Consider the following 56,326-nt stretch of genomic DNA (forward strand, 5'->3'; position numbering starts at 1 on the left):
AAAAACCGAAAGCGCTCCAACTTGAGATCAAAACTGACCTTCACAGAGGCGCTGGAGCGGGAGAAGGGACTCGAACCCTCGACATCCAGCTTGGAAGGCTAGCGCTCTACCAACTGAGCTACTCCCGCTCGGCAACCCTCCAGGAGTATACGGACGGCACAGGCGTGGCTCCCGAGCAGCGATCGGGCCGCGTCTTAAGACCAAGGTCGCGTTGTCGGCACCCGCGGTCCGGCCGAGACTGCGCAATGCCAACAACGGCACTCGTAGCGGAGGAGCGGACATGCGGAGATCTGTGCTTGGCGTCGGGCTGCTGCTTGCCTCACTGGCAGCGCTCTCCCTGCCCTCACCGACCGTGACAGCGGCGGGTGGCGATGGCCACGGCCGCTTCAACGCGAAGGGGAACCTGCTGATCTCGGACCAGTTCAACAACCGTGCGATCGAGGTCGACCCCGCGTCGCGGACGATCGTGTGGAGCTTCGGCTCAGGAAACCCGTCACTGTGCAACCCAGGTCCGGGCGCCATTATCGGACCGAATGATGCCGAGCGTCTCGGCGACGGCCTCACCCTGCTTGCCGGAACCGGCATTCCCGGCTGCGCCGACAACCGGGTCATCGTCGTCACCCACAACGGCGACATCGTCTGGCAGTACGGCCAGGCGGGCATTGCCGGCTCCGGGCCGAACCAGCTCAACGTGCCCGTCTTCGCAATCCAGCTTCCCAATCGCAACATCATGGTCGTCGACCAGAGCAACAACCGAGTCATCGAGATCAACAGGTTCAGCAGGTCGATCGTCTGGTCGTATGGCCCCGCGTCCGGCCCCGGCGCCCTGATGAACCCGAACAGCGCGGAGCTCCTGCGCAACGGCCACATTCTCATTGCCGACGAGAACAACAACAGGGTCATCGAGATCACACGCTCCGGTCACATCGTCTGGCAGTACGGTAGTGGCGACACCGGGATCACAATGCCGCTTGACTTCGCGGCGTTCGCAAGCCGGCTGACCAACGGCAACACGCTGATCACCGACTCCGGCCACAGCCGCATCATCGAGGTGACCGAGGACAAGCGCATCGTCTGGCAGTACGTCACCAACAACGGACCTCACAGCAACACCGCGCCGCTGCCAACCAACGCCGTCCGGCTCGAGAACGGCGACACGTCCATCGCCGACCAGTTCAACCATCGTGTTCTGATCGTCAACGAGGACAAACAGCGGGAGGTCCAGTATGGGCGCACCAGCGTCGCAGGCAACACCCACGGCCTGCTGAACGGCCCGTACACTTCGTTCGTCATCGGCGACTACACCGGCCAAACACCACCGCCGGACGATTTCTAAGCGCCGATGCAGACACGCCGATCTGAACGGTCGTGGAGATCGCGTTGCTGCGGTGCGTTCAGCCGCTGAGGCCTCCTCCACTGCCCACAGAGCGCAGCGCCAGCAGCATCAGGACGAACCAGCCCACCGCCAGGATCGCGGACACGGCACGGTCGGACCGTCCCGCGGCGACGCGTCGCGCCAGCGGGAGCGCGACGAGAGTCAGCGGCCCCACGATGAAGTGGGTGGCGCCATCAGAAGGACGGTTTCCCATGATCGCCAGCGCGACGCCGAACAGCGCCTGCAACCCGATGAGGCCGGACATCGCCCCCGTGAAGGTGATCAGCCGCGGATGGACCGCACCGCGACGAAGCCAGTCGTGGACGGCCCAGATGCTGCCCCCGAGCGAAAGGAGCACGACAAGCAGCGCAACCGTCCGGTGAGCGGCGAGGATGGCGCGTCTCCCCGCTCGACGATCAGCGGATCAGTGCGAGCAGGCCTTCGCCTCGCCGGCGCTGTCGGCGGTCTGGAAGCTGTGGCCGCAGCCGCAGGTCTTCACCGCGTTGGGATTGTTGATGGTGAAGCCGCCGCCCATGATGGCGTCGACGTAGTCGATCTCAGCCCCGTCGAGGTACTGCGCCGAGTAGGCGTCAACGTAGACGCGGAGCCCGTTGACGTCGACCACCTGGTCGTCCGACTTCGGCGGGTTCTCGTCGATGCCCATCCCGTAGGAGAAGCCGGAGCACCCACCCGACTGGATGTACACGCGCAGACCGACCTGCTGCTCTGCCGCCTGCTCGGAGAAAAGTGTCTGGAGCTGGCCAAGGGCCGTGTCGCTGACGCTGATCATTTGGGGCTCCCTGCCTCAGGTGAACGGAATCCGGACCACCGCGCTGGTGCCTCCTCGATCATACCGTAGGTTCGTTCCGGATCCACCCCCCGTGTCCCCGCCTCAGACCTTGCGGAACTCGGGCACCCAGGAGCCGTCGTCTCTGCGGGTGAAGTCCTGGAAGAGCCCGGGCGCCTCCTCCACCATGATCTCGCCGAGCCGCCCGAAGATGAGGCGGAGCTCCTCCTCGGCGCCTGTGTCCGTCCTCATCTCGATCACATGGCGGAGTGTGCGCAGGTTCATGGTCAGGATCAGATCGGTGCTCAACCCGATGGGCGCCAGGCGGCGGAGCGCCGATGTAACCTCCTTCTTGACGTGGAAGGGAATGCCGTCGTCATCGATCTTCAGTTTCTCTGCAGCCGAGACCTGGAACTCCTCGAGGCGCTCGACCAGTTCCAGGCACTCCTGACGGAGTGGCTCGAGGGCGGGTGGGACCCGGAAGCCGATGTCGACGAGGCGCACGTACCTGAGGCTCTCCTGGCTGTAGGCGGCGCCGGCGCGGTGGCGGACGATCTCGTGGGTGGCTACGCGGCTCACGTTGCGCAATGCGAACGAGTAGTTGGCGTGCTCGAGCACGCTGCCGTGGGCGCTCTTGAGGATGTTCTTGAGGTAGTCGCGCTGGTCGGTTCTGACCTTGGTCACGTTGACGTTGAGCCCGGGCTCCCAGCTCCGGTAGCAGGCGCGCCCACCGAACTCGACCAGCAGCTCGCCGGCGTTGGGCGCGGTGTCCGCCGCGGTCCGGCGCTCGAGCCAGGAGCCGCCGCCGACGTCCTCGAGGTAGGCGCGCATCCCCTCGAGGTCCACGGCGGGACGCGCGATGAGGTGGATGGACGGGGTGGTTTCATGCGCCATGGCAACCTCGATGCTGGGACGGATGGGGGAGCCTGAAGGCCGGCGCAAGCATGGCGGCTGCCCTTTTGCAGCGTCAACGCGAGTGGCGGAGCGCGCGCCATCCCGCCCCGTACAATTCCGCCGGTGACCGACCTGGCCGTCCCGCCGCGCTTTCTCGAGGACGTCTACCAGGCTGCCAGCGAGTGCAACAAGTGCTCGCTGTGCCAGGCCGTGTGCCCGACGTACGTCACCAACCCCGTTGAGTGGGAGACGGCGCGCGGCCGGGTCTCGCTGGTGCGCGACGCCATCGAAGGAAGGATCGAGCTGCGCGACATCGCCGACGGCCCTCTCTCTACCTGCCTCACCTGCGACAACTGCGTGGCGGCCTGCGCACCGCGGGTGCCCACCGCCCAGATCGTCAGCCGCGCCCGCATGGAGCTGCACGAACAGGAGGGCCATCCCTGGGGTCAGTCGGTGGCCTTCCGCTCGGTGCTGCCGCGTCCTGGCGTGCTCAGCTTCCTGCATGGGCTGTCTCGCGCCGCCCAGGTGACCGGGTTGCACGCGTTCGCGCGGCGCACCGGCCTGACCCGCTGGCTGGGCACCGGTGGTGCGCTCATGGAGCACGTCGGCCCGCTGCCGCGCCAGACCGCGTACCGGCGGAGCCGCTCGCTGCCGGCCGCAGCTGCGCCGGTGCGCGGCCGGCTGGGATTCCTGGTCTGCTGCTACCAGAACCTCGCCGTGCCGCAGGCGACCGAGGCGACCATGCGCGTGCTCCTTGCCAACGGCTTCGAGGTGGTGGTGCCGCAGCTGGCCTGCAGCGGCCTGCCCGCCAAGTCGCTCGGGGATCGCCAGGCGATGATCGACATGGCTGCAGCCAACGTCGACGTGCTTCGCGAACTCAAGGTCGACATCCTCGTCGGCGACGTCGCCTCGTGCACTGCCCACTACAAGCAGTACGACACCATCCTCGCCGAGGACTCACTGCACGCGATCGATGCTCAGCGAGTCGCCCAGCGCACCATTCTGGCCACCGAGCTGCTCGACGACGCCGGTCAGCGCGCCACTCTGGGACCGCTGCGCTGGCGGGTGGCCATCGACGAGCCCTGCTCGCTGCCCATCGAGGGGCCGGCTCGGTCCGCGGCGTGCCGCCTGCTCGCCCAGGTGCCCCGCCTCGAGATCGTCCCCCTCGAGGAGGCGGCGATGTGCTGCGGTGGCCCGGGGATGTACTTCCGTGACCAGCCGGAGCGTAGTGAGGCGATCCTGCAGCGCAAGTTCGAGCACGTCGTGGCCAGCGGCGCCGAGGTTCTGGTCACCGAGAACGTCTCGTGCTTGCTGCAGCTGCGCAACGGCGCCGCCCGCTACGCCCCGGACGTGCGGGTCATGCATGTGTTCGAGCTGCTCAACGAATCGATCGAGACGGCGCAGCGGCGCAGCGCCATCATCCCGGAGTAGCTCGCACCCGCCGTCAGCCGATCGCGGCCAGCGCCTCCTCCGGCGTCATCAGCATGCAGGTGAAGGACGGCACGTCGCGCACCGTGTGTGTCGACGCCTCACTCTCGCGCATCTCCTGCACCAGGTCGAGGAAGTCGGCGATGGAATCGCTCTCGAAGGCCACCACGAACTCCTGGTCGTCGAGGCCGAACGAGTAGGTCGTGTTGATCTTCACGCCCGGGTAGCGATGGCCCATGGCGATGTGCTCGCTCATCTGGCGCTGGCGCTCCTCACGGCTCAACCGGTACCACGCCCGTGTCTTCACGAAGGGGTAGACGAAGAGGTAGCGACGGTTGGTGGGAGCGATCACCAGCCGGTTGCTCCTCCCCTCCTGGTTGCGGTGCTCGTGCTTCTCCACGTACATGCTCTGCTTGGTCATCGAGAAGTAGCTGTACGGGGAGGTCAGGTGCGCGCCCATAACGGTGCGGTTGAGCCGCGCCGAGAACTCGTGCAAATCCTCAAGCCGGTCGCTGACCAGCCAGACCATGAAGTCGGCGTCGCCGCGCGTGCCCACCAGGCTGTAGGTGCGCACCAGAGCGTTGTCACGGCTGTCGATGTCGCGGATCAGCGCCGCCACCTCGGCGCGGTCGGCGTCGCGCTGCTGCTCGCTGCGCTGCCGCCATTCTGGCCGCACCGCGAAGAAAGCGAAGCGGATGTGCTGGCGGGCTGTGGGCGGCGGCGCGGTGGCGTCGCGAACGGTCAGCGGCAGCGCGGCGATGTCGGTCACAGCGAACACTGTACCGCGGCGGCGGCGCAGAGCCGCCCCCCGGGATCGCTCACCGCAATACCTCGAGCGCAGCGCGGACCAGCGTGCCCACGCCGATGGGCAGGCTGCGCTCGTCGATATCGAAGTCCGCACTGTGGTGCGGCGCCACCGGGTGCGTGGCGATATCGCCGGCGCCGACCAGGAAGTAGCAGCCCCGACCCGCCTCGTTGATGAGGCAGGCGACGTCGTCACCGACGGTGATCGGCTGGGGTGTGACCACGTTGTCTGCGCCCACCGTCGCGATCGCGGCGCGGCGCACCAGCTCGACCGAGTCGGCGTCGCTGACGACGGGGGGACAGCCGTTGGCGCGCTCGAAGTCTGCCGACGCGCCGGACGCCGACGCGATCGCGGCCGCCACCTCGGCCACCCTGCGCAGCAGCCGATCGCGTTCGCTGGCGTCCAGCGCGCGGACCGTGCCCCGCAGGCGCACCTCGTCGGCGATGACGTTGAACGCTGACCCACCCTCGACGCGCCCGACCGTGACCACCGCGGGCGAGAACGGCGAGGTCTCGCGGCTGACGATGGTCTGCAGCGCCAGCACCACGTGGGCGGCGGCGACGACGGGGTCGATGCTGGTGTGGGGCATGCCACCATGGCCGCCGCGGCCGCGAACGGTGATCCGGAACTCGTCAGCGCTCCCGAAGATCGGGCCATCCTTGACACCAACCTGGCCGACCTGCAACGGCGCCCAAAGATGGATGCCGATCACCTGGTCGACGCCGTCGAGCGCGCCGTCCTTGATCATCGGGACCGCTCCAGCGGCGATCTCCTCAGCGGGTTGAAAGCAGAGGCGTACGCGGCCTCGCCACGCGTCACGCAGCGATGCCAGCACGGTGGCGGCGCCCAGCGTCATCGCAACATGGCCGTCGTGGCCGCAGGCGTGCATGACCCCGTCCACCTCGGAGGTGGCCACCCGATCCTGGCCACGCTCGAGGATGGGCAACGCGTCCATGTCGGCGCGCAGCATCAGCGTGACCGGGTCACCATCGCCGTCGCCGCCGGAGCCGTGGAGGTCGGCGATCACCCCGGTGCCGCCGACGCCGGTGCGGACCGTGAAGCCCAGTTCCTCGCTGCGCGTCGCGGCGACCTCGGCGGTGCGACGCTCTTCGAGCGAGAGCTCGGGATGGCGGTGCAGGTCGCGGCGCGTTGCGACCACCTCTTCGCGGACGCGGTCGACCTCCGAAGCCACGCGGGCGGCGAGGTCAGTCACGCTCTCGCCCAATGAGCCGGAGCGCCGCCTCCTGAAGAGCTCCGTTGGTGACCACCTGGTCGGCCCCGTGCTCCATGGCGCGCACACGAACCTCGCGGTCGTCGTGCTGGCAAAAGCCGATGATCCGTGTGTCGCCGCGCGCGCGCAGCGCGCTGATCAGATCGATCCGCGCCTCCACCTCATCATTGAGGTCGACGAAGACCATGCCCTCGGCGGGGAGCTCACCCGCCGCGGCCATGGCAACGCGCGTCGTAGGGGCAAGGACGGCGCGAAGGCGGCTGGCGAAGAGGAGATCGCCGCTCACCAGGGCGACGTCAGGGGTGGGCATCGCCCGCCATCATAGGAGGGCCGCCGGGACGGCCAGTTCGTGGCGACCACCCCGCGTCCCGGCAGTCACTGGAGGAAGCCATGGAGATCAGAACCGTCGGCATCGTCGGTGCGGGGCTGATGGGCTCGGGTATCGCCGAGGTGTGCGCCCGAAGCGGATTGCGCACCCGGGTCGCCGAGGCCGGCGAGGAGCTGCTCGCGACCGGCCGGCAGCGGGTCGAGAAGTCGCTGGAGCGAGGCCGGCTTGGCGGCAAGCTCAGCGATGATGACGTCGAGCGCATCAGCGGGCAGCTCAGCTTCAGCACGGACCTCGACGAGCTGGGTGACTGCGACCTCGTGGTCGAGGCCATCGTCGAGCGGCTTCCCGACAAGGTGGAACTGTTCGGGCGGCTCGACCACATCGTCCCCGAGCACGGCATCCTGTCGACGAACACGTCGTCGCTGCCGATCATGGAGATCGCGCGGGCCACCCACCGCCCGGACCGCGTCATCGGCACCCACTTCTTCAACCCGGCCCCCGTCATGAAGCTGCTCGAGGTCGTCCGGACGATCGCCACGAGCGATCAGACACTCGCCGAGACCAGGGCGCTCGGCGAGAAGCTGGGCAAGCGGGTCATCGTCGCTCAGGACCGCGGTGGCTTCATCGTTAACCTGCTGCTCATCCCCTTCCTCAACAACGCCGTGCGCCTCTACGAGTCGGGTTTTGCCACCAAGGACGACATCGACGAGGGGATGCGGCTCGGCTGCGGCCATCCCATGGGACCGCTGCAGCTACTCGACTACATCGGTCTCGACACCGCGCTCTTCGTGTGCGACGCGCTCTACGAGGAGTACGCGATTCGCGACTACGCCGCCCCGCCGCTGCTCAAGCGGATGGTCGCGGCTGGGTACCTGGGTCGCAAGACCGGACGCGGCTTCTACACCTACGACGCCGAACAGCAGCGCTAGCCTTACGCCGGCGGCGGGCTGCCCGGCTGAGACAGGGGCATCTGCTGTTCGAGCACGTGCAGCCGGACCGTGCTCAGCAGGGTTCCCTCGCGCCAGAACTCCGCAGCGTACTCACCGGGCTCGCCGAGGGTGGGTTGCAGGATGGTCACGGTCGACACGCTGACCTCCCCCGCCCCTGACGGCGGCGGCCCCGCGGACTCGAACCGCATCGTGGTCGGCGGCACCACCAGCTTGCCGAGGTTGTCCACGAAGCGCAGCTCGATGATCTGGACCTGGCCGGCGTCGGCGCTGGTGAAGCGGAAGCCGGCGACCACGGCGAAGCTCGCCATCCCAGGCAGCTCCGGCAGGGCGAGCGCGCTGAAGCCGCCGCCGAGCACGTATACCTTGCCGTCAGCAGGGACGGTGGCGGCGTCCGCGAAGAAGGCGAAGCTCATCTCCATGCGGTCGACTCTGACGCACCGCGGACGACGCCCGCTGCGACGCTGTGCACGCCCGCTGCGTCACCATCGAGAGGTGGATCCCACCCCCGCCCAGCGCAACCTGCACGTCTTCGTGTGCACCACCGTCGGCCGCCACCACTGCGGGGGCATGGGTAGCGAGAGGATCCTCCTGCGTCTGCGCGACGAGCTGGAGCGGCGCGGCCTCACCCACGTCCGCACCACCCGGATGGGCTGCAACCAGCAGCACCACCAGGGTCCGATCCTGATCGTCTACCCCGACGGCGTGTGGTACGGGAACCTCCGTGTCGAGGACGTCGACGAGCTCATCGACGAGCACCTCATCGGCGGCCGTCCGGTCGAGCACCTCCGGATCACCCCGGACGGCGAGTGGGCTTCGACGGCACTCACGTAGTAGGGTGGTCCCGTCGATCAGCACCCTCGAGGAGAGCAGAGATGGGCTACGTCCGCGGCTTCGTTCACGGCAGCGTCATCGGGGCCGTCGTCGGCATCTGCGTCGCCCCCCAGCCCGGCACCAAGACCCGCCAGCAGCTCGCCGCCTTCGGCGCGGCCGCGCGTGACGGCTACCAGGTCGCGGAACGGACCGTCCGCAGGGTTGCTCCGTTCGCCAGCGCGGCCGCCGACATCGCCCGCCACCAGGTGGACAAGGTGGTCCACGACGACGACGCCGTCTCGGTCGAGGGCTCGGTCCGCATTCACAACGAGACCAACGGGCGACACTGACCGAGGGGCGGGGCGGATCCTGCTCAGCCGCGCAGCACCGAGCGGGGTGCCGGCTCCGGGTCCTCGACAGTGCCGAGCGCGGCCAGGATGGCGACCACACCGACCACGAGGTCGAGGATGTTGAGCGCCGTCGTGAAGTGCAGGCCCAGCACGTCCTTGGTGGCGGCGGCGTCATCACCGACGAGGAAGCCGGCGACGGCCAGCGCGAACAGGACGACTCCGACGACGCCGACGATCATCCTGCCCACACGGCGTGGTGCAACGAAGCCGACATAGGCGAAGAGCACGAGCAGGACGATGTCGAGGGCGTCACGCGCCCAGGTGAGATGCAGGACGAGGCTGCCCACGTTGCCGCCGCCGTTGGGGGCGGGCGGTCCGGCATTTCCCGCGGCGAGGCCGCCGACGCCAACCACCAGGAACACGAGCGCGCAGAGCTGAGCGTAGAGACGTGCCATGGGCGCGAGTCTGCCCGATCGTCAGGCGGCCGCGCCCGCCCGGGAGGGGCGCCGGTTCACGGAGCCAGGAAGGCTGAGGCGTCTCCCCCGGCAACCAATGGCGCCACCCGGCGGCGGGCGGCCCGGGCCTCGGCCAAGCAGGTGGGCGAGCAGTAGCGGCCGCGCAGCTCCATGGCCTTGAAGCCGTCGTAGCCGGCGCCGCAGTGGGCGCAGATCTTGACGGCGCGGGGATGGTGGCGACGGGGCATCGAGGCCTCCTGTTGGTCTGGCCGTGTGGGCTGGGTGCAGTGACAACGACGTCGAGCCCGAATTGGTAACGGCCCCTGCAATCGTGCCACGGGATTGCAGTTAGCGCGCGTGTTTGGGCGGCCCCCGTCAGCGCTCCTGTCGGAGGGCGATGAGGGTGACGTTGTCGGTCGCGCCGGCGTCCAGCGCTGTCTGCACTGCCCGCTCGACGACGGCAGTCAGCGGTCCCGGCGTCTCGAGCAGCACGGCGATGTCGGCATCGGCCAGGGGCTCCCAGAAGCCGTCGCTGCAGAGCATGAGCACGTCCCCCGCGACGAGCTCGATCGAGAGCGCCTCGGCCTCGAGCGGGTCACCCATCACCGCCCTGGTGATGAGGTTGCGCCGCGAGTTGCTGCGCTCGGATCCCGGGGGCAGCGCGCCCGCGCGCACCTGCTCGCCGACCCAGGAGTGGTCGCTGGTGAGCAGGCGAGCCTCGCCGCCACGGACCAGGTAGGCGCGGCTGTCCCCGGCGTGGCCGATCACCGCGCCCGCACCGTTGACGGCGGCGAGGGTGAGAGTGGTGCCCGGCCGGCCGCCGATCTCGGTACGCAGCTCTCCCACCGCTCGGTTGGCCGCGTCGACGGCGGCGAGGACTGCCTGTTGGTCGGCGCCGCCGGCGACGAGCACCGCGATGGCCGCCGCGGAGGCCGCCTGCGCCGCCTCCCTGCCGCCCGGGAGGCCTCCCATCCCGTCAGCCACCAGCAGCCCAACGCCCTCTCCACCGCGCAGCTGGGTCACCGCGAAGGCATCCTGGTTCTCCTGGCGGACCGGTCCGATGTGGGTGGCCGCGGCGATCTGGTGCGAGTCGGTCGACGTCGCGGACAGGTCGGCGACGGTGATCGCCTCCGGCACGCTCACTGGCCCGCGCCGGCGGATTCCGGCTCAGCGGCCGCGGCCCGCCCCAGGAGCATCTCCACCACCTCGTCGGCGATGGTCACGGGGTCGTGGCACTGGATGGTGGTCATGCCCAGCTCGGTGGCGGCATCGACGTTGCAGCGCATGTCGTCCACGAAGAGGCAATCGTGGGGCGCCAGACCGAGGCGCTCGCAGGTGAGCAGGAAGATGGCCGGGTCCGGCTTGCGCAGCCCCACCTGCGAGGAATCGACGACGACGTCGAACAGCTCCTCGACCGGCAGTAGCGACCGCCACACCGATTCGCCGCTGCGCGAGATATTGGTGAGCAGCGCGGTCCGGTAGCCCGCTCCCTTGACCTGGCGAACCGTGTCGATCATCGCGCCGCACGCGGGCAGCCCGCCTCCGAACACGACGTGCTGGGCGATGCGCGCATCCACCGCCTCGTGGCCACCCGCGGCAATGTAGCGCGCGGCCATGCGGGCAAAAAACTCCTCGTCGGAGATCGCCCCGGTCTCCAGCAGGTGGAGGTCGTGCGCGCCGGTGGGCAGGTGGTACACGTCGCGGAACTCGTTGAGAAAGAAGCGCAGCAGGTCGAGCTGGACGGGGTCCACGATGGTCTCGCGATGACGGCCCAGCGGCTCGGTCATGACCCCGCCAAGGTCGAAGATCGCTCCCTTCAGGGTGCGTTCGAAGGGTCGATCGATCACCGATTCATTGTGTCCCATCGCCCGCGACCGCCAGCCCTACGCGGGCTCGGGATCCCCACGACCGCGCAGCAGCTCGACGCGGCCGTCCCCAGTTCCGCTCAACGCGCGCGCCGGCAGAGCGCTCACCACCGCCGCCGCGACGAGCGCCACCGCGACGCCGGCAAGGGTGTCCGTCAGGTAGTGCTCCGCCATCACCAGCACCGCGACCGCGACGGCCGCTGGATACAGCAGCCACATCCAGCGCCACCGCGAGCGCTGCGCGCTGATCACCACGGCGGCCACGAGCACCGGGATGGTCACGTGCAGCGAGGGCATGGCGCCGAACGGTTCGGGATCGGCACCCGCGTACAGGGAACCGAGGTGGAGCGACTGGAGCACCTCGACGACGCTGCGGTGCAGATGGGGCAGCAGGCCCTGCTGCGCAGCCAGCCACGGCGGCGACTGCGGGAACGTGAGGTACACCGCGAAGCCGATGACCATCGCCAGCAGGTAGGTCGCCACGAAGGCGTCGAAGCGCTCCCGGTGCCGCCACCACAGCCACCCCGCGGCGAGCAGTGGCGCCACGTAGTGCGCCAGGTACACCGCCGTGAGCGCCCAGGCGGGAGCTCCGAGCAACAGAGGAAGGTGATGCTGAAGCCAGACGGGAACCACGGTCCCGGTCAGGGCGCGGTCAGCCGCAATCAGGAACGCGGACGAGGCGTGGATCCCCTGCCGCTGGGAGAGACCGCCGAGCGCCAGGAAGACAATGGCGATGAGCAGCATCGGAGCCCAGCGGCTGAGCCACTGCGGCACCGGCAGCAGCAGGGCCGCGACGGCCACCGCGCCGAGCGCCACAAGCCACCAGTCGAAGGTGCCGCCCGCCGCGAGGCTGAAGAGGGCGACCGCCGCGGCGTCCGCCACGATGAGCGCGTACACGAAGGGTGCTCGCCGGATCGCCGGCATCCGCGCCGCTTCCGGGGTGACCACATCCATCCGGAGGCAAGCGTAGCCGGGCGGCGCACGCCCCGTCCGACCGCGTTCAGCCGGTGGTGCTGCGAATTCTCTGGAGCCGCGCGAGGGTGTCGGCAAGAGCCCGCACCAGCTCCTCACGTGGGGCCTGGTCGCTGACCCGTGCCGGCCCCTCCGGCGGAGGGAGGTTGGGGATGGGGTGGTGATCAGCGGGGCCCGGGCTGCGCAGGAATGCCTCGTCGGCCGGATGGAGGCGCGCGCGCCGGAATCGAGAGGTCGACTCCGGCTGGACGCGACGGAGCCGCTTCTCCAGACGAGCGGGGGCGTCCTGGCGAAACATCGCCGACCCGGAGAACTCTTCGACCGCGGCCAGCGCGATGTCGAGCATCCCGTCGCCCTCGGCGACGGTGACATTGCGCAGCCCACGGTAGCGCTCGGCAGCTCCGGGCTGGGAGACGCCGACGACGAACCGGCCGTCGAGCCCGGGTAGCCATTCGGCGATTCCCTCCTCGTCGACGACCAAGTACACGGGCACGCTGTCCTGCGGGATGGCATGTGCCCACCACCGGTCCAGCTTGGCCTGGCGCTCGTCGTCGGCGAAGAACGCCACACCGCGCACGGGGGGCACCGCGATGACGGCCAGCGGGCTGTCGGGCCGGCGCACCTCGTCGAGGGCGGCCGCGAGGCGCTGGGCCTCCTCCACCTCGGGCACCAGCACAGTCATCGCGTACTGCTGCGCGGAATCGGTTGGAATGCTGCTCATGCCTCGAGTTGTGTGACGTTGGACAGGACGTGGAGTTGGATCGTTGCTGGAACGCTGCGCCGATGATAGCAACCGGCGGCGGTGCGCCTGTTGCGCCGTCGCCAACCTCACCCAGTCCTCAGCGGCGTGGCCCGTTTGGCACTCCCGTTCGAGGCCGCCGCGCTCGCGGCCGCCTGAACCGACCGCGGATGTTCACTCAGTGGCGATGGCGTCGAGGACGTTGAGCCGCGCCGCGCGCCGGGCAGGAAGCACCGCGGCGAGGACACCGATGAGGAAGGCGGCGACCACGTAGGCGACGAGCTGCACGGCGGGGACGGAGAGCTTGCTCAACCCCTGGCTGGCGAGCGCGCGCACCACCGCCGTACCCATCCCGGCGCCGATGACGAGGCCGAGCACGGCGCCGAGCAGCGCGATGATCACCGCCTCCCAGCGCACCATAGAGCGGGTCTGGCGGCGGGTGAGGCCCAGCGCCCGGAGCAGCCCGAGCTCGCGGGCCCGCTCGAGGACGCTCAGCGCCAGGGTGTTGACCACCCCTAGCGCAGCGATGATCACCGAGAGCACGAGCAGCACGTCGATCAGCGACTGGGCCTGGTCGATGGCCTTCGAGTTGGCGTCGATGAACTCCTGCTTGGTCTGCACGGTGAGGGCCGGGAAGGCGACGAGGTCGGACTTCAGCGCAGCGTCAGCGGCGCCGACGGTCTGTCCGGGTGCCGCGTTGACCAGGATGGCGATGTCCTGCTGCGGCTTGGGGAAGTTCGCCGTGTACGTGGCAAGGGAGACGGCGAAGCCGGAGATCAGCGCATTGCCGTGGTACACCCCGCCGATGCGCTTGGTGGCGGCCGTCGACGCGTAGGGGAACTGCGCCTGGACGGTTGTGCCGGTCGTCCAGCCCCGCGCGCTCGCGGTCGAGTCGTCGACCAGCATGTCGTTCGCATCGCTGATCGACAGGGGGTCGCCGCTGACCATGTCGAAGATCACTGTGTGGTTGATGGCGGCGACGTCGATCGCCAGCAGCGACTGGTTGGCCGAGCCGACCACCACCGAGTTGGCGCGCACCTCGGTGAGGTCGGCGAGGCGCGGGTCCCTGCGCAGCGAGTCGACCACGCTGGTGGTGAAGCCCCCCTGGCCGCCGCTGTTGTCGACGACAAGCAGTTGCGAGTTGACGGAGCCGACGATAGACGCCTCGCCGGACGCCTTGAATGAGGCCGCGATGACGGCCACCGCAGCGATCAGCGCGACCCCGATCATCAACGCGGCGGCGGTGGAGGCGGTGCGGCGCGGGCTGCGAATCGCGTTCTCGCGGGCCAGCCGTCCGGGCACGCCACGCAACCGCGCCAGCGGCCGGCCGATGGCCCCGCCAACCGGACGCACCAGCAGAGGCGAGAGGTAGGCGATGCCGATGAACAACGCGAGTGCGCCGAGGCCGAGCAGGAGCAACGTCTGCCCCGTGCCGGCGAACAATCCCGCGCCGAGCAATGCAGCGCCCACCACCGTGACGATCGCACCGCCGATGCTCCGCCGCCGCGTCACTGGCGCGACCTCGGGGACGGCGTCGCGCAGCGCGGCCATCGGTGCGACGCGAGTCGCGCGTCGTGCCGGGAGCGTGGCCGCGATGAGCGTCACTGCGGTGCCGACCACGATCGCGACGATGAAGCTACGCGGGGTGACAGTCAGGCCGCCGTTGCTCAGCGAGAAGCCGAGCAGCCGGGCGAGCCCGATCGCCAGCAGGATGCCGAGCGCGGCGCCGACGGCTGACGCGACCACGCCGGTCAGCAGCGCCTCGGTCAACACCGACACCATCACCTGGCGCCGGGTCGCGCCCAGCGCGCGCAGCAGCGCCAGCTCGCGTGAGCGCTGCGCGATGAGGATGGTGAAAGTGTTGACGATGAGGAAGGAACCGACGAACAGCGCGATGAGCCCGAACACCAGCAGCGCGGTGCTGAGGATCCCGATCACCGACCTGGTTGCCTGCACCTGCTGAGACGCCTGGGCGGCGCCGGTCTGGGCCACCATGTCGGCGGGGAGGACCTGGGCGATCCGGTCGCGGAGTGCGGCGTCCTTGACCCCGCTCGCCGCGAAGACGCTGACCTGGTCGAAGTTCCCCTGGGTGTCCAGGACGCGCATCGCCGTCGGGGTGGTGAAGAGCGCGATGGTTGCGCCGGCCACGTTGTCCGCCTGTCCATAGCCGACGATGCCACTGACATGGAAGGTCTGGCGGGCGCCGCCATTGAACACGAGGTCGATCCTCTGACCGACGTGGATGCCGTTGGCTGCAGCGGTGGCGGCATCAATGGCGACGTCGTCCGCGGCCTGAGGTGGATTGCCCGACCGGAAGTGGTACGGGGAGCTGGGTGTGTTGACCCAGTTGGCGCCGAACGTGGGTGGCCCGTGCCCACCGATGGGCGTGCCATTCGGCGCCAGCAGCGTCGCACCGGTGCGGAATATACTGCCGTCGGCCTCGGCGACGCCATCGACCTTGCGCACCGTAGGCACGACCGCGGCCGGCACCGGGCGCCGTTGCCCGCCACCGATGTCCTGGCCGGTCCCGGCCAGCGTCTGCCCTTCGACCACCACCGCGATGCCTTGGTTGGCGTCCGTGAAGATGGCGCCGAAGACGTTGTTGATGGTGTCGCTCACCACGAACGTCGAGGAGACGAACGCGATGCCGAGCACGATGGCGACGGCGGTGAGGCTCAGCCTCAGCTTGTGCGCGAGCAGGCCGCGGAGGGTGACCTTGAGCACGCCGTCAGGCGCCGAGGTGCTTCATCACATCGAGGATCCCGTCGGCCGTCGGTGAGCTCATCTCATCCACCGTCTTGCCGTCCGCGATGAACACCACCCGGTCGGCATGCGCCGCGGCGAGCGGGTCGTGGGTCACCATCACGATGGTCTGAGCGAAGTTCTCCACCGCGGCGCGCAGGAACCCGAGCAACTCCGCTCCCGACCGTGAGTCGAGGTTACCGGTGGGCTCGTCGGCGAAGATGATGTCGGGTCGGGACACCAGCGCGCGGGCTGCCGCGACGCGCTGCTGCTGACCGCCGGAGAGCTCGCTGGGGCGGTGCTTGAGGCGGTCGGTCAGGCCGATCGAGCTGACCACGTCGTTGAGCAGCGCGCCGTCGGGCTGCGCACCCGCGATGGCCAGGGGCAGCGTGATGTTGTCGAGCGCGTTGAGCGTCGGCACCAGGTTGAAGCTCTGGAAGATGAAGCCGATCCGGCGGCGGCGGAGCAGGGTCAGCTCGGTGTCCTTGAGCGAACCGATCTCGGTGTCACCGATGAACACCTCGCCGGAGGTCAGGTTGTCCAGGCCGGCGAGGCAGTGGAGCAGCGTCGACTTGCCTGATCCGGACGGCCCCATGATCGCGGTGAACTGGCCGCTGGCAAAGTCGGCAGAGAGGTCGTCGAGCGCGCACACTGAGGCGTCCTCGCGTCCGTACACCTTTGTTGCGTGCAGGGCGCGAGCCGCGGGCCTGGATGCCGCGACCGCTGTGGTCGGGGGGGCGGCGCGGTGCTCGGTCACGCCCGCATGGTAGGGAACGGCCGGCGGTGACCGGCTTAAGAAGTTGCGGTCGGTACGCCACCATACCGACGGATCGCGTGCGACTGCGGATACTGGTCGGCGGATCGCGACAGTCGCGTTCGCCGCGCCCACGCCATCAGGCTGCAGGTGGGCCGCGTGCGTGTCGTCTCTGCAAACGCCTCGGAGTCGACCCGCACCGTGAGCCAACTTTTCGCCGCCTCGACGCCACCGGCGGTGACGCCCACCATCGTGCCCGCACCACCCGAGACGGTGATGAAGCCGGCGGACCCGTACGTAGAGCTCAAACGCGTCATCGCCGGGCGCGGCCTTCTTGAGCGCTCGCCGCGCCGGCAGATCGTGCCGAGCGCGGGCCACGCGCTGCTGCTTGCGGCGATCATCGTCGGAATCACGTTCACCCGCGGGACCTGGTGGGTGCTGCTCTGGACGGCCCCCGCCGCGCTGCTGTTCGGCCAGATCGGGTTTCTCGCGCACGACGCCACGCACAACCAGATCCTGCACACGTCGCGCGCCAACTACATCCTCAGTGTGCTGCTCTTCAACCTTGGTCTCGGCGGCAGCCGCGGCTGGTGGGCTGAGCGACACAACACCCACCACGCGCAGCCCAACCGGCTCGGCGTCGACCCCGACATCGAAGGCGGAGTCGTTGCGGTCACCGACAGCCAGGCCCGCGAGTCGCGTGGTTTCGTCCGGTTCATGATCCGCAACCAAGGCAGGACCATCGCGCCACTGCTTTCCTTGAGTGCCCTGCAGATCCGCGCCTACAGCGCCCTCTTCATCAAGGCACGGTCGCTGCGCAACCCGCGCGCCGAACTGGCGCTGTTCGCTGTGCACTACGCGGTGTACGTCACCGCGCTCGTGTTCGTGCTCGGCGTTGGGGGTGGCCTTCTCTTCGCCGCGGTGCACCAGCTCCTGCTCGGGCTCTACCTCGGTGCGGCGTTCCTCCCCAACCACTTCGGCATGACGGTCCTCATGCCCGGCGACCAGCTGGACTTCCTTCCCCGCCAGGTGGTCACCGCGCGAAACCTCCGCGCGGGGCGAGTGACCGACTACTTCTTCGGGCCACTCGGCTGCCAGATCGAGCATCACCTCTTCCCAGCGATGCCGCGCCACAACCTCAGAGCCGCCGGGCCGATCGTGCGACAGGTCTGCCAGGAGCAGGGGATCCTCTACAGGGAGACGTCGCCGCGGGAGGCGTTTGCGCAGGTCTACCGCCACCTCCGCAGCGTCGGCCGCGCCGCCATCCGGCCGGCTCAGGTGGCCGAGGTCGACCGCTCCGCCTGACCCCGCCGACGATGACTGCTGCGGCCAGGCGCCGATGCGATCGAGAGTTGCAGCGTGGAGCGGACCGGGTCCATCTGGAGACGTCAGGGGCCAAGCACTCCAATGAGCGGCGGGCTGACGATCACCGTGGGCGGGGGCGACTGGCCGTCGTCGCCATGACTGTTTGTGCGCTTGTCGGCATCGCCGCGTGCGGCTCCAGCGGCGCCGCGAGCAGCCCCACGACCCAGATGATCACAGTCACCTCTGTGGCCTGCGACGGTTCAATAACGACAACGACGACGGCAGCCGCGCAATCCAGCGGCGGCTCTGGCGGCGTCATCGGGCACCCGACCACCCCACAGATCGGCGGCGGGCTGGCAACGCCGACGCCCGTGTCGACTCCCCGCGTGATCCGTGCCGCCGCCCTCCAGCTGACCTCAGCCGACGGTGACTCAACGATCGTCGTGCCGGTGGGGGCATCGATCGGCATCCGCCTCGGGCCGACGAGCGCGCCGTTCTGCTGGTCGGCACCGACCAGCTCCGATCAGCGAATCATCGAGCAGCTCACCAGCAGCTCGGGGAACGATCGCGTCGGGCGCGGGTCCTTCCGGGCGCGCGCCGTCGGGAGCGCCACGCTCGAGGCAAGCATGGACCCGCGGTGCTCTCCAGCGTGCGGCGCCGCTTCGATGGTGTGGCGCGTTCAGGTCCAGGTCACCAGCTACTGACATCTCGAGCGTGTCGTCATCACCCGCGCGGCCGGCGGCGTTCAGAGTGAAGGGGTCCGCGGGGAGCCCGGGAGCTGGGAACAGGTTGCACCAACAGGTGGTCGCCTGAGTCCGTCGGCGGCGAGTCAGGCGTGGGCTCGCGACTGTCCGCGTCCCATGCCGTGCCATGCCATGCCATGAGCCGAGCCTGATGACCTCTCACGATCTCGACTGCTCGCCGCTCGCGGCCAAGCGATCGCCGTCGGCGATTGTCGAACGCCACGCGATTGAGCCCGATCCGCTTCGGAGGGGGCGCCTCGCCAGCCCAGCTGGCCTCGACAGACGTCGCCGGTCACGGAGGCTCGCGGGCGATCAGCTGCCCCTGACGATGGACTGACGAGCGCGACTTGGGCACTCACCGTAGACCTCAGCCGGCTGGCCCACAACCGCTTCGACGTGGCACATGGCCGCCGCGCTCACGGCGCGGCGTCTCGCCGGCCTCCGCTCTCCGCCATGCTGATGGTCGGGGCGACTGGATTCGAACCAGCGACCCCCTGCTCCCAAAGCAGGTGCGCTACCGGGCTGCGCCACGCCCCGACGCTCCTAAAGCATAGGCGGCGAGCGCAGGAGGCGGAGCCGCCGCCACACTTGCGCCCGTGGATCTCCTCGACGTGGTCATCCTGCTCCTGCTGACGTCCGGGCTGTTCTCCGGCTACCGCCGCGGCATCAGCTGGGTCGGGCCCTCCCTGATCGGTTTGGTGGTCGGCATCGTCGTCGGCGCCGCCGCCGCGCCGCCTCTGGCTGCGGTGTTCAGCAAACAGCCCAATGTCCAGCCGCTGATCACGTCTGGCCTGTTCCTGGGGATCGTGCTGATCATCCAGGGCATCGGCACCACCGTCGGCTTTCGAGCGCGGGTGCGCAGCCTGCGCACCCGCTTCGCGCAGTGGGATTCCGCGATGGGCGCGGTGCTCGCCGCCCTCGGTGTCCTGGCCGGCTCTTGGTACCTCGGGCTCACGTTCTCGCAGAGTCCCTGGACCGCGCTCGACACGCAGATCAGCGGCTCGGCGATCGAGAAGGCACTCGACGGCTTCGCCCCGCGACCGCCGGGGTTCCTGGCCACCCTCGAGAACTCTCTGCGCAACAACAGCTTCCCCAACCCGTTCTCGGCCATCGCGCCGATTGCCCCGCCACCCGCGTCGATTCCGCCACTGGTCGACACACCCGGGATCCGCGCCGCCAGGGCAGTGACGTCCAAGGTCGTCGCCTTCGGCTGCGGCGGTGCCGAGGCCGGATCGGCATGGCCCATCGGCAAGGACGACGTGGTCACCAACGCGCACGTGGTCGCCGGATCGCAGCACGTGGAGCTCGACACCACGGATGGCGCGACTCACCCTGCGACAGTCGTGTTCTTCGACCCTGACACCGACGTCGCCGTGCTCCATGTGCCGCACCTCGCCGAGGCAGCGCTGCCGATGGCTTCGACGGACCCGGCGCGAGGCGTCACCGGAGCTGCGATCGGCTATCCGGGAGGACAGAACGAGAAGGTGGTGTCCGCCGAGGTGCGCGGCACCGAGACCGCGCGCGGGTACAACATCTACAACTCGAGCCTCGTGAGCAGGGACATCGAGGTACTCGCCGCGCAGATCATCCCGGGCAACTCCGGGGGACCGCTGGTGGACAAGGCCGGTGTAGTCCAGGGGTTGGTGTTCGCCGCCAGCACCACGGACCCGAGCGAGGGCTACGCGTTGACGATTACCCAGATCGCCGGCGACCTCCAGAAGGGTCTCGGACACACCGAGGAGGTGTCGACGCAGCAGTGCACCAACGCGTGAGCCCGCGGCGTGCTCCGCCACGGAACGGGACCGCCTTCGTGCTCGGCGGGGGCGGCCTGCTCGGCGCCGCCGAGGTGGGCATGGTGCGCGCGCTTCTCGAGCGCGGGATCCGGCCGGACGTCATCGTGGGCACGTCGATCGGGGCCATCAATGGAGCCGCGCTCGCCAGCAACCCTCAGCCGGAGGGTGTCGCTGGCCTCGCACAGCTCTGGCGGGAGGTGACCGCCAGCGGCGTCTTCGCTGGCTCGGTGATCCGGCGGGTGAGCACTCTGGCGCGAACGCGCACCAGCCTGCACAGCAACGCGCCACTGCGCCGGCTTCTGGAGAAGCATCTTCGCATCCAGCGCATCGAGGACCTGCCGGTGCGCTTCGAATGTGTCGCGGCGAGCATCGAGCGTGCCGAGGAGCACTGGTTCGTGCGCGGCCCTCTGGTCGACGCCGTGCTGGCGTCGGCTTCCGCGCCGGGCATCCTGCCGCCGGTGCGCATCGGTGACGAGCACTTCATCGACGGCGGCATCGTCAACTCCATCCCGGTGAGCCGCGCCGTCGAGCTCAAGGCGAAGACGATCTACGTGTGCCACGTGGGCCGCATCGACCGCAGGCTCACCGTACCGCGCCACCCGTTCGAGGTGGGTTTGGTGGCGTTCGAGATCGCGCGACGGCACCGTTTCCATGCAGACATGGCGGCGCTCCCCGAGGACGTCGAGGTGCACGTCCTGCCCACCGGCGACCGCACACCTCCGCGTTACGAGACCCTCGCCAACCTGCGCTACCGCGACTTCTCGCGCGTGGTCGAACGTATCGATGCCGCCCACGCTGCCACCACGCGATACCTCGAGCGCCACGAGCGCGGCGGGTGAGGATTCCACCCCGCCTGGTGCGGCGGCTCCTTCGTGACCCGGCCTTCGTGGCCCTCACCCTCGTCGTCACCCTGCTGTCGCCGCTGCTCCTGGTCATCGCAGCACTGGCGTCGCCTTTCGTGGCCGGACGATGGCGACCTCTGCGCGTGGCGGCCTTCACGATCATCTGGATGCAGCACGAGGTGGCCGGCGTCATCGCCTGCACCGTCCTCTGGATCGGCGCACTGGGTCAGGTGGGGACACCCGCGATGCAGCGTCAGCACTACCGGCTGATGCGCTGGTTCCTGCGCAGCGCTCGGCGCTGGGGCGAGCGACTGCTGCACGTGACCGTGCACATCGACGACGACGGCACTGCCGGCCGCGTGCTCGCCGCGAACGACGGACCGCTGCTGGTCTTGAGCCGCCACTCCGGGCCGGGCGACACCTTCTACCTTGTCGACATGTTGCTCGACCGCTACGGCCGCGAGCCACGCATCGTGATGAAGGAGATCCTCAAGCTCGACCCGGTCATCGACCTCGTCGAGAGCCGGGTACCCAACTATTTCGTGCCACCGCGTCAGCGCCGTCGTGACGGCGCCTGGCAGGAGTCGATCGGCGAGCTCGCGCACGGCATGGGACCGCGCGGCGCCCTGCTGCTCTTCCCCGAGGGCGGCAACTTCACCGAGGAGCGGCGCCGGCGGAGGCTGCTGCGACTCCTTCGACGCGGCCGCCGCCGCGAGGCCGCACGCGCGGCGACGCTGCACCACGTCATCGCGCCGGAGCCGGGGGGCGCCCTCACCGCCCTGGCTGCCGCGGAGGACGCCGACGTGATCCTCGTCGCCCATGGCGGCCTCTCCGGTCTCGGGGACGGCGGCGGTCTCTTCCGGCGGGCGCCGATCGACCAGGTCTTCCGCGTGCACCTCTGGTACATCGGCCGAGCCGAGATCCCCAACGGCGACCAGGCGCAGCAGCGGTGGCTGCTCGACTGCTGGCAGCGCCTCGACGAATGGGTCGCCGCGGACCAGGCGAGCGGAGCGTCAGAGGAACAGGGTGGCGACCAGCGCGAGGGCAGCCGCGCCCATGAGTAACGTGGCCAGCCAGACCAGTCCGTTGCTCCACGGTCCACTGCGCCGGTCGCCCATCACGGAGCGGTCGCGCGCGAGAAGGGCGATCAACACCAGGATGGGGGGCGCGACAACACCATTGATGATCGCGGTCACCACCAGCGCCTTGATGGGGTCGATGTTGAGGAAGTTCATCAGTAGGCCGCCGATAATCGCGATCACGATCAGCAGGTAGAAGGTCGGCCGGTGCGACGGCTTCTCGTGCATGCTGCCCCGGAAGCCGAAGAACTCCTTCACCGCATACGCGGCGCTGCCCGTCAGAACCGGGATGGCGAGCAGCCCGGTCCCGATCATGCCCGCGGAGAAGAGCACGAACGCAAACGGGCCGGCGAGTGGACGCAGGGCGTCGGCGGCCTGCTGCGCGGTCTGAATGTTGGTGTTGCCGGAGGCATGGATCACAGATCCGGAGGTGAGAATGATGCAGTACATGACCAGTTGCGAGAAGAGCATCCCGATGAAGACGTCGATGCGGGCGGCATGCAGTTCCTTGTGGGTGACACCGCGGCGTTCCTTCTCGGTGTGGGCGCCGGCGGCCTTCATCTCCTCCACCTCGCTCGAGGCCTGCCAGAAGAACAGATAGGGGCTGATCGTGGTGCCGAGGACGGCGACCACGATCCCGATGAAATTCTTGTTGAACTCGACATGCGGGACGAACGTTGCTTTCAGGGTTTCGAGCAGCGGCGGATGCACCACGAAGACGGTGATGACGTACGCGAACAGCGCCAGCGTGAGCAGCTTGAAGACGCGAAAGATCGTCGCGTACGCGAGGCGCAGCTGCATGAACCCGATGAGGAGGGCCACCGGGACCACCAGCCATGCGGGCTGAATGTGTCCGCGTGACAGCAGGCCGCCCGCGGCGCCAACCGCCCCGAGGTCGGCGCCGACGTTCACGGTGTTGGCGGTGAAGACGGCCACGATGCAGACGCCCACCACCCAGGTGGGAAACTTGCGACGCAGCGAGGTGCCGAGCCCGACGCCAGTGTGGAGAGCGATGCGCGCGCACGCCTCCTGCACCGCGACCATCAACGGGAAGGTGAACAGGGCCAGCCAGAGCGTGCCGAAACCGAACTGGCTGCCGGCCTGTGAGTAGGTGCCGATCCCCGACGGGTCGTCGTCGGAAGCGCCAGTGATCAGCCCCGGGCCGAGGAGCTGAAGGGCGCCCTTCGGCCCCTGCGCCAGCGCGTCGTCCAGGGTCGTCCTGCCGGCCGGAGGGCCGCCGGTGGCCGACTCGCCGGCGGTGTCCTTGATGACCTCCGGGGCGCCGCCGGGGTGCGTCGCGGCACCGACGACCGCGCGAATCGGATCCGGACCCTCGTCAGCGCGGGCGGCCTCCTGGTCACCCCGAACTGCCGTACGTGTCCTCGTGCGGGCCATTCCCTCGCGATGATACACACGATGTCATGATTTATGAGCGTGGAGACTCCGACTTCGATCAGTGGACGAGCCTGACCAGCGCGGTGGTCGCCACCGCCGCAGCCACGACCACCAGGAAGGGTGCCCGAACCAGGACTGCCGCCAGCGCCGCAACCACCCCGGCAAGGCGGGCGTCGACGCTGATCCGCGTGCCGCTGGTCAGGGTCTGAACGGCCACCAGCGTCGCCAGCAACGCGATCGGCAGCAGTTCGGCGATGCGCCGCACGCGCCGGTTGGCGAGAAGCTCGCGCGGCACCGACAGGCCGGCCAGCTTGAGCGCGTAGCAGCCGGCCGAGCCGAGCAGCACCGCGAACCACATCTCAGGCATCCTCCCCGTCAGTGCCGAGCTCGGCCAGCGGCGTCTCACTGCTACGCGCCGCGACCGCGCCGGTCACGATCGCTACCAGCGCCGCCACCAGCACGGGGCCGCCCACCAGGAGGAGGGGGACGCTGGCCATGGCGATCGCGGCCGCCAGCACCGCCACGCCCAGCGCCGATCGATTCCGGACACGCGGCGCGAGGAGCGCGAGGAACGCCGCCGGGGCGGCGGCGTCCAGCCCGACCGCCCGCGGGTCGGGCAGCGCGTGGGCGCCCAGGGCGCCGACGAGCGTGCCGAGGTTCCAGAGTAGGTAGACAGCCGCGCCGGTGGCCCAGAAACCGAGGCGGTTGGCGCGGTCGCTGTCGTGCCCGAGGCTCATCGCGGTGCTCTCGTCGATGACCAACTGCGCCGCCAGGAGCTTGTGCGGTCCGCGCACCCCGAGCACAGAGGCCAGCCGCAATCCGTAGAAGGTGTTGCGCGTGCCCAGGAGAACGGCTGTGGCGACGGCGGCGAGCGAGCCGCCGCCCGAGCCGAGCACACCGACAAGCGCGTACTGCGAGGCGCCGGTGAACATGGCCAGCGAGAGCACGCACGTTTGCAACACCGAGAGCCCTGCAGCCGTGGCCACCGCGCCGAAGGAGAGCGCGTACGCCCCGGTGGCGATGCCGATCCCGGCCGCGTTGCGGAGCACCCCGCTGCGGACCGTTCGCCATGAAGCCGGTGCCGTCTCCTCCATCGCGGCAACGCTAGCGGTTGCCGCCCGCCTCGCAGGTGGCGCCATCGGCTGCAACTGTGGTTGCATCAGCGCGCATGAGAGAGACAGCCGCCGCACGGACCGAAGAGCGGCCGGTCAGCACCGCCTCTCGACGCCACTTCATCACCCTGCACGGTCAGCGCCTCGCCTATCTCGAGGCCGGCCAGGGGCCACCGCTTCTGCTCATCCACGGGATTGACGAGGCAGCCTGGGCCTGGGAGGTGATCATCCCCGCCCTGGCACGTCGCCACCGGGTGATCGCGCCCGACCTCCTCGGCCACGGCCGTTCGGCCAAGCCGCGCGGTGACTACTCGCTGGGTAACCAAGCGACGCTGATGCGCGACCTGATGATCTCGCTCGACATCGAGCACGCCACCCTGGTCGGCCACTCGCTCGGCGGTGGCATCACCATGCAGTTCGCCTACCAGTACCCAGAGCGATGCGAGCGCATGGTCCTGGTCGCCAGCGGCGGCCTCGGTCAGGACGTCACCTTCCTGCTGCGCAGCCTGGGTTTGCCCGGTGCCGACGTCGTCGCGCCGCTCTTCCTGTCGAACATCACGCGTGACATGATGCTCGGCACCGCGCGCTGGCTCGGGCGTCGCGGGCTGAAGGCAAGCCCCGGGCAGAAGGCGATGTGGCGCAGCTACGCGGGCCTGACCGAACCGGCGACGCGTGACGCCTTCATCGCCACTGTGCGCGCCGTCATCGATCAGCGCGGACAGCGGGTCTCGGTGCTCGAGCGCCTGTACCTGGCCCGCAGCATGCCCACCCTGCTGGTCTGGGGCGAGAACGACCGCGTCATCCCGGTGAGCCACGCACACAGCGCCCACGAGGAGATGCCCGGCAGCCGCCTCGAGATCATCGCCGATGCCGGGCACTTCGTGCAGCTGGAGAAGCCGCAGCGCGTCGCCGCGCTCATCCTCGACTTCCTGGCCACCACCAAGCCGGCACGCATCACAGCCCAGGACATGCGCGAGGTGATGCGCACGCACCGGCCCAAGCACCACTGACCTCAGCGGGATTCAGCCCCGCTGGATCGGTCCAGTGGCGACGGCCTCGAAGGCGCTGCCCGGGACGCCCTTGAGCTGGTTGAGGTCGTTGTCGAGCCACCGTGAGTCGGTGGCGCCGCTGACAAACCAGCTGCTGCCGTTGTCGGCGACGATCATCCCGTACCGTTTCAGCGCGGTCAGGATCACCAGCGCCTCACCCTGGAACGGCGTCAGGTCGAACGAGGCTTTGAGCCGGAAGCGCGCACCCATCGGCGGGTCCGTCGCATTGGCAACCCCGGCCTGGTGCGTGGCGGGATGGATGAAGCCGTTCTGGGTCTCGTTGACGGTGAACCGCAACGCGTGGCTGATGACGCCGGCGGCCACCTCGTCATACCGGACGAGGCCAGGCAGGATGGGGAGGCCGGCGGCGTCGGCGGACGTCCACCCGTCCGGCCGCAGCGCGTTGCTGCCGAGGTTGAACACCGCTCCCGACGCTGCGTCCCACCCGTTGCCGCGCTGGTGCGCGCTGTACATCTCGTAGAGGTGGCAGTTGCCGGAGTCGACGACGAGCACGTGTGCGTCGCTGCCGACTTCCACGGGTGCGTTGAGTGGTACCGGGTACGGGCCGGGATCGCTCTCGCTGCCGTACGCGGTGAATGTGATCGGCACCATCGGTTGGTTGCCCGGCACCACGATGTACGGGATCCCGTACGACGGGTCGGAGCCGAAGTCAGGATGCAGGAACTGACGGGATGAGTCGATGCGGGCCACGTACGCGGTCGAGTTGGGGTCGACCGGCGCCGTGGAGATGTCCTGGTTCCACGCGTTGCTGGACGGGAACACCGCGCACCCTCCGATGGTCGGACCCCACCCGGTGCGCAGCGTGATCGGCCCTGGCGCGGACCGAGGACGCTGTGTCGGCGATCGCGTCACCGTCACCCTTGCTGTTGGCGGTGCTGCGGTCGGCGTTGCGGTCGGCGCTGGCGTTGCCGTGTGCTTGACCGGGTCGGCGGTCCAGCGCAGCGCGGCCGGCGATGCTGAGCTGCGCGGCACGATGACGGCGTTGCTGCCGCAGCCCGCGATGATCAGTGCGCACGGCACGGTCAGCAGGCGATGACCCATACAGGCATCATCACCCGATCGGGATGTTCGGTTGTGACGGTCCGGTAACGGGCGGGTGCGCGTGTCGATTGGGGATCGGTGTCATCACCGCCATGCCAAACGCCGTGCCGGGAAAGGGAATCGAACCCTTACGCCCTTACGAGCACAGCGCCCTGAACGCTGCGTGTCTACCAGTTCCACCACCCCGGCGAGCGACGGCGGCCACCGATCCTAGCAGGCGGCTGGTTTCAGCCCCGATGCCAGCTGGCGATGTTGTTGAACCTGGCTCCGCCCGCCCCCACCGGTGGAACGCTCACGGTGATCCCCGGTCGCACCACCAGCGACAGCTCCGGTGTCTCGAGGAACACCGCAGGCAGGTCGTCCGCCAGCTGCGACGACACCGCCGCCGCAGCCGTCACCCGTGTGGCCGTGTCCGAGAGCGTGGTCAGGCGATCCAGTGCCTGGTCGAGGAAGGGGTCGACCTGGCCTCCCGAGACGTTGAAGCCCGTCGGTGGCACCGCGGTCGATCGCCAGAAGGAGCTGACGTCGGGGTCGGGGCCGTTGTCCCAGTCCGCGACCGCCATGTCGTACCCACCCGCGCTGACCAGGAGCTGCCGCAGCGCCATGGTGGGCATGGTGACGACCTCGGTGGCGATGCCCAGGCGCGCCAGCTGCAGGGTGATGCCGGCGGCCACGTCGGGAAGCGGGATGACGTCGGCGACGGCGAGCCGGAGGTGCAGCCGGGTGGCGCCGTGGACGCGGACCCCGTCAAGACCGGGGGTCCACCCTGCCGCATCCAGCGCGCTGACCGCGACGGCCAGGTTGGCCGCGGAGGCGGCCTGCTTGGACGCCGCCCAGGCGATCCCTTGGGAGACCGCGCCGGTCTGGGCGACCCCCATACCCCGGAGCGGACCCGCCACCAGCGCGCTTCGGTCGATCGACGCGGCGATCGCTCCGCGCACCGCCGCGTCCGCAAGGATCCCCCGCTCGTTGAAGAGCAGGTCCACGAATCGGAACGTCTCGATGTTGTGCACTGTGCCGCCGGCCGCCGCGAGCTCAGCGCGCTGCAGGGGGTCGCCGGCCAGCACGCCGTCGACGCTGCCGGCGCGGAAGGCGGCGGCAGCATCGGCGAAGCTGGCATACAGGTCGATCTCGACCTGGTTGAGGTGCGGGGCGGCGGCCGCGTGTGGATTGGGGAAGAGTGTCACGGTGGCGGACGTCGTGCTCACCACCTGGAAGGCACCGGAGGTGGCCATCGGGATCGCCGCCGACTGGGGCAGGGCGCGCGCCCCGGCGGCCGAGAGCGCACCCAGCGGCAGGACGGGCAGCTGGGTCAGCTGCGCCGGGAAGGAGGCACGCGGACCGGCGAGGTCGAAGCTCACACCGTCGCCCACAGCGCGGACGTGGACGTCCCGCCAGGGCGCTGCGGTGACCGCGTCACCGAAACCGGGCGATTGCACCCAGGACACTGTGGCGAGGACGTCGGCAACCGCTAGCCGGCGTCCATCAGACCACTGCTGACCGGTGCGGAATGGCAGGTGATAGGTGAGGCCGTCTTGGCTGACGCTGTACGAGGTAGCGAGGTCGGCCACCGGGACCGCGCGGTTGTCGAGACGCAGCAGCCGTCGATACAGCAGCGAACCGAGGTCGCGAACCGACGGATCGGTGGCGCCGACCAGCGGGTTCAGGGAGATCGGTCGCTCGTCGCTGACCATGCCCTCGCGGTAATCCGGGGTGGCCGCCCTGAGATGGGACAGAGCGCTGACCCCGAGCACGCTGGCGGCCACGACCACCAGGATGAGCACCGCGCCGATCTCGGCGCGGCGGTGAGGACGCGCTAATGGGCGCCGACGTACGTCTGGACGATGGACACCGCGACGAACAGGAGGATGAACACGATCGTCACCCTCAGCAGGCTTGCCTCCAGCCCGCGACGGCGGCGATAGCCGCCACCCGAGTCCCCACCGCCCCCGATCGTCCCGCCCAGCCCGGTCGCCTTCGGCGTCTGGAGCAACACGCCAAGCATCACGAGCACTCCGAGCACGTCCTGGGCGACGGCGAAACCGACCTTCACGCAACGAGACCTCCTGGTGCCACGGACCGGGAGTATACGGGCCGGGCGCGGATTGAACCCCGCGGGCAGCGTCGACTCATACTGCTTTGTGTATTCTCTGTTGCCAATGCGAGCCCTGGCTTCCATCGCCCTCAGCGCGGTCCTGATGGCCGGGTGTGGACAGCCAACGCCGGCTCGCCTCGGTCCGGACGGCTCAGTCGCGCCGCCGCGGCTGCTCTCCCCGGCGTCACCCGTCGCCTCCGGTGCCGACGTGGTCACCGTTCTCCGCAGCGGAGAGCCCACCTTCACCGAACTGCGCCGCCTCATCGACGAGGCGCGCCGCACCGTCGACGTCGAGGTCTACGAGTTCGGCCGCGCCGACCTGGCGTCGTCGCTGGCCGCTGCGCATGGCCGCGGTGTCGCGGTCACCATGATCGCCGACCCGTCGGAGCTGGCGACCGTGGCGACAGCCCAGACGCTGCGCGCGTCCGGCGTCGACGTCGTCGACTATCCGGTCCGCGCGCGGATGATCGACCACGTCAAGCTCCTCGTCGTCGACGGCGTCGTCGCCGCCGTGGGAGGCATCAACTGGGGCGCGCGATCGGCCGCCAACCACGATTTCGACGTTGAGGTTCGCGGGCCCGCTGTTGCCAACCTGGGTCGCGTTTTCGTCCGCGACCTGGTGACGTGCGGGCGCCCCGCGGTGGTACCGGAGGCCCTACTCGACCCCGCTGTGGTGGTCGGCGCGACCCTGCCCGGCGCCGAGATCCTGCCCATGGTGCTCGGAGCCATCGACGGCGCGCGGCGCAGTCTCGACGTGGCCATGTACACGCTGACCGACGCGCAGGTGGTGGCTGCCATGGAAGGCGCGCTGGCACGCGGAGTCGCGGTGCGCGTGCTGCTCGACCCGGCGCAGAGGGCGAGCGACCCATCCGCCGCGTCGTTGCGCGCGCACGGCGTGGCCGTCCGCCTCTACCGCAGCGCTGGCGAGAAGCTCCACGCCAAGGCCGCGATCGTCGACGGCTCGACAGTCGTGATGGGAAGCGCCAACTGGACGGTCAGCGGTTTCGAGCACAACCACGAGCTCGACGTGACCATCCCTGCGAACCCGCGGCTGGCGTCGTCGTTCACGGAGCAGTTCGACAGTGACTGGACAGCCAGCGGCTGAGCCGGCAGCGACCCGTCAGAAGAGGCTGCGGCCGGTCATCTCGTCGGGGACATCCACTCCCATCGCGGTCAGCACGGTGGGCGCGACGTCGGCGAGGCCTGCGCCCTCGCGCAGGGCGGTGGCACCGGTGCCGCAGACGATCACCGGCACCGGGCTGGTTGTATGCGCCGTCAACGGCGAGTCGTCCCGGGGATCGACCTTGTGCTCGGCGTTGCCGTGGTCGGCGGTGATCAGCAGCCCGCCGGCGGCGGCTTTCACGGCTGCGTCGATGCGATCGAGGCAGCCGTCGACGACCTCGACCGCGCGCACGGTGGCCTCGAACACGCCGGTGTGACCAACCATGTCCGGGTTGGCGAAGTTGACCACGATGAGGTCGTCATGAGCGCTCTCCAGATGCTCAACCACCGCGTCGGTGACCTCCACAGCGCTCATCGCCGGGGTGGTGTCGTAGGTGGCCACGCGCGGCGACGGAACCAGCAGCCGCTCCTCCCCGCTGAACGGTTCCTCGCGTCCCCCGTTGATGAAGTACGTCACGTGCGCGTACTTCTCGGTCTCGGCGACGTGGAACTGCCGCAGGCCGGCTGCGCTGACCTCCTCGGCAAACGTGTGGAAGACGTCCTGGCGCGGGAATGCCACGTCGGCGGCGAGGTCGCGCGCGTACTCGGTGAACGTCACGAAGTGGAGGTCCTCGAGCACCCGCGAGCGCTCGAAACCGGTGAACTCCACGTCCACCAGCGCGTGGCTGAGCTGGCGGGCCCGGTCGGGACGGAAGTTGAAGAACACGACCGAGTCGCCGTTCTCGATGTGCACCGGTTGGGCCCCGCCGCCGGCGATGGAAGCAGGAGGGAGAAACTCGTCGGTGACGTCGCGCGCGTACTCCGACTCGATGTACTCCACCGGGTCAGCCACCACCGCGCCGCTGCCGGTGCCGGCGATCTGCTCGTAGGCGAGCTGGGTGCGTTCCCAGCGTGTGTCCCTGTCCATCGCGTAGTAGCGTCCGGTCACGGTCACCACCCGGCCGCAGCCTGCGGATCGCAGGTCGTCCACGAAGGTGCGCATGAAGCCGGCCGCGCTCGTCGGGGGCTCGTCGCGGCCGTCGGTGAAGGCGTGGAAGTACACGCGTTCGAGCCCGCGGCGGCGCGCCATCACAGCCAGGGCGACAGCATGCCTCTGGTCGCTGTGCACGCCGCCTGGAGATACCAGGCCCATGCAGTGCAGTGTCGTTCCCCGCTGCAGCGCAGCGTCGACGGCGTCGCAGAGGACCACGTTGTCGAAGAAGCTGCCGTCGGCGACGGCACGGTTGATGCGCGTCAGCGGCTGAAAGATCACCCGGCCGGCGCCGATGGTGAGGTGACCGACCTCCGAATTGCCCTGCTGACCGCCGGGAAGGCCCACAGCCTCGCCGCTGGCGGCGACGGTCGTCCAGGGACATGTGTTCATCAGCCGATCCATCGTCGGCGTGGCGGCGGCCGCGATGGCGTTGCCGAAGGCGTCGTCGGACTGCCCCCAGCCGTCGAGCACGGCGAGGACGAACGGGCGCACCGCACTCACCGCGCCAAGGCCGCCAGTGCAGCCGCGGCGACAATGTCTGCGAACAACTCCGGCTTGAGGCTGGCGCCGCCGATGAGGCCGCCGTCGATGCCGGCGCGGCTGAACAGCTCGGCGGCGTTGTCGGCGGTGACGCTGCCGCCGTACAGCACGCGGGGCGATTCGCCCGCGCGAGCGCTGACCGCGGCGCGGATGTGGGCGCACACCTCCTCCGCCTGCGCGGGGCTGGCGGTCCGCCCGGTGCCGATCGCCCAGACGGGCTCGTATGCGATCACCCATTCATCCGCGGGCGGTGGAGCATCGATCTCGGCGAGCACGGCCTCGAGCTGGCGATCGACCACCGGGACGGTTCGTCCCTCGTCACGCTCGGTCTCGGTCTCCCCCACCGCGAGGATGACCATGAGCCCGTGGCGACGTGCCGCCGCGAACTTGTGGGCCGTCTGCGCGTCGGTCTCGCCGAAAAGGTGGCGTCGCTCGGAGTGCCCGACCAAGACGAGGTCGCACCAACCGGCGAGCATCGGTGGCGAGATCTCCCCGGTGTACGCGCCGCCCTCCTCCCAGAACACGTCCTGGGCACCGAGGAGGATCGAGCTCGCCGCAAGCACCTCCCGAACCGGCCAGAGATGCACGAACGGGGGCAGCACAGCCACGTCGACAGTGCCTTCGGCGCCGCATCGTTCGAGGACCGCACGTGCCAGCGCCACCCCGTCTGGGATGGTGGTGTTCATCTTCCAGTTGCCAGCGACCATCGGCCGTCGTCGCGAGGACGGGCTCACTTGGCCACCGTCTCGCGATCGCGAAGGGCCGCAACGCCGGGCAGCGTGCAGCCTTCGAGGAACTCGAGGGTGGCGCCGCCGCCGGTGCTGATGAAGTCGATGCTGTCGGCGACCCCGGAGTCGTCGACGGCGGCGCCGAGGTCGCCACCCCCGACCACGCTGAACGCATCGCTTTCGCCGAGCGCCTTGGCGACGGCGCGGGTGCCACGCGCGAAGGCGTCGACCTCGTAGATGCCGAGCGGTCCGTTCCAGATCACCGTGCCGGCGTCGCGGAAGTCGGCCGCGATCGCGGCCACGGTCTGGGGACCGACGTCGACCACCATGAGGTCGTCGGGGATCGCATCCCAGGAGACGACCTCGGTCCCGGCGCCGTCGGTCGCCTCCGCTGCGACAACGACGTCGAACGGAAGGCGGAGCTGTGCGGTGGCACCGGGGACGTCGAGGATGTCGCGCGCCATCTGCACCTTGTCCTCCTCCACGAGCGAGCGACCCGTGGCCGCGCCCTTGGCGCGGAAGAACGTGCACGCCATCGCTCCCCCGACATGCAGGCTGTCGACGCGGTTGAGCAGGTTGGTCAGGACGCCGAGCTTGGTGGAGATCTTGGCCCCGCCCAGCACCGCGACCAGGGGGCGGCGTGGGTCGCCGAGGACTCCACCGAGCACCTCGAGCTCGCGTGCCATCAGGTAACCCGCCACCGCGGGAAGCAGGTGGGCCACGCCCTCAGTCGACGCATGGGCGCGGTGGGCGGTCCCGAAAGCATCGTTGACGACCACATCTGCAAACGAGGCGAGCCGCTGCGCCAGCGCAGGATCGTTGCGCTCCTCCCCCGCCTCGAAACGCACGTTCTCGAGCATGGCCACGTCGCCGTCGGCGAGCGCGTCGACGAGGGCCTGCGCGGATGGCCCGACCACGTCCCGCGCCACCGGCACGTCGACTCCGAGCAGCTCACCGAGACGGTCGGCGATCGGCTGCACGCTGAGAGACGCGTCGACACGGCCACCCGGTCGTCCGATGTGGGTGACGATGATCGTCCGCGCCCCGCGCTCGCGCAGCGCGTTGACGGTCGGCAACGCCTCACTGATGCGCCGATCGTCACCCACGCGTCCGTGGCGAAGGGGAACGTTGAAGTCCACGCGCAGGAGGACGCGCTTGCCCGAGATGTCGATGTCGTCGATGGTCGCCTTGGTCATCGAGCGCGGATCAGAGACGCCCGGCGATGTGCTCGGCAAGGTCGATGACCCGGCAGGAGTACCCCCATTCGTTGTCGTACCAGGCGAGCACCTTCACGGTGCGGTCGCCGACGGCCATCGTGGACGGCGCGTCGACGATCGCCGAGTGGCTGTCGTGGAGGAAGTCGATCGACACGAGCGGCTCATCGGAGATCGCCAGGATGCCGTTGAGCGCGCCGTCGGCCGCCTCGCGCAGCTCGGCGTCGACGTCCTCGACGGTGGCGGCGCGGCTGAGCGTGGCGGTGAGATCCACCAGGCTCACGTCGCTCACCGGGACGCGGAGCGACATCCCGTGAAACTTGCCCTTGAGCTCGGGCATCACAAGCGCCAGCGCCTTGGCCGCCCCGGTGGAGGTGGGGATGATGGAGAGCCCGGCAGCCCGCGCGCGGCGCAGGTCCTTGTGTGGGGTGTCCAGGAGGACCATGTCGTTGGTGTAGGCGTGGACAGTGGTCATCAGTCCGGCCTCGATACCGAAGCTGTCACTGAGCACCTTGGCAACCGGAGCCAGGCAGTTGGTGGTGCATGAAGCGTTGCTGATCACGTGGTGCTCGGCCGGGTTGTAGGCGGTGTGGTTCACGCCCATGCAGACGGTGATGTCCTCGTTGGTTGCCGGCGCGGAGATGATCACCTTGGTGGCGCCCGCGTCGATGTGGGCGCGCGCCTTGGTGGCGTCGGTGAAGAACCCCGTCGACTCGATGACCACCTCGACGCCCAGATCTGCCCAGGGGAGTCGCTGTGGATCGCGCTCGGCGAGGACTGTGAGGCGGCTGCCGTCCACGGAGATCTGGTCGCCGTCTGCGCTCACCGCGCCGGGAAAGCGTCCGAGGATCGAATCGTGCTTGAGCAGGTGGGCAAGGTTCGTCGCGTCGGTGAGGTCGTTGACGGCGACGATCTCAAGGTCGGAGTGGCGCTCGCGAGCGGCTCGGTAGACATTGCGTCCGATCCGACCGAAACCGTTGATGCCAACCTTGACAGCCATCCGTGACGCTCCTCAGTTAGCGGCCCGGATCCCCTGGCCGCGCGGGGCTCGACACTACCACCGTACTCTGCGCGCCCGTCCCAGCTTCACTGTCGTGCAGCCTCCACAAGGCGCTGCAGGCGGCCGGCCATCGCCGGGCGGCTGATGCCCGCATGCTCCGCGAGCGGCCCCAATGAGGCGTCCGGGTGGGCGCGGCGCAGCTCGGCGGCGGCGCGCAGCGCCGGGGGCAGCGACTCCCAGCGCCCGATATCTGCACACAGTCGCTCGGCAGCGTCGAGCTGTCGCACAGCGGCGTCGACGGTCCGTCTCAGGTTGGCGGTCTCCGCATTGATGGTGCGGTTGACCCCGGCGCGGACGTCCCGAACCACGCGTCCCTGCTCGTACGCCAGGCGGCCGCCTTGGGCGCCGATCGAGCTGAGGGCGGCGCCTACGGCGGTGGCGCTGCGCACCGTCACCACCGGTCGCAGCCGGCGCATGCGGATCGAGGCCGGCACCTCGAGGGCGCCGAGATCCCCGAGCAGCAGCTCGGCCGCCGCGCTGTCGCGGACCGGGATCTCGAGGTGGGGTGGCCTTTCGGGCCGGTTCACCGAGCCCAGGGCCAGGAAGGCGCCGCGCAGCCGGCTTCGACGACAGCAGTTGTTGGGTGTCACTATCGGGCCGCCGCTGGGAACGTCGACCCGGTAGTGAGCCCGGCGCGGCGCGCGAACCCGGACGGCGTGGCCGGAGCGACCGTCGGCATGGAGAATGGCCACCGCGCAGCGCGCCGCCACGGCGCGTGGCGTCTCCAGCCCGCCGGGCGCGACCGCCGGGTCACCGGTGAGGCTCATGCCCTCGAGCAGGGCCGCGCGGCAGTGCGGCAGCGGCGGAAGATGCGGGGCCAGCTCGGCCACGACGCTCTCCGTGAACGAACCGCCGCGCATGTCTAGCGGGGATCGGGGCGGTGGACGTCGCGGTGGCGCACGTCAACCGCGATGCCATCCCCGGCAAGCGCGGCAGCCAGCTCCACCGCGATGACCACGGAGCGGTGCCTGCCACCTGTGCAGCCCACCGCGACGTGCGTGGCCCCGCGGCCTCGCCGTCGCGAGGCCGCGATGACCCAGTCGAGCAATCCCGCGGTGCGCCCTACGAACTGGCGTGACTCCTCCTTCCCCAGCAGGAACTCCCGCACCGGCTCGTCGAGGCCGGTCAGCGGCCGCAGCTCGGGCTCCCAGAAGGGGTTCGGGAGGATGCGGCTGTCGACCACCCAGTCGGCCTCCAGCGGGGGGCCGTACTTGAAGCCGAATGACGAGACGGTGCAGCGAAAGCCGGCGTCCACGTCCCGCTCGGGAGCCACCACCTCAAGGATGCGCTGCGACAGCTGCGCGTCGCTCAGCGCGCCGGTGTCGATGACCACGTCGGCAGCGGCGCGGAGCGGCGCGACCAACGTTCGCTCAGCGGTCACCGCCGCCTGACCTGTCCCCGCCGCGGCGCATGGGTGAGGCCGGGTGCTGTCCGCCAGCCGGCGCACCAGGACGGCGTCGGGCGCGTCCAGGAAGACCACGGTGGCACCCTCGACACCTTCGAATGAGGCCAGCTCATCCCCACGCCGAGCGTCGACCACGGCAACCGCCGGTTGGGCACGGGGCTCGGCGAGGAATGCGGGGAGCAGGGGAACGGGCAGGTTGTCGATGCTGCTGACCCCGGCGGCCTCGAGCGCGCGCAACGCGGTGGCCTTTCCGGACCCGCTCATCCCGGTGAGGATCCAGGGCTTGGCCGGCCGCGTCGGCCCGGAGTTGGTCACGAAGTCGAGTGTACCGGCGGGTCGGCGTTTCGCCCGTCGCCCCCTCGCCAGATGTCACGTTTTCGCAAGGTCTTTGACTATCCTCGAAGAAGAATGACGGCATGGTGGCGGGGCTGAGCGTGCGCATCCTGGTGGCCGAGGACGACCCCGGGCTGCGCGCGGTGCTCAGCCAGGGGCTGGAGGATCACGGTTTCTTCGTCGACGCGGTGACGCGCGGCGACGACGCCATCGACCAGCTGCGCTTCTACGAGTACGACGTCGCCATCCTCGACTGGCGCATGCCGGGCGCCTCGGGCCTCGACGTTGTGGCCTGGGCTCGCAAGGAGAAGCGCCCCACCCGGCTGCTCATGCTCACCGCCCGCGACACCACCGCCGACCGCATCGACGGGCTCGACGCGGGTGCCGACGACTACCTGGTCAAGCCATTCGACTTCGGCGAGCTGCTGGCGCGCATCCGCGCCCTGCAGCGGCGCCCTCCCGGCACGGACAGCGCCACTCTGGTGCGCGGCGGGCTCGAGCTCGATCCCAGTCGCCGCGAGGTCACCGCGCACGGACGCGCCGTGCACCTCAGCGCCACCGAGTTCAACATCCTCGAGCTGCTGATGCGTCGCGCTCCCCAGGTGGTCGATCGCAACAGCATCGCCCAGCAGGCGTGGCGCGACGAGACCGATCCCCTCGGCTCCAACGCCATCGACGTTCGCCTGAGCCGGCTGCGCGCCAAGCTGCCCGACGCAGGGGTGCGGATCGTCACCGTACGCGGCTCCGGCTACCGGCTGGATCCTGCGTGACCGCGGTACGGCGAATCGTCGGCAGCGTCACGTCGGTGTTCGCGGCCCCTGCTCGCGACGTTCGCCGAGCGTCATTTCGCGTCGCGCTCATCACCACCGCTGTTGTGCTCGTGGCATACGTGGTGATCGCCGGCGCCGTGGTCCTGATCGTCAACCGCAACCTGGTCGCCGCGGTCGACGATCGCCTCACAACGTACATCAGCGACAACGTGACCGGTTCGGGGCAGCCCCCCGCGCCCGGCACATTGCGCAGTGCCGGACCCGTGTACCAGGAGCCCCTCCTCACCTGGGTGGTGCTCCCCAGCGGAGAGGTGGGCCAGGCGATCGGCAGGGCCCTCGTTCCGGCCAACGGCAGCGGAGGCACCACTCCTCTGCCTGCCTCCGCGCAGTCGGCGACCGCGCCGGCAACAGCCACGCTCCCGGGCGGCGACCAGATCCGGGTCACCGGCGCGGCTATGACGGGCGCCCACGTGGTCGTGGGCCAGTCGCTCGACTACGTGGCGGCGACGCAGCACAACATCATGACCGCGGAGCTGTTGATCGGACCGGTGCTCCTGCTCGCGGTGTTCTTCGGCGCGCTCATCATCGGGCGACGCGTGGCGGCACCGATCGAGCGCGCACGCCAGCGACAGATCGAGCTCACCGCTGATGCATCGCACGAGCTGCGCACACCACTCTCAGTGATCGAGGCGCAGACCTCCCTCGCGCTCGAGCGCGAGCGCGACACGACCTGGTATCGCAATGCCTTCGAGGCGGTCGGGGTCGAGAGCAAGCGCATGCGGCGCCTCGTCGACGACTTACTCTGGCTGGCGCGGTTCGACAGCACCGAGCCCACTCCGAGCTCCGAAGCCACCGACCTGGGGGTGCTCGCCGAGCAGGCGGCCCAGCGCTTCACCGCGGTGGCTGAGGCACGCGGGCTCACGCTGCGGGTCGCCGTCGAGCCGGTCTCGACAATGATCAGCGCGCCGCCCGAATGGCTCGACCGTCTGCTCGGCGTGCTCCTCGACAATGCCTGCCGTTACACCCCTCCCAGCGGGACCGTCGACGTTGCGGTGGGACGTCGTGACGGGCGCGTGCGACTCGCCGTGGACGATTCCGGCCCCGGCATCCCCGCCAAGGAACGGAGGCATGTCTTCGACCGCTTCCGCCGTGCCAGCGACGCTCCGGGCGGTTCCGGGCTCGGGCTCGCCATCGCCGCCGCCGTGGTCGGCGCCAGCGGCGGTCGGTGGGAGGTGGGCACGTCGGCCGCCGGCGGCGCGAGCATGGCGGTGAGCTGGACACCGCTGATCCGCGGTGGCGCGGAGAAGGAGGACGGGGAGATGGCCCGCGACCAGGCGATCCCGGCCGGTACGCTGACGCCACCGGCACCGCCTCACCCCGCCTAACTCCTCAGAGGAGCTCCTTGATGCTCAGCGCGACCGCGCGCGGGACCTCCTCGCTGAGCGCCTCGACGCTGGCGGCACGGATGCCGTCGATGCTGCCGAAGCGGCGCAGCAGGGTGCGCTTGCGGACCGGTCCAAGACCGGGAACGGTGTCCAGACGCGAACGCAGGGCAGTGCGCGCGCGCCGCGCGCGGTGGTGCGTGATCGCAAAACGGTGGGCCTCATCGCGCACCCGCTGAAGCAGGAAGAGGGTGGGACTGTCCTTCTCGATGATGGTGGGACGCGACAGTCCGGGGGCGAACAGCTCCTCGTTGCGCTTGGCCAGGCCGAAGACCGGGACCTGAACAAGGCCCGCCTCTTTCAGCACCCGGTACGCCGCACCCAGCTGTCCCTTGCCGCCGTCGATGAGCACGAGGTCGGGAAGGACACCGAAGCTGTCCTCACCGCTGCGGCCTTCCGCGGTGCCGTCTGCCACCTGCGGAGCCCGCACCTCGCCGTTGCTGCCGGCCGGGTCGTCGACCGGGATGTCGTCAGCGCCCGCGCCCTCCGCGCGGCTGCGGAGCAGCCGTGTGAAACGGCGACGCAGGGTCTCCTCCATCGAGGCGAAGTCGTCGCTGCCCTCGACGGTGCGGATGCCGAAGTGGCGGTAGTGGGACGGGCGGGGCCGGCCGTCCTCGAACACGATCATCGAGCCCACCGAGTTGGTACCCATGGTGTTGCTGATGTCGTAGCACTCGATGCGCCGCGGCGGTCCGGCAAGGTGCAGGCGCTCGGCGAGGTCGACGAGCAGCGCGTCGGTTCGCTCGGCGTCGAAATCGTCGACGATGCGCCGCTGTCGCAGAGCGGTGAGCGCGGTGGTGTGTGCCTGCTCGACCAGCTCGCGGCCGGTGCCGCGCCGGGCGTGGCGCAGGTCGACGGGGCCGCCGCGCTGCTCGGCAAGAAACTCCTCGACGACCGCGGCGTCCTCGATCGGATCGGACACCAACACCGTCCGCGGCAGGCTGGGGGCGTTGCCGTAATACTGCGGTACGAATGCGCCCAGGCATTCACCGGCGCTCAGGTCGGTGACGCCCTCGAGCTCGTGCGTCTCCATCCCCAGAACACGCCCGCGGCGCACCGCGAGCAACGCCACCATCGCCCGCCCTCCCTCCAGTGCCACCGCGACGCAGTCCTGGTCCGACCGGGATCCGGTGAGCATCTTCTGGCGCTCGGCGATGCGGTCGATAGCGCGCAAGCGGTCGCGGAAGCGAGCTGCCAGCTCGAAGTCGAGACGGCCGGCGGCGTCCTCCATCTGGCGGCGCAGCTGCGCATCAAGGGCGTCGCTGCGACCCTGCATGAACAACTCCACCTGGTCGAGCAGCGTGGCGTACTCGGCTGCGTCGATCCGCGCTTCGCACGGCCCGCTGCAGCGCTTGATGTGGTAATCGAGGCAGACCCGTCCCCGCCGGAAGATCTCGTCGCTGCAGGTGCGGAACGGGAAGATCGTGCGCAGCGACTTGACGGTGCTGCGGAGGGACTGCGCGCTCGTGTACGGCCCGAAATAGCGGGCGCCGTCACGGGCGATGCGACGTGTGTAGTACGGCCGTGGGAACTCCGTGGCCAGCACACCGCGCTCCCCCCGCGGAGCGCGCAGCTGCTCGCGGGCTGTTCCGGGCGCGTGCGCGGGGCCCGAGCCAGGCTTGGGAATCTTCAGGTAAAGGTAGCTCTTGTCATCCTTGAGACGCACGTTGTAGCGCGGCCGGTACTGCTTGATCAGACTGTTCTCGAGGATCAGCGCCTCGCGCTCGTTGAGGCAGGGGATCACCTCGAAGTCGAACACCCGCTCTACCAACGTGTGTGTCCGCGCCGGCAGTGACTCGACGCCGGTGAAATAGGAGCGCAGTCGGTTGCGCAGGCTGGCCGCCTTGCCGACGTAGGCGACCCGCCCCTCGAGGTCGCGCATGACGTACACGCCCGCCCCGGCCGGCGCAGCACGCAGCCGTTCGCGCAGCAGCTCGGGGTTGTCGAGCAGCCGGGCGCGCCGAGACGCTGTCTGTGTGGTCACGGGTCCACTGTAATCAGCCGCCGGCGGCGGTCAGCTCGTCGAGGAAGGCCTGCTCGTCGATGACACGGACGCCGAGCTCCTGCGCCCGCCCCAGCTTGGTCCCCGGCGAGGCAGCGGCCACCACGGTGTGGGTGCGCTTGCTGACGCTCGACGACGGTGTGCCGCCGAGTCCGCGAATGCGCTCCTCGGCCTCGGGGCGGGTCAGCGCGTCCATCGTGCCGGTGAGCACCCACGACTGCCCATGCCAGGGACCGCCGGCAGCCGCGCGGACCGGTTCGGCGGTGACCCCTGCCGCCCCCAGCCGGCGGACAAGATCACGACCCTCGTCGGTGCCGAACCAGCGGGCGACGTCCTCCGCCACGACCGGGCCGACACCCTCCACCGCCGTGAGGTCCGCGGCCGAGGCGGCTGCGAGCGCTTCGATGCTGCCGAAGTGAGTGGCGAGCAGCGCGGCGGTGTGCTCCCCGACGTGACGGATCCCCAAGGCGTTGATGAGGCGGGCGAGCGGCACCGTCGTCCGTGCCGCGATGGAGTCGTGCAGCTTCTGCGCCGAACGCTGGGCGAAGCCCTCCAGTGTCAACAGCTGTTCGACCGTCACCCCGAAGAGGTCGGCGGCGTCCGCGAGGAACCCCGCGTCGACGAGCTGGTCGATGATGGCCTCGCCCAGTCCCTCGATGTTCATGCCCGCGCGGGAGGTGAAGTGGCGCAGGCGCTCGCGGCGCTGCGCCGGGCAGAGCGGGTTGACGCAGCGGCGCACCACCTCGTCGGGCTCGCGCACCAGCTCGCTGTCACAGGCCGGGCAGCGGTTGGGCATCACCCAGGGCTTGGCGCCCTTGGGACGCCTTTCGAGGATCGGCCGGACGATCTCCGGGATCACGTCGCCTGCCTTGTGCAGCAGAACCGTGTCGCCGATGCGCACGTCCTTGCGCGCCACCTCGTCCTCGTTGTGCAGGGTGCAGCGCCGGACGGTGGATCCGGCCACGAAAACCGGGCGCAGGTGGGCGACGGGCGTGACCGAGCCGGTGCGTCCCACCTGGACAGCGATGTCGAGAACCTCCGTTTCGACCTCCGCCGGCGGGAACTTGTAGGCGATCGCCCAGCGAGGAGACCGCGAGACCTTGCCGAGCTCGGCCTGCAGCGCCAGGGATGACACCTTGATCACGACCCCGTCGGTCTCGTAGTCGAGGTCGTGGCGTTTCTCGGACCAGTGTTCGATGAAGGCGAGCACCTCGTCGACTGAGCCGGCCACGTGACGGTGCGGGTTGACGCGGAATCCGACGCTGCCGAGCAGATCCAGGGCATCGGCCTGCGTGGCCACTCCCTTGGAGGGCTCCAGCTGGTACATGAACGTCGACAGGCCGCGCTTGGCGGTCACAGAGGGATCGAGCTGGCGGACCGCTCCAGCGGCAGCATTTCTCGGATTCGCGTATGTCGGTTTGCCGGCCTCCTCCAACTGCGCGTTGAACGCGGCGAAGCGCGCCTTGGGTAGGTACACCTCACCGCGCACCTCGACCTCGCCGGCGAATCGTTCAGGCGCCTGCGCTCGCATCGGAACGCTGCGGATGGTGCGGACGTTGGCGGTGACGTCCTCGCCCTCGACACCGTTGCCGCGCGTCGCCGCCCTGACGAACGCGCCGTCCTGATACGTCAGGGAGATTGCCAGGCCGTCGATTTTCAGCTCGCACACAAACGCGTCCACGTGACCGGCACCCCGCTCGGCGCGGGCGAAGAACGCCTCGACCTCGGCCGACGTAAAGGCATTGCCCAGCGACAGCATCTGGCTGCGATGCCGGACTTTGGTGAAGGTCTCGAGCGGGGCACCACCGACTCGTTGGGTCGGAGAGTCCGGCGTCTGCAGACCCGCGTACTCGGCCTCGAGGTCGACGAGCTCCCGGAAGAGCCGATCGTACTCGGCATCGGAGATCTGGGGATCGTCGAGGACGTAGTACCGGTGCGCGTTGTCGTCGAGAACCTGGCGCAGCTCGACGGCACGGTCGCGAGCGGCCATGGGTATGGTCGGCGCTTTGCCCAGCGGTTTGACCACGGCGTCAGTCGATGACTGAGTAGATGGCCGAGTCGGCCACCGCGAAGATCTTCATGCCGGCGTTGTCGAACTTGATGACAACCTCCTCACCCGAGCGCGTCATGGTGCTCTTCAGGATGCTGCCCTCCCCGAGCTTGGGATGAGCAATGCGGTCCCCCTCCCTGTAGCGCTGCGGCGCCAGCTCGACAGGGTTGGGACGCACGGCGTGGGCGTGCACCGCTTGACGCACCGCCCCGGGCGCCCGCGGCGGCGAGGGTACCGCCGCGCCCGGGCGCCGCACGATGTCCAGCACCTCCGCCGGAAGGTCGGCGAGGAATCGTGAGGCTTCGGCGAGGTGCTGGGAGCCGTAGAGGTGTCGCCGAAACGCGTGCAGGACGTAGAGTCGGCGCTGGGCGCGGGTCAGGCCCACGTAGGTGAGCCGACGCTCCTCGGCAATGCCGGCGTCGCCCTCCTCGAGCGCGCGGATGTGCGGGAGGAGCCCTTCCTCCATCCCGGCCAGGAACACCACCGGGAACTCGAGGCCTTTGACCTGGTGCAGCGTGATCAGGGTGACACCGTTCGCCGCGTCGTCGAGTGTGTCGACGTCCGCCACAAGCGCCACGTTCTCGAGGAACTGAGTGAGCCCCTGTGGCGGCGGAACGTCGCCGTACTCGCTGGCCAACCCGATGAGCTCGGTGACGTTGGCCCAACGCTCCTCGTTCTCCGGAGTGCCGTCGCGAAGCGCGCGCTCGTAGCCGGTGTCGTCAAGCACGCGGTCGAGGAACTGAGGCAGCGGCATGCGCTCGGAGAGATCGCGGAGGTCGTCGATGATCCGGCCGAAGTCGGCGAGAGCGGCGCGCGCCGCGGGCGTGATCTCCGCGCTGTCATCCATCGCCCGCACCGCCTCGAATGGCGAGATGCGCTTGCGGCGCGCCAGCCGCTCCAGCTCGGCGACGGTGCGGTCGCCGATCTTTCGCCTGGGCACGTTGACCACCCGGCCGAAGGAGACCGAGTCGCGTGGATTGGCGATCAGGCGCAGGTAGGCGAGGACGTCCTTCACCTCACGGCGCTCGTAGAAGCGCAGGCCACCGACCAGGCGGTACGGGATCCCCCGGCGCAGCAGCACGTCCTCGAATGCGCGCGACTGCGCGTTGGTGCGATACAGGACAGCGCAGTCGCTCAGCGAGAAACCCTCGCGCCCGATCAGCATCTCGATCTCGCCGCAGACCGCAAGCGCCTCCTCCTGCTCGTCGTACACCGAGATCAGCCGCACCAGTTCGCCGCCTCCGCGGTCGGTCCAGAGCTTCTTGTCGGCGCGTTCGCTGTTCTGCCGGATCACCGCATGGGCAGCGTCGAGGATCACCTGGGTGGAGCGGTAGTTCTGCTCGAGGGTCACCACCTTGGCGTCGGGATAGTCGTGCCGGAAGCTGAGGATGTTGCGCACATCAGCCCCGCGCCACCCAAACACGGCCTGATCGTCGTCGCCCACAACGGTCAGATTGCGGTGCCTCTCGGTGAGCAGCTTGACCAGCACGTACTGGGCCAGGTTGGTGTCCTGGTACTCGTCGACGAAGAGGTGGCGAAAGCGCGTCTGGTAGTCCTCGCGAACCCCATCGCTCTCACGAAGCAGTTGCACGGTGCGCACCAGGAGGTCGTCGAAGTCGAGCGCGTCGGCGGCGCGCATCTCCGCCTCGTAGGCGATGAACGCCCGCGCGACCGTTCCCTCATAGGTTTCGCCGGCGTGCTTGGCCGCGTACGCGTGAGCATCGAGAAGCTCATTCTTGGCGGCGCTGATGATGTGAACGACCTTGTTGGCGGGGAAACGCTTGTCGTCGATGCCCTCGGCCTGCATCGCACGCCGCAACGCGGCGGCGCGATCGGCCTCGTCGTAGATCGAGTAACCACTCGGAATGCCGATGGCGGCACCATCACGGCGCAGCATTCGCGCTCCGAGCGCGTGAAACGTGCCGATCCACATGCCTGACGTGGTGCCGCCGAGGAGCACCTCAATGCGCCCGCGCATCTCGCGCGCCGCCTTGTTCGTGAAGGTGACGGCGCAGATCTCGTGCGGGCGGACGTCGCGCGTGGCCAGCACGTAGGCGATGCGATGGGTGAGCACCCGCGTCTTCCCGCTGCCCGCTCCGGCAAAGATCAGCAGCGGCCCGTCCGGCGCGGTCACGGCCTCGCGCTGGGCGTCGTTGAGGTCGGTGAGGAGGGGCGTGGAGGGAGTTGTGGCGCTCAGGATGGGATGGGTGTGGTGACCGCCCCGGCTGGCGGCGAGGCGGAGATGACCACAGCATTGTAGGAGTCCGGGCGGCGGTCCCCGAACAGGTCGTTGCGTGGCGTGCGCCGGCGCGCCAGGGCGACGCCGTCGAGGTCCACGTCGGCCACCAGCAACACCTCCTCCTCGTGGCCCGCGGGCCCTTGGACGGGCCAGCCGTCCGACCCGACGATGATCGAGCAGCCGAGAAAGCGCACCTCGCGCTCGACGCCGACTCGGTCAGCGCACGCCATGACCACGCCGTTCTGCCCCGCGGTGGCCATGGCCACGATGTCGCCCAGGCAATAGCCGGCCGCGTCGTACACCTGGCGGCGGAACGACGCCACCCAGTTGGTGGGCACGGCGATGATCTCTGCGCCCGCGAGCGCCAGCGCGCGTGCGGCTTCCGGGAACCAGAGGTCGAAGCAGATGACCATGCCCACGCGACCGAAGGGCAGGTCCACCACCGGCAGCTCGCCTCCCGGTTCGAACCAGGACTTCTCGTCGTTGAAGAGGTGCAGCTTGCGGTAGGTGGCGATGTGTCCCTGCGGTCCGATCACCACGGCGCTGTTGTGCCGGACCGCCCCGTCCGCTTCGTTGATCCCCACCACGCAGTGCAGGCCGTCGGCGCAAACGGCGGTGAGGGCGTCGACGAGCTCACCGTGCTCGGCGTCCTCAGCGCTCGCTGCCGCCTCGGATTCCGACGCGAAGACGTAGCCGCTCGAGGCGAGCTCCGGCAGCACCAGCAGGTCGACCTTCTCGGCGGCGGCGCGTTCCGCCCATTGGACCGCGGCGACGCGGTTGGCGTCGACGTAGCCGATCGTCGGCGCGTACTGGGCCACCGCGATCCGCACCGGCCGGCTCATCTCACCCTCCGCTGTCATTGACGGCTACCCGGGGAACTCGCGACGACACGGCGCAGAGCACCTCGTAGGAGATTGTGCCGATCGAGGCGGCGATGTCGGCGGCGTCGATCCGGTGCCCGGCCTCGTCACCGAGGAGGACCACGGGATCGCCCGCCCGAATCTCACCGGCCTCGGAGACATCGATGGAGAGCTGGTCCATGCTGATGCGCCCGATGATCGGGCAGACGGCGCCGCCGGCGATGACCGCCCCGCGGTTGCCGTTGCGTCTGTCGACCCCGTCCGCGTAGCCGGCGGCAACCGTGGCGACGCGCGTCCGCCGCGTCGCCATCCACTCGCGGCCGTAGCCGACGCTGTCGCCGGGACCGACGTCCTTGACCTGGGTGACCAGCGCACAGACGCGCATCGCGGGGCGGAGTCGGACCGCATCCCCGCTGTGCGCGGGTGGGTAGCCGTACAACGCGATCCCCGGCCGGATGATGTCGTGGTGGGTCTCGGGCAGGCGCAGCGCGGCGGCACTGTTGGCGCAGTGCACCAGGGGACCGCCCAGCGACTCCGCCGACTCCGCCACCACCGCGAGGAAGCGCTCATGCGCGGCCACCGTCACGTCGGTCGCCTCGTCGTCCGCGGAGGCGAAGTGGGTGAAGATGCCGGCCACGTCGATCGCGTCTCGCGCGCCAAGCAGCGCGGCACGCATCGGCTCGACATCCTCGAGGCGGGTGCCCAGCCGGCCCATTCCCGTGTCGATCTTCCAATGGACCCGCAGCCTGTTCGTGCCCGAGGCGTCGCGTGCCGCGGCCAGGTCGGCGGGCGTGAATACCGCCACGTCGACGTCGTTGGCCGCGGCGATGGCCATCTCCGCGGGCGTCGTCCATCCGGCGTTCAGCAGGCGCGCGCCGATGCCGGCGCGGCGCAGCTCGACCGCCTCGACCATGGCCGACACCCCGAGCCAGGTCGCCCCACCGTCCAGCGCCGCGTTGGCGGCGGTGACCGCGCCGTGCCCGTAGCCGTTGGCCTTGACCATCGCCATCACCGCGCAGCCGTCGCCGGCAAACGCGCGCAGGGAGGCGGCGTTGTCGCGCAATGCCGCGGCGTCGATCTCGGCCCACTTGGTGGTCACCACGGTCGCTTGCAGCCCTACTGCGCAGGCTGGGGACGCAACAGCACGATCGGCGTCTGTTCCTCGCCCTGCCCAAGAGGGTTGTCGAGCACTGCCAGGCGCACATCAGCGACCGGCACCGGCACGCCGCGGCTGGCGCCGAGCACCTCGACGTTGACGTTGTTGGCATCGACGATCACCACCGGCCAGCCGGTGGCGTCTTCGATGGCCTGGGCGTCGCGCGGCGGATCCTCGGGGCCCAGCATGGCGAACTCGTTGAAGGGACGAACGGTGTGCGGGTTGAAGCCATCAATCTCGGACACGCGGTTGCCAGCGAGGCGGTAGAAGTCACCGTGACGGCCGAACAGGCGGGTGACGCCGCCGACGCTCATCGCGAATGCCATGCGCGCCCAGCCCGCGCGCATGATCGCCACCTGCATCTTGGCGGGGTCCGAGAAGCCGACGTCGTCCTTGAGCTTGGTGACCCCTTTGACCAGCAGGCGCGCGAGCAGGCCGGGCCGGACCAGCGAGCGGTGGATCACCCGCCCCTGGGTGATGGCCACGAACTTCTCGGAGAGGACGAGGAGGTCGCCGGGCTCGAAGACCGGTGTGACGTAGGTGCGCAGCACGTCGAGGATCGGCTCCTTGACGTGGACCAGGTGGGTGCCGATGGCGGCGCGGCGGTAGGTGCGCCGGCCCACCACGCGGTCCTCGTGCCACGACACCGCCGGCGCGAGCACGGTCATGCTGCCAGCGCCACCGGTTGGTCCATGTAGCGCTGCATCCACAGCTCAGTGACCATCGTCCGCCAGAAGATGAGCGGATCACCCGGTGCCCCCGCCAGCCATGCGTCGAAATCGCGAACCAGACGATCGTTGTCGTAGATGCCACGCCCGCGGCACGTCGCCGAGTCGAAGATGGCGCGCATCCGTGCAGCGCGGCCGCGGATCCAGGTCACCTCGGGGTTGGTGAAGCCGATCTTGCTACGGCGCAACCGGTTCAGCTCGGGGATCCGACCGCGCATGGCACGGCGGTAGACGGCGCGGTTCCAGCCCCCGTCGATCTTCTGGTTGATCGGCAGCTTGAAGATGAATTCGACGAGCTCGTGGTCGAGGAACGGGACACGTGCCTCGATCGAGAACGCCATCGAGTTCTTGTCCTCGTAGCGCAGCAGGTTGGGGGTCGAGTACGAAAGCACGTCGTGGGCGAGCCGCGCGTTGAGGTTGCGATCCGGCGTGAACGTGACCTTCTGGAGCTCGCCGTTGGGGTCAGCGAGGAGCGGTCGCATGCTCAGCAAACCGCCGCGGCCGGGGAGGTGCGAGCGCATCGCCTCGCCGAAGTAGCCGCGATACAGGTCGATCCCCGTCAGCAGCTCGCGCGCACCCGCCAGCCAGCGATGCTGATCGCGCGCGGAGGTTAGGTAGGCACGGAAGTAGGGAATGTACCCGGCCAGGAGCTCGTCGCCGCCATTGCCCGACAGCATCACCTTGACGAACTGCTTGGCGACTCGATAAACGCAGTAGTACGCGTATGGCGCCGATGCGATCGTCGGCTCCTCCTGGAACCAGATCCACTGCTGCATTTCCAGCCAGAACTCGTCGAGGTCCGGGTATGCGTAATGCGGGACGCTGCCCACCTGCTGCTCGACCTCATGGATGTACTGGCTCTCGTCGATGCTCTGGCCGGGGAACAGCGCGGAAAACGTGTGCAGGGTGCCGCCGGTGTGCAGGTCGGTGCCCTGCTCCATCAGGTGCGCCATGGTGCACACCACCCCGCTGGAGTCCAGGCCGCCGGAGAGCGGCACCCCGACCGGCGCGTCCGAGAGCAGGTGCCGTGCCACCACGCGGTCGAAGAGGGCGCGGAATTCGGCGGCGTGGTCGTCGTCACTGCGGTTGCCGGAGAACTCCAGGTTCACCTCGGGGTTCCAGTAGCGCCGGACGCCGCGGATCCCCTCGGGACCGACGGTCATCGTGTGTGCAGGAAGCAGCCGCTTGATGCCGTCGAAGAAGGTGTCCTCGCTGGCGTCGTGGACCCGGAAGAGAAGGAATCGCTGCAGGACGGTGAGGTCCTCGCGGCGCGGCACCGTTGGGTCCTGGAGGATCGCCTTGATCTCCGACGCGAAGATGACCCGGCCACCGTGCTGCGTGTAGTACAGCGGCTTGATGCCGAGCCGGTCGCGGGCCAGGAACAGCTCCTTGTGGGTGGAGTCCCAGAGCGCGAAGGCGAACATCCCGGTGAGGTGGGTGACGACCTCCTGGCCCCATTCCTCGTAGCCGCGCAGGATCACCTCGGTGTCGGAGTGATCGGTCGTGAATCGGTGGCCCTTGCTCTCGAGCTCGGCACGCAGCTGGGGGGCGTTGTAGATCTCCCCGTTGTTGATGAGCGCCAGGCGGTGATCATCGGTGTAGATGGGCTGGTTGCCGCCTTCGAGGTCGACGATGGCCAACCGCCGCATTCCCATCGAGAAGTGCTCGTTGACCTCGACGCCGAAGCCATCCGGGCCACGATGCACCATGGAGTCGAGCATGCGACCGAGCAGCTCCTGGTCCACTCCGGTGAATCCGGCGATCCCACACATACGCCGGTCAGTCTAGGCGGGGTCGGAGGGTTCGCGGCCCATCGGTGGTGGCTGCGCGCTCAGAAGTCGAGGTCGTCCCCCATGCCCATGCCACCCATGCCACCCATGCCGTCCATGCCACCCATGCCGCCGCCGTGCGAGTGGCCATGACCTGCGCCACCCGCTTCGTCGTCCTCGGGCTCCGGGGCATCGGCGATGAGAGCCTCGGTTGTGAGCACGATGGTGGCGATGGAGGTGGCATGCGTGAGAGCGCTGACGACGACCTTCGTGGGATCGATGACGCCGCGCTCGACGAGGTTGCCGTAGTCACCGGTGCGCGCGTCGAAGCCCTCGTCGCCACTGAGCTCGGCGACGTGGTTGGCGACGGTCGGTCCGTCGAAGCCGCCATTCTGGGCGATGATCCGCAACGGTTCCTGCAGTGCCCTGCGCACGATCCGGGCGCCGGTTGCAGCGTCGGCCTCGAGCGTCAGACCGTCGATCGCATGCACAGAGCGGAGCAGCGCGACGCCACCGCCAACGACGTATCCCTCGGCCAGCGCCGCGCGCACGGCCGCGAGTGCGTCCTCGACGCGCGACTTGCGCTCCTTCATCTCGACCTCGGTGGCGGCCCCGACCTTGACCACAGCGATGCCACCGACGAGACGGGCGAGGCGCTCCTGCAGCTTCTCGCGATCCCACTCCGATTCCGTTTCCTCGATCTCGCGGCGGATGTCCTCGGCGCGCGCCTTCACGGCGGCGCGGTCGCCACCTCCCTTGAGGATCGTCGTGTCCTCCTTGGTGACGACGATCCGGTCGGCGCTGCCGAGTTGGTCGAGACGGACGGCGTCGAGCCGCAGCCCGACCTTCTCGCTGATCACAGTGGCGCCGGTGAGCACCGCAATGTCGGTGAGCACGGCGGTGCGACGGTCACCGAACGCCGGCGCCTTGACGGCCACTGCGGTGAAGGAGCCACGCAGCCGGTTGACGACCAGCGTCGCCAGCGCCTCGGCCTGGACGTCCTCAGCAACGATGAGCAGCGGCCGTCCCGACTGGACCACGAGCTCGAGCGCGGGCAGCAGGTCGGCCACCGCGGTGATCTTGGCATCGGTGATCAGCACCGCGGCCTTGTCGAGGACCGCCTCCATCGCCTTCTGATCGGTGACCAGGTACGGCGACACGTAGCCACGATCGAACTGCATGCCCTCGACGACGTCGACCTCGGTATCGATGCCGCTGCCCTCTTCGACCGTGACCACGCCCTCGCGGCCGACGCGCTCGAAGGCCTCGGCGATCATCGTGCCGATGCCCTCATCGCCGGAGCTGATGCTGGCGACGCGCTGGAGGTCCTCGTTGCCGGCAACCTCATGCGACTGCGCGCGCACGGCGGTGATCACCGCATCGGCGGCGGCGTTCATGCCGCGGCGCAGCTCGGTGGGCGACGCGCCCGCGGCGAGGTTGCGCAGGCCCTCGTTGATCAGGGCACGGCCCAGCACGGTGGCGGTGGTGGTTCCGTCACCGGCGATGTCGTTGGTCTTGACCGCGATCTCCTTGAGCAGCTGCGCGCCCATGTTCTCGAAGTGGTCCTTGAACTCGAGGTCGCGGGCGATCGTGACGCCGTCGTTGATGATCAGCGGCGCTCCGAAACGCTTGTCGATGACCACGTTGCGACCGCGCGGACCGAGCGTGACCGAGACGGCGTCGGCCACCGCGTCGACACCCCGATGGAGCGCGTCGCGGGCGTCGTTGCTGAAGCGCAGTTGCTTGGCGGTCATGACAGTTCAGTGCCTCCGATGCAGACGCGCGCGCACGACCGGGCGGTCCGGTGGCGCTGGGTCTGCGAAACGGTCAGTTGGATCCGTTGGTGCCGACGACGGCGAGGATGTCCTTCTCACTGAGGATGAGGTACTCGACCTCGTCGATCTTGACCTCGCTGCCCGCGTACTTGGCGTACATCACGCGGTCGCCGACCTTGACGTCGAGCTCGACGCGCTTGCCGGACTGCTCGTTGTAGCGACCGCTGCCCACCGCTTCGATGGTGCCCTCCTGGGGCTTCTCCTTGGCGGTGTCGGGGAGGACGATGCCGCTCTTGGTCATCTCCTCGCGCTCGAGGGGCTTGACGACGACGCGGTCTGCAAGGGGACGAAGTTTCAGGGCCACAGGGGGACCTCCTAGGTGTGAGTTGTGGTTAGCACTCGCAGCTTACGACTGCTAACACTCTACCCCAGCGAGTGCCAGCGTGGCAAGCAGGGGCGCTACGCGCCGACGCCCTTGAGCAGCATGTCCGTGCCGTAGCCGGCGAGGAACCCGCAGAGCAGGCCGAGCATGCCCATCTGGTGGCTGCCGATCTTGCGATTGACGTGCTGGAGCTCCCCGATCACGTAGACGATCGCCCCGGCGGCGAGGCCGAGGAAGAGCACCGAAACGGACTGGCTGGCCAGCCCCGAGCCCCCCAAGCGGGTCACTCCGAAGCCGATCAGCGTGCCCAGGAACGTCGGCCCACCGCCGACAGCCCCGAGCAGGCCCAGGAAGCGCCAGCTGGGGCGACGCCCGATCATCGGTCCGCTGATGCCGAATCCCTCGGTGATGTTGTGCAGCCCAAATCCGATGACCAGGACGAGGAAGAACCGGTACGCGCCGGAGGCGGCTGACTGGCCGATCGCCAGGCCCTCGGAGAAGTTGTGCAGACCGATCCCGATGGCGATGAAGAGGGCCGTCCGCAACGGGGCGGGCAGCGGCTGCCGCGTCCTGTGAGCCGCTTCGGTAGCGGCCATGGCCCCGGGCCCGGCCGGGAGGGGGCTGCGTCGCGAGACCCGCTCGAAGACGACGAGAACGAACAGGCCGAACGCCAGGCCGGCGGCGAGCAGGAGGCCGAGCCCGGCGCCCTGGCCGGCCGATGCGGCCATCCTGGCCTCGACGGTCTCGCTGGCGTTGCGGATGACGTCGTAGAAGATGAAGAGCAGGACCCCGACCGAGGCCGAGGTCAGGAAAGCCATCAGCCGTGGCCCCGGACGTCCCCAGCGGGCGATGGGCAGCCCGAGCAGGATGGTCAACCCGGAGACCGCGCCGAGGATGGCCGCGCCGGTGAAGCTCATGGAGCTAGCGTAGCCGACCGTTCGAGCGCTGACCCCGTCCCCGACCCATCAGCTGTAGAGGTCGAGGCCGGGATCGACGGCAACCCCGGGGGCGTCCGGGCCGTGCAGGCGGAGGCGTTGCCACCCCGCCGCGCCGATCATGGCCGCGTTGTCGGTGCAGAGCGACAGTGGTGGAACGGTGACCGGCAGCCCGGCGAAGCGGCTCCGCACCGCGTCGCGGAGCGCTTGGTTGGCGGCCACGCCACCCACCACGGCGATCCGCTCCGCACCGCGCCGGTCGGCGATGGTGCCGAGGACGTGCAGCAGCTGCTCGACGACGGCGGCCTGGAAGGAGGCGGCAAGGTCGGCGACGACAGCAGGGTCTCGCGGCGAGCCTGCGTCGGTCAGGGCGCCGGCGCCGAGGTCGCGGATCGCGTAGCGGAGCGAAGTCTTCAGGCCGCTGAAGGAGAGCGCGCCGTCCAGGCGCGTTCGCGGCATCGGGAATCGTCCCGGGTCGCCGGTGCGGGCGGCGCGTTCCACCGCCGGCCCTCCGGGGTAGCCGAGGCCGAGCAGCCGCGCCGCCTTGTCGAATGCCTCGCCGGCAGCGTCGTCGCGAGTCGAGGCAAGCCGCACAGCATCACCGTGATCGCGCAGCTCGACGACGTCGCTGTGGCCGCCACTCACCACCAGCGCCAGGTACGGGGGCTCCAGCGTGACATCGCTGAGCCACGCGCTGTAGATGTGTCCCGCCATGTGCGAGACCCCCACTACCGGCACCCCGCGCGCCACCGCCGCGGACTGGGCATACGCGGTTCCCACCAGCAGGCACCCCGCCAGCCCCGGCCCGCGGGTCACGGCCACGCCGTCGACGGCGTCCCAGCCCCCGGGAAGCGCGCTGAGAGACTCCTCCACGACAGGGCCGATCACTTCGAGATGCGCGCGCGCGGCCAGGTCGGGGACCACCCCACCGTGCGCCGCATGAAGCTCGATCTGCGAGGAGACGACGCTGCTGACCACCTCCCTGCCGTCGCGCAACACCGCCGCCGCCGTTTCGTCGCATGAGGTCTCGACCGCCAAAAGGTTCAGAGCGGGTACTCCGCCGACGGGGCCGTGCCGATGCCGGGGACGTCGATGCCGCGGAAGATGTCGAGGAAGCGACGCTTGAAAGCCGGCGCGTGGATGCTGTCGCTCCACATGATCACCGCGTCCTCACCGTTGTCGGTGTAATAGCCGCGGCGACGGCCGATCGACTTGAAGCCGAACCACTCGTAAAGGCGAACGGCGTTGTCGTTGCCAGCGCGCACCTCGAGCGTCATCCAGCGCGCGCCGAGGTCGTAGCTGCGCTGGATGAGCGCGGCGAACAGCGTCTTCCCGTACCCCTTGCCCTGCTCCCGACCGCGCACCCCGATGGTGGTGACGTGGGCCTCGTGCACGACCTTCCAGAGGCCGGCGTAGCCCACCAGCTCGCCGTCCTCGCGAAGCACGATGTACGACGCCTGGCGGTTCTGGGCGAGCTCGGTGGCATACGCGTTGCGCGGCCAGGGCGACAGGAAGATCTCCCGCTCGATGACCTGGACGGCGGGTATGTCCTCGGGGCGCATGCGCTCGATGGCGATGCGCGGGACGACCTGCATGACACTCACCGCGAACGGCTTTGATCCGAAGGCACGAGTCTACAGGGCGTCTGACCCTCACCCCCCTCTCGTCGGCAACACGTTGCCGGCAAGCTCGGCGTGGACGGCCTGCAGTCCGAGGGCGGTGAGCGGCGGCAGGGACAGCGCGCGCGGCACGGCGTTGGCCAAGGCCGCGACGGGATCGACCTGCTCTGCGCTGAGGCTCGGGATCTCGGTGCTGGCGAAGACGCGGTGCCGGCTGTGGACCTCGGCAGCGGTCGCCCGCTCCACCGCGGAGATCTGCTCCAGCACCGTCCCAGTGCGCGTGAAGCGGGCGACGTACACCCCGCCGCGGCCGGCGTCGGTGACCGCGCTGAACGCCACACCGTCGGCCGCGTCGGCAATCGCGGCCACGGCGGTGAGGCTGCCGATGCCGTGAAGTGGGAGTCCGCGGGCGGCGGCGAGGCCCAGCGCCGCCGCCATGCCGACGCGCACCCCACTGTACGAGCCTGGCCCGGTCAGGACGACAACCGCGGTGACGTCGGCTGCGAGGAGCTCGGCGATGGCGCCCGGGAGGGCGCGGTCCAGCTGGCCACCGGGCATGGCCCGCTGCTCGATCACAGTCCCGTCGGTCGCGGTGCGTACCGCCCACGCTCGGTCGCGCGAGCTGGAGTCGATGGCGATGACACTCACGGCGCAGCGGCGGCTCGCGACAGCGACGCCCACGCCTCGACGAGGCGGGCTGCCGCCGGCTGCTCGAAGCGGAGGACACGCCGGTTGTCGCCATGGTCGCCACCGGCGATCGACACGGTCGAGACGTCGAAGCCGCTGAGGTCGGCGTAGCCGCCCCACTCGATCACCACAGCGCCGTCGAGCAGCAGGGTGTCCAGGTCGAGCACCTCGATGGACGCGCCTGGGCCGAGACGGTAGAGGTCGATGTGGTGGACTGTGAGGCCGGCGGCCTGATGCGGCTGGTGGAGCACGAAGGTCGGGCTGCGCACCGCCGCCTGGTCGCCGCCGGCGCCGGCCACGAGGCCGCGCACCAGGCACGTCTTGCCAGCCCCCAGCGGGCCCTCGAGCACGAGCACATCGCCGGGGCGCAGCACCGTGCCAAGCGCCGCGCCGAGGCGCTCGGTCTCCTCGGGCGAATCGGTGTGCAGAGGGAGGGTCGCGGGTGTCACGAGAAGTGCGCTGCCAGCGTGCGCGGGGCGGTCTGCTCGATGCCACCGCGCCGATCGAGAAGGCGCAGGCCGGATCCCGCCGTGAGCGCCCCGATCACCGTCAGCGGTGCGAGCTCGCCGGGCCACGCACGCATCAGGTCGGCGGCATCCGACTCGGGAGTGGCGGCGAGCAGTTCGAAGTCCTCGCCGCCTGCCACGGCCAGTTCCAGCCATCCTTGTCCGAAACGATCTGACAGGTGCGCGTCGACCGGCAGGCTGTCCCTCCAGATCTCAACGGCGCACGACGACGCACGCGCGGTCCGTTCCGCGTCGACGAGAACGCCGTCGCTGACGTCGCCCGCGCAGCGCACCCCGACCTCGAGCAGCCGAGCGCCCTCGCGCAGCCGCGTCACCGGTTGCAGGTGTGCGTCGACCCAGTCCTGTTCCGTCACCGCCGCGGGTGCGAGGCCGTCGAGGAGCAGGCGCAGTCCGGCAGCCGAGCGCCCCAGCACACCGGTGACCAGGAGAAGGTCCCCGGCGCGGCCGGCGGCGCGGCGGAGCGCCCGCCCTGTCGGAAGACTGCCGCTGACGCAGACGTCGATCACCAGGGGGCCGTCGATGGCGCTGACGTCACCGCCGACCACCGCGCAGCCGGCCTCTGCGGCCGCCTCACAGAGCCCGCGCTGGATCTCGAGGACGTCCTCGAGCTGCTCGGAGGGGCGCGCGCACAGCGTGGCCAGACACGTGAGGGGCTCGGCGCCGGTGCCGGCGAGGTCGGAGACGGCCACGCCGAAGGCGCGGCGGCCGAGCTGGCGGGGACCGATCCAGCCGCGCCGGAAGTCGACGTCCTCAACCAGCGCGTCGACGCTCACCGCCAGGTCACGACCTGCCGGCGGCGTCCACACCGCGGCGTCGTCGCCCGCGGCGGGCGCCCGCTGAAAAGCCGCCGCGGAGATCGCCACGAGCTGCTCGAGGAGGGCGCGCTCGCCGGTCTGGGCGAGGGTGGGACCGCCCGCGCCGAAGTCGCGGTGGGGGACTGGCGGCGCGGATCGGGACATCGTCTCCCTACTCTACGGAGCAGCCCCCGTG

The 56,326-nt window shown here is 69.7% G+C and carries 56 protein-coding genes and 3 tRNA genes; 14 read left to right on the forward strand and 45 right to left on the reverse strand.

Features of this window, described 5'->3' with window-relative positions:
* Window positions 1-52: 52 nt before the first annotated feature.
* A tRNA-Gly gene (locus JF886_RS05870) sits at window positions 53-128 on the reverse strand.
* Between the two features lie 152 nt (window positions 129-280).
* On the opposite strand from JF886_RS05870, the gene JF886_RS05875 reads away from it, so the two are divergent.
* On the forward strand, window positions 281-1,336 hold the full coding sequence (locus JF886_RS05875; protein WP_337310527.1) for an outer membrane protein assembly factor BamB family protein: 1,056 nt from the start codon (window positions 281-283) through the stop codon (window positions 1,334-1,336).
* Between the two features lie 58 nt (window positions 1,337-1,394).
* Here JF886_RS05875 and JF886_RS05880 read toward each other — a convergent pair whose 3' ends face one another.
* The 3 genes from JF886_RS05880 to thyX all read right to left on the reverse strand — a co-directional run bounded on the left by JF886_RS05880 (window position 1,395) and on the right by thyX (window position 3,056).
* Window positions 1,395-1,733 carry a hypothetical protein gene (locus JF886_RS05880; protein WP_337310528.1) on the reverse strand — a complete coding sequence of 113 codons (339 nt, stop codon included), beginning with the start codon at window positions 1,731-1,733 and terminating at the stop codon, window positions 1,395-1,397.
* Window positions 1,734-1,799: 66 nt separating this feature from the next.
* Entirely contained in the window at window positions 1,800-2,165 is a 366-nt protein-coding gene (locus JF886_RS05885; protein ID WP_337310529.1) for a HesB/IscA family protein, read from the reverse strand.
* Between the two features lie 102 nt (window positions 2,166-2,267).
* A complete protein-coding gene (thyX, locus tag JF886_RS05890) occupies window positions 2,268-3,056 on the reverse strand; it encodes an FAD-dependent thymidylate synthase (protein WP_337310531.1) in 789 nt (262 codons plus the stop codon).
* A gap of 123 nt (window positions 3,057-3,179) precedes the next feature.
* On the opposite strand from thyX, the gene JF886_RS05895 reads away from it, so the two are divergent.
* Entirely contained in the window at window positions 3,180-4,487 is a 1,308-nt protein-coding gene (locus JF886_RS05895) for a (Fe-S)-binding protein (protein WP_337310533.1), read from the forward strand.
* A 13-nt stretch (window positions 4,488-4,500) separates the two neighbouring features.
* On the opposite strand, the gene JF886_RS05900 is transcribed toward JF886_RS05895, so the two are convergent.
* Genes JF886_RS05900 through JF886_RS05910 form a run of 3 tightly spaced genes read right to left on the reverse strand, consistent with a single transcriptional unit; the run spans window position 4,501 to window position 6,830 of the window.
* Window positions 4,501-5,253, reverse strand: a complete 753-nt coding sequence (locus JF886_RS05900; RefSeq protein ID WP_337310535.1) for a chlorite dismutase family protein — start codon at window positions 5,251-5,253, stop codon at window positions 4,501-4,503.
* A 49-nt stretch (window positions 5,254-5,302) separates the two neighbouring features.
* Window positions 5,303-6,502 (reverse strand): M20 metallopeptidase family protein, encoded by a 1,200-nt coding sequence (locus JF886_RS05905; protein ID WP_337310537.1) that lies wholly within the window; start codon window positions 6,500-6,502, stop codon window positions 5,303-5,305.
* Window positions 6,495-6,830 carry a hypothetical protein gene (locus JF886_RS05910; protein WP_337310539.1) on the reverse strand — a complete coding sequence of 112 codons (336 nt, stop codon included), beginning with the start codon at window positions 6,828-6,830 and terminating at the stop codon, window positions 6,495-6,497. Before JF886_RS05910 ends, JF886_RS05905 begins: the two co-directional genes overlap by 8 nt.
* 80 nt (window positions 6,831-6,910) lie before the next feature.
* Here JF886_RS05910 and JF886_RS05915 point away from each other — a divergent pair, with 80 nt between their 5' ends.
* Window positions 6,911-7,777 carry a 3-hydroxybutyryl-CoA dehydrogenase gene (locus tag JF886_RS05915; RefSeq protein ID WP_337310541.1) on the forward strand — a complete coding sequence of 289 codons (867 nt, stop codon included), beginning with the start codon at window positions 6,911-6,913 and terminating at the stop codon, window positions 7,775-7,777.
* 2 nt (window positions 7,778-7,779) lie between these two features.
* On the opposite strand, the gene JF886_RS05920 is transcribed toward JF886_RS05915, so the two are convergent.
* Window positions 7,780-8,217 carry a DUF6941 family protein gene (locus JF886_RS05920; RefSeq protein WP_337310543.1) on the reverse strand — a complete coding sequence of 146 codons (438 nt, stop codon included), beginning with the start codon at window positions 8,215-8,217 and terminating at the stop codon, window positions 7,780-7,782.
* A gap of 73 nt (window positions 8,218-8,290) precedes the next feature.
* Between JF886_RS05920 and JF886_RS05925 the strand changes: the two genes are divergently transcribed.
* Window positions 8,291-8,629 carry a (2Fe-2S) ferredoxin domain-containing protein gene (locus JF886_RS05925; RefSeq protein ID WP_337310544.1) on the forward strand — a complete coding sequence of 113 codons (339 nt, stop codon included), beginning with the start codon at window positions 8,291-8,293 and terminating at the stop codon, window positions 8,627-8,629.
* Window positions 8,630-8,670: 41 nt separating this feature from the next.
* Window positions 8,671-8,958 carry a YtxH domain-containing protein gene (locus JF886_RS05930; RefSeq protein WP_337310545.1) on the forward strand — a complete coding sequence of 96 codons (288 nt, stop codon included), beginning with the start codon at window positions 8,671-8,673 and terminating at the stop codon, window positions 8,956-8,958.
* A gap of 23 nt (window positions 8,959-8,981) precedes the next feature.
* Here JF886_RS05930 and JF886_RS05935 read toward each other — a convergent pair whose 3' ends face one another.
* The 8 genes from JF886_RS05935 to JF886_RS05970 all read right to left on the reverse strand — a co-directional run bounded on the left by JF886_RS05935 (window position 8,982) and on the right by JF886_RS05970 (window position 16,488).
* Window positions 8,982-9,413: a hypothetical protein gene (locus JF886_RS05935; RefSeq protein ID WP_337310546.1), complete on the reverse strand. Its 432-nt coding sequence runs from the start codon at window positions 9,411-9,413 to the stop codon at window positions 8,982-8,984.
* A gap of 56 nt (window positions 9,414-9,469) precedes the next feature.
* Complete coding sequence (locus JF886_RS05940; protein WP_337310548.1) at window positions 9,470-9,661, reverse strand: hypothetical protein; 192 nt, start codon at window positions 9,659-9,661, stop codon at window positions 9,470-9,472.
* Window positions 9,662-9,788: 127 nt separating this feature from the next.
* Complete coding sequence (locus JF886_RS05945; protein WP_337310550.1) at window positions 9,789-10,556, reverse strand: PP2C family protein-serine/threonine phosphatase; 768 nt, start codon at window positions 10,554-10,556, stop codon at window positions 9,789-9,791.
* Window positions 10,553-11,260, reverse strand: coding sequence for an HAD family hydrolase (locus JF886_RS05950; RefSeq protein ID WP_337310551.1), 708 nt, complete (start codon window positions 11,258-11,260; stop codon window positions 10,553-10,555). The genes JF886_RS05945 and JF886_RS05950 overlap by 4 nt, the downstream gene beginning before the upstream one ends.
* 36 nt (window positions 11,261-11,296) lie before the next feature.
* A complete protein-coding gene (locus tag JF886_RS05955) occupies window positions 11,297-12,232 on the reverse strand; it encodes a phosphatase PAP2 family protein (protein ID WP_337310554.1) in 936 nt (311 codons plus the stop codon).
* Between the two features lie 46 nt (window positions 12,233-12,278).
* Window positions 12,279-12,971, reverse strand: coding sequence for a hypothetical protein (locus JF886_RS05960; protein WP_337310556.1), 693 nt, complete (start codon window positions 12,969-12,971; stop codon window positions 12,279-12,281).
* A gap of 192 nt (window positions 12,972-13,163) precedes the next feature.
* Window positions 13,164-15,713: an ABC transporter permease gene (locus JF886_RS05965; protein WP_337310558.1), complete on the reverse strand. Its 2,550-nt coding sequence runs from the start codon at window positions 15,711-15,713 to the stop codon at window positions 13,164-13,166.
* Window positions 15,714-15,717: 4 nt separating this feature from the next.
* A complete protein-coding gene (locus JF886_RS05970) occupies window positions 15,718-16,488 on the reverse strand; it encodes an ABC transporter ATP-binding protein (RefSeq protein ID WP_337310560.1) in 771 nt (256 codons plus the stop codon).
* 156 nt (window positions 16,489-16,644) lie between these two features.
* Here JF886_RS05970 and JF886_RS05975 point away from each other — a divergent pair, with 156 nt between their 5' ends.
* Window positions 16,645-17,790, forward strand: a complete 1,146-nt coding sequence (locus tag JF886_RS05975; protein WP_337310562.1) for an acyl-CoA desaturase — start codon at window positions 16,645-16,647, stop codon at window positions 17,788-17,790.
* A gap of 155 nt (window positions 17,791-17,945) precedes the next feature.
* Window positions 17,946-18,494, forward strand: coding sequence for a hypothetical protein (locus tag JF886_RS05980; RefSeq protein WP_337310564.1), 549 nt, complete (start codon window positions 17,946-17,948; stop codon window positions 18,492-18,494).
* A 499-nt stretch (window positions 18,495-18,993) separates the two neighbouring features.
* Here JF886_RS05980 and JF886_RS05985 read toward each other — a convergent pair.
* A tRNA-Pro gene (locus JF886_RS05985) sits at window positions 18,994-19,070 on the reverse strand.
* Between the two features lie 59 nt (window positions 19,071-19,129).
* Between JF886_RS05985 and JF886_RS05990 the strand changes: the two genes are divergently transcribed.
* The 3 genes from JF886_RS05990 to JF886_RS06000 are packed head-to-tail and all read left to right on the forward strand — an operon-like array spanning window position 19,130 to window position 22,232.
* On the forward strand, window positions 19,130-20,305 hold the full coding sequence (locus JF886_RS05990) for a MarP family serine protease (RefSeq protein WP_337310566.1): 1,176 nt from the start codon (window positions 19,130-19,132) through the stop codon (window positions 20,303-20,305).
* Window positions 20,302-21,165, forward strand: coding sequence for a patatin-like phospholipase family protein (locus tag JF886_RS05995; protein WP_337310568.1), 864 nt, complete (start codon window positions 20,302-20,304; stop codon window positions 21,163-21,165). Before JF886_RS05990 ends, JF886_RS05995 begins: the two co-directional genes overlap by 4 nt.
* A complete protein-coding gene (locus JF886_RS06000) occupies window positions 21,162-22,232 on the forward strand; it encodes a 1-acyl-sn-glycerol-3-phosphate acyltransferase (protein WP_337310570.1) in 1,071 nt (356 codons plus the stop codon). The genes JF886_RS05995 and JF886_RS06000 overlap by 4 nt, the downstream gene beginning before the upstream one ends.
* Here JF886_RS06000 and JF886_RS06005 read toward each other — a convergent pair.
* Genes JF886_RS06005 through JF886_RS06015 form a run of 3 tightly spaced genes read right to left on the reverse strand, consistent with a single transcriptional unit; the run spans window position 22,182 to window position 24,736 of the window.
* Window positions 22,182-23,642: an Nramp family divalent metal transporter gene (locus JF886_RS06005; RefSeq protein ID WP_337310572.1), complete on the reverse strand. Its 1,461-nt coding sequence runs from the start codon at window positions 23,640-23,642 to the stop codon at window positions 22,182-22,184. The genes JF886_RS06000 and JF886_RS06005 overlap by 51 nt on opposite strands.
* Window positions 23,643-23,700: 58 nt before the next feature.
* Entirely contained in the window at window positions 23,701-24,009 is a 309-nt protein-coding gene (locus tag JF886_RS06010; RefSeq protein ID WP_502711401.1) for an AzlD domain-containing protein, read from the reverse strand.
* Window positions 24,002-24,736, reverse strand: a complete 735-nt coding sequence (locus JF886_RS06015; RefSeq protein WP_337310574.1) for an AzlC family ABC transporter permease — start codon at window positions 24,734-24,736, stop codon at window positions 24,002-24,004. Before JF886_RS06015 ends, JF886_RS06010 begins: the two co-directional genes overlap by 8 nt.
* Before the next feature lie 74 nt (window positions 24,737-24,810).
* Here JF886_RS06015 and JF886_RS06020 point away from each other — a divergent pair, with 74 nt between their 5' ends.
* Entirely contained in the window at window positions 24,811-25,764 is a 954-nt protein-coding gene (locus tag JF886_RS06020; protein WP_337310576.1) for an alpha/beta fold hydrolase, read from the forward strand.
* A 12-nt stretch (window positions 25,765-25,776) separates the two neighbouring features.
* Here JF886_RS06020 and JF886_RS06025 read toward each other — a convergent pair whose 3' ends face one another.
* From JF886_RS06025 to secG, 4 genes are all read right to left on the reverse strand, one after another.
* Window positions 25,777-26,865, reverse strand: coding sequence for a hypothetical protein (locus tag JF886_RS06025; RefSeq protein WP_337310578.1), 1,089 nt, complete (start codon window positions 26,863-26,865; stop codon window positions 25,777-25,779).
* A 105-nt stretch (window positions 26,866-26,970) separates the two neighbouring features.
* Window positions 26,971-27,054: transfer RNA gene (locus JF886_RS06030), tRNA-Leu, on the reverse strand.
* 38 nt (window positions 27,055-27,092) lie between these two features.
* Window positions 27,093-28,649, reverse strand: coding sequence for an ABC transporter substrate-binding protein (locus tag JF886_RS06035; RefSeq protein ID WP_337310580.1), 1,557 nt, complete (start codon window positions 28,647-28,649; stop codon window positions 27,093-27,095).
* A 32-nt stretch (window positions 28,650-28,681) separates the two neighbouring features.
* Window positions 28,682-28,918: a preprotein translocase subunit SecG gene (gene secG, locus JF886_RS06040; RefSeq protein WP_337310582.1), complete on the reverse strand. Its 237-nt coding sequence runs from the start codon at window positions 28,916-28,918 to the stop codon at window positions 28,682-28,684.
* Between the two features lie 106 nt (window positions 28,919-29,024).
* Here secG and JF886_RS06045 point away from each other — a divergent pair, with 106 nt between their 5' ends.
* On the forward strand, window positions 29,025-30,065 hold the full coding sequence (locus JF886_RS06045; protein WP_337310584.1) for a phospholipase D-like domain-containing protein: 1,041 nt from the start codon (window positions 29,025-29,027) through the stop codon (window positions 30,063-30,065).
* A 15-nt stretch (window positions 30,066-30,080) separates the two neighbouring features.
* Here the strand turns inward: JF886_RS06045 and gpmI are convergent, their stop codons facing one another.
* The 6 genes from gpmI to rapZ form a co-directional block, all read right to left on the reverse strand.
* The gene (gpmI, locus tag JF886_RS06050; RefSeq protein ID WP_337310586.1) at window positions 30,081-31,616 is read right to left on the reverse strand and encodes a 2,3-bisphosphoglycerate-independent phosphoglycerate mutase; all 1,536 of its coding nucleotides are present in this window, start codon (window positions 31,614-31,616) and stop codon (window positions 30,081-30,083) included.
* Window positions 31,613-32,362 carry a triose-phosphate isomerase gene (gene tpiA, locus JF886_RS06055; RefSeq protein WP_337310588.1) on the reverse strand — a complete coding sequence of 250 codons (750 nt, stop codon included), beginning with the start codon at window positions 32,360-32,362 and terminating at the stop codon, window positions 31,613-31,615. Before tpiA ends, gpmI begins: the two co-directional genes overlap by 4 nt.
* Before the next feature lie 23 nt (window positions 32,363-32,385).
* A complete protein-coding gene (locus JF886_RS06060; protein ID WP_337310590.1) occupies window positions 32,386-33,579 on the reverse strand; it encodes a phosphoglycerate kinase in 1,194 nt (397 codons plus the stop codon).
* A 10-nt stretch (window positions 33,580-33,589) separates the two neighbouring features.
* The gene (gap, locus tag JF886_RS06065; protein WP_337310592.1) at window positions 33,590-34,597 is read right to left on the reverse strand and encodes a type I glyceraldehyde-3-phosphate dehydrogenase; all 1,008 of its coding nucleotides are present in this window, start codon (window positions 34,595-34,597) and stop codon (window positions 33,590-33,592) included.
* 86 nt (window positions 34,598-34,683) lie between these two features.
* The gene (gene whiA / locus JF886_RS06070; protein WP_337310594.1) at window positions 34,684-35,487 is read right to left on the reverse strand and encodes a DNA-binding protein WhiA; all 804 of its coding nucleotides are present in this window, start codon (window positions 35,485-35,487) and stop codon (window positions 34,684-34,686) included.
* 32 nt (window positions 35,488-35,519) lie between these two features.
* A complete protein-coding gene (rapZ, locus tag JF886_RS06075) occupies window positions 35,520-36,377 on the reverse strand; it encodes an RNase adapter RapZ (RefSeq protein ID WP_337310597.1) in 858 nt (285 codons plus the stop codon).
* 101 nt (window positions 36,378-36,478) lie between these two features.
* Here rapZ and JF886_RS06080 point away from each other — a divergent pair, with 101 nt between their 5' ends.
* Both JF886_RS06080 and JF886_RS06085 read left to right on the forward strand, forming a co-directional pair.
* The gene (locus JF886_RS06080; RefSeq protein WP_337310599.1) at window positions 36,479-37,165 is read left to right on the forward strand and encodes a response regulator transcription factor; all 687 of its coding nucleotides are present in this window, start codon (window positions 36,479-36,481) and stop codon (window positions 37,163-37,165) included.
* A complete protein-coding gene (locus JF886_RS06085; protein WP_337310601.1) occupies window positions 37,162-38,550 on the forward strand; it encodes a sensor histidine kinase in 1,389 nt (462 codons plus the stop codon). Before JF886_RS06080 ends, JF886_RS06085 begins: the two co-directional genes overlap by 4 nt.
* A 4-nt stretch (window positions 38,551-38,554) precedes the next feature.
* Here the strand turns inward: JF886_RS06085 and JF886_RS06090 are convergent, their stop codons facing one another.
* From JF886_RS06090 to thiL, 15 genes are all read right to left on the reverse strand, one after another.
* Window positions 38,555-40,591 (reverse strand): excinuclease ABC subunit UvrC, encoded by a 2,037-nt coding sequence (locus tag JF886_RS06090; protein WP_337310603.1) that lies wholly within the window; start codon window positions 40,589-40,591, stop codon window positions 38,555-38,557.
* Window positions 40,592-40,604: 13 nt separating this feature from the next.
* On the reverse strand, window positions 40,605-42,635 hold the full coding sequence (gene ligA, locus JF886_RS06095) for an NAD-dependent DNA ligase LigA (RefSeq protein WP_337310605.1): 2,031 nt from the start codon (window positions 42,633-42,635) through the stop codon (window positions 40,605-40,607).
* A gap of 4 nt (window positions 42,636-42,639) precedes the next feature.
* Entirely contained in the window at window positions 42,640-44,859 is a 2,220-nt protein-coding gene (locus tag JF886_RS06100) for an ATP-dependent helicase (RefSeq protein WP_337310658.1), read from the reverse strand.
* On the reverse strand, window positions 44,853-45,740 hold the full coding sequence (locus JF886_RS06105; protein WP_337310608.1) for a nitrilase-related carbon-nitrogen hydrolase: 888 nt from the start codon (window positions 45,738-45,740) through the stop codon (window positions 44,853-44,855). The genes JF886_RS06100 and JF886_RS06105 overlap by 7 nt, the downstream gene beginning before the upstream one ends.
* Window position 45,741: 1 nt before the next feature.
* Window positions 45,742-46,857, reverse strand: coding sequence for an alanine racemase (gene alr, locus JF886_RS06110; protein WP_337310610.1), 1,116 nt, complete (start codon window positions 46,855-46,857; stop codon window positions 45,742-45,744).
* A gap of 17 nt (window positions 46,858-46,874) precedes the next feature.
* Window positions 46,875-47,582, reverse strand: a complete 708-nt coding sequence (locus tag JF886_RS06115) for a F420-0--gamma-glutamyl ligase (protein WP_337310611.1) — start codon at window positions 47,580-47,582, stop codon at window positions 46,875-46,877.
* Window positions 47,579-49,414: an asparagine synthase (glutamine-hydrolyzing) gene (asnB, locus tag JF886_RS06120; protein WP_337310613.1), complete on the reverse strand. Its 1,836-nt coding sequence runs from the start codon at window positions 49,412-49,414 to the stop codon at window positions 47,579-47,581. Before asnB ends, JF886_RS06115 begins: the two co-directional genes overlap by 4 nt.
* Window positions 49,415-49,473: 59 nt before the next feature.
* Window positions 49,474-51,165 (reverse strand): chaperonin GroEL, encoded by a 1,692-nt coding sequence (gene groL / locus JF886_RS06125; protein ID WP_337310614.1) that lies wholly within the window; start codon window positions 51,163-51,165, stop codon window positions 49,474-49,476.
* A gap of 73 nt (window positions 51,166-51,238) precedes the next feature.
* Window positions 51,239-51,544, reverse strand: a complete 306-nt coding sequence (gene groES / locus JF886_RS06130; protein WP_337310660.1) for a co-chaperone GroES — start codon at window positions 51,542-51,544, stop codon at window positions 51,239-51,241.
* A 101-nt stretch (window positions 51,545-51,645) separates the two neighbouring features.
* Window positions 51,646-52,485 carry a ZIP family metal transporter gene (locus JF886_RS06135; RefSeq protein ID WP_337310616.1) on the reverse strand — a complete coding sequence of 280 codons (840 nt, stop codon included), beginning with the start codon at window positions 52,483-52,485 and terminating at the stop codon, window positions 51,646-51,648.
* Window positions 52,486-52,533: 48 nt separating this feature from the next.
* Window positions 52,534-53,550 carry a tRNA (adenosine(37)-N6)-threonylcarbamoyltransferase complex transferase subunit TsaD gene (tsaD, locus tag JF886_RS06140; RefSeq protein WP_502711402.1) on the reverse strand — a complete coding sequence of 339 codons (1,017 nt, stop codon included), beginning with the start codon at window positions 53,548-53,550 and terminating at the stop codon, window positions 52,534-52,536.
* Complete coding sequence (gene rimI / locus JF886_RS06145; RefSeq protein WP_337310620.1) at window positions 53,547-54,098, reverse strand: ribosomal protein S18-alanine N-acetyltransferase; 552 nt, start codon at window positions 54,096-54,098, stop codon at window positions 53,547-53,549. Before rimI ends, tsaD begins: the two co-directional genes overlap by 4 nt.
* Window positions 54,099-54,155: 57 nt before the next feature.
* A complete protein-coding gene (gene tsaB, locus JF886_RS06150) occupies window positions 54,156-54,770 on the reverse strand; it encodes a tRNA (adenosine(37)-N6)-threonylcarbamoyltransferase complex dimerization subunit type 1 TsaB (RefSeq protein WP_337310622.1) in 615 nt (204 codons plus the stop codon).
* Window positions 54,767-55,258, reverse strand: a complete 492-nt coding sequence (tsaE, locus tag JF886_RS06155) for a tRNA (adenosine(37)-N6)-threonylcarbamoyltransferase complex ATPase subunit type 1 TsaE (RefSeq protein WP_337310624.1) — start codon at window positions 55,256-55,258, stop codon at window positions 54,767-54,769. Before tsaE ends, tsaB begins: the two co-directional genes overlap by 4 nt.
* On the reverse strand, window positions 55,255-56,295 hold the full coding sequence (thiL, locus tag JF886_RS06160; RefSeq protein ID WP_337310626.1) for a thiamine-phosphate kinase: 1,041 nt from the start codon (window positions 56,293-56,295) through the stop codon (window positions 55,255-55,257). The genes tsaE and thiL overlap by 4 nt, the downstream gene beginning before the upstream one ends.
* Window positions 56,296-56,326 lie beyond the last annotated feature (31 nt).

It is taken from the genome of Candidatus Aeolococcus gillhamiae (assembly GCF_016464765.1).
Lineage (GTDB): Bacteria > Chloroflexota > Dormibacteria > Aeolococcales > Aeolococcaceae > Aeolococcus > Aeolococcus gillhamiae.

Bases quoted from the DNA above. Each gene is read 5' to 3' on its own strand.
- JF886_RS05875 (WP_337310527.1), top strand. From the start codon at position 281: ATGCGGAGATCTGTGCTTGGCGTCGGGCTGCTGCTTGCCTCACTGGCA.
- JF886_RS05885 (WP_337310529.1), bottom strand. From the start codon at position 2,165: ATGATCAGCGTCAGCGACACGGCCCTTGGCCAGCTCCAGACACTTTTC.
- thyX (WP_337310531.1), bottom strand. From the start codon at position 3,056: ATGGCGCATGAAACCACCCCGTCCATCCACCTCATCGCGCGTCCCGCC.
- JF886_RS05910 (WP_337310539.1), bottom strand. From the start codon at position 6,830: ATGCCCACCCCTGACGTCGCCCTGGTGAGCGGCGATCTCCTCTTCGCC.
- JF886_RS05915 (WP_337310541.1), top strand. From the start codon at position 6,911: ATGGAGATCAGAACCGTCGGCATCGTCGGTGCGGGGCTGATGGGCTCG.
- JF886_RS05920 (WP_337310543.1), bottom strand. From the start codon at position 8,217: ATGGAGATGAGCTTCGCCTTCTTCGCGGACGCCGCCACCGTCCCTGCT.
- JF886_RS05930 (WP_337310545.1), top strand. From the start codon at position 8,671: ATGGGCTACGTCCGCGGCTTCGTTCACGGCAGCGTCATCGGGGCCGTC.
- JF886_RS05935 (WP_337310546.1), bottom strand. From the start codon at position 9,413: ATGGCACGTCTCTACGCTCAGCTCTGCGCGCTCGTGTTCCTGGTGGTT.
- JF886_RS05940 (WP_337310548.1), bottom strand. From the start codon at position 9,661: ATGCCCCGTCGCCACCATCCCCGCGCCGTCAAGATCTGCGCCCACTGC.
- JF886_RS05955 (WP_337310554.1), bottom strand. From the start codon at position 12,232: ATGGATGTGGTCACCCCGGAAGCGGCGCGGATGCCGGCGATCCGGCGA.
- JF886_RS05960 (WP_337310556.1), bottom strand. From the start codon at position 12,971: ATGAGCAGCATTCCAACCGATTCCGCGCAGCAGTACGCGATGACTGTG.
- JF886_RS05980 (WP_337310564.1), top strand. From the start codon at position 17,946: ATGACTGTTTGTGCGCTTGTCGGCATCGCCGCGTGCGGCTCCAGCGGC.
- JF886_RS06005 (WP_337310572.1), bottom strand. From the start codon at position 23,642: ATGGCCCGCACGAGGACACGTACGGCAGTTCGGGGTGACCAGGAGGCC.
- JF886_RS06010 (WP_502711401.1), bottom strand. From the start codon at position 24,009: ATGCCTGAGATGTGGTTCGCGGTGCTGCTCGGCTCGGCCGGCTGCTAC.
- JF886_RS06015 (WP_337310574.1), bottom strand. From the start codon at position 24,736: ATGGAGGAGACGGCACCGGCTTCATGGCGAACGGTCCGCAGCGGGGTG.
- JF886_RS06020 (WP_337310576.1), top strand. From the start codon at position 24,811: ATGAGAGAGACAGCCGCCGCACGGACCGAAGAGCGGCCGGTCAGCACC.
- JF886_RS06025 (WP_337310578.1), bottom strand. From the start codon at position 26,865: ATGGGTCATCGCCTGCTGACCGTGCCGTGCGCACTGATCATCGCGGGC.
- JF886_RS06045 (WP_337310584.1), top strand. From the start codon at position 29,025: ATGCGAGCCCTGGCTTCCATCGCCCTCAGCGCGGTCCTGATGGCCGGG.
- tpiA (WP_337310588.1), bottom strand. From the start codon at position 32,362: ATGGTCGCTGGCAACTGGAAGATGAACACCACCATCCCAGACGGGGTG.
- JF886_RS06060 (WP_337310590.1), bottom strand. From the start codon at position 33,579: ATGACCAAGGCGACCATCGACGACATCGACATCTCGGGCAAGCGCGTC.
- gap (WP_337310592.1), bottom strand. From the start codon at position 34,597: ATGGCTGTCAAGGTTGGCATCAACGGTTTCGGTCGGATCGGACGCAAT.
- JF886_RS06080 (WP_337310599.1), top strand. From the start codon at position 36,479: ATGGTGGCGGGGCTGAGCGTGCGCATCCTGGTGGCCGAGGACGACCCC.
- JF886_RS06105 (WP_337310608.1), bottom strand. From the start codon at position 45,740: ATGAGCCGGCCGGTGCGGATCGCGGTGGCCCAGTACGCGCCGACGATC.
- JF886_RS06115 (WP_337310611.1), bottom strand. From the start codon at position 47,582: ATGACCGTGCTCGCGCCGGCGGTGTCGTGGCACGAGGACCGCGTGGTG.
- asnB (WP_337310613.1), bottom strand. From the start codon at position 49,414: ATGTGTGGGATCGCCGGATTCACCGGAGTGGACCAGGAGCTGCTCGGT.
- groL (WP_337310614.1), bottom strand. From the start codon at position 51,165: ATGACCGCCAAGCAACTGCGCTTCAGCAACGACGCCCGCGACGCGCTC.
- JF886_RS06135 (WP_337310616.1), bottom strand. From the start codon at position 52,485: ATGAGCTTCACCGGCGCGGCCATCCTCGGCGCGGTCTCCGGGTTGACC.
- rimI (WP_337310620.1), bottom strand. From the start codon at position 54,098: ATGCAGGTCGTCCCGCGCATCGCCATCGAGCGCATGCGCCCCGAGGAC.
- thiL (WP_337310626.1), bottom strand. From the start codon at position 56,295: ATGTCCCGATCCGCGCCGCCAGTCCCCCACCGCGACTTCGGCGCGGGC.